General features: G+C 42.6%; 52 protein-coding genes and 1 pseudogene (2 of these 53 cut by a window edge). 40 read left to right on the top strand and 13 right to left on the bottom strand.

Annotation, left to right across the window (positions count from 1 at the left end; translation table 11 throughout):
* From BK575_RS13945 to BK575_RS13880, 15 genes are all read left to right on the top strand, one after another.
* A protein-coding gene (locus BK575_RS13945) for a sensor histidine kinase (RefSeq protein WP_078410912.1) crosses the window boundary here: on the top strand, positions 1 to 922 show its 3' portion. It extends 464 nt beyond the left edge of the window; 922 of the gene's 1,386 nt are visible here — the last part of the coding sequence; its start codon lies off the left edge, out of view; the stop codon is at positions 920 to 922.
* Positions 915 to 1,592, top strand: coding sequence for a response regulator transcription factor (locus BK575_RS13940; protein WP_078410911.1), 678 nt, complete (start codon positions 915 to 917; stop codon positions 1,590 to 1,592). Before BK575_RS13945 ends, BK575_RS13940 begins: the two co-directional genes overlap by 8 nt.
* Positions 1,589 to 2,143 (top strand): TVP38/TMEM64 family protein, encoded by a 555-nt coding sequence (locus BK575_RS13935; RefSeq protein WP_328589505.1) that lies wholly within the window; start codon positions 1,589 to 1,591, stop codon positions 2,141 to 2,143. Before BK575_RS13940 ends, BK575_RS13935 begins: the two co-directional genes overlap by 4 nt.
* A gap of 202 nt (positions 2,144 to 2,345) precedes the next feature.
* Positions 2,346 to 2,948, top strand: a complete 603-nt coding sequence (locus BK575_RS13930; RefSeq protein ID WP_078414790.1) for a DUF1541 domain-containing protein — start codon at positions 2,346 to 2,348, stop codon at positions 2,946 to 2,948.
* Between the two features lie 721 nt (positions 2,949 to 3,669).
* Positions 3,670 to 5,073 carry an LVIVD repeat-containing protein gene (locus BK575_RS13925; RefSeq protein WP_078414789.1) on the top strand — a complete coding sequence of 468 codons (1,404 nt, stop codon included), beginning with the start codon at positions 3,670 to 3,672 and terminating at the stop codon, positions 5,071 to 5,073.
* A gap of 535 nt (positions 5,074 to 5,608) precedes the next feature.
* On the top strand, positions 5,609 to 7,057 hold the full coding sequence (locus BK575_RS13920) for a sensor histidine kinase (RefSeq protein ID WP_078410909.1): 1,449 nt from the start codon (positions 5,609 to 5,611) through the stop codon (positions 7,055 to 7,057).
* Positions 7,054 to 7,740, top strand: coding sequence for a response regulator transcription factor (locus tag BK575_RS13915; protein WP_078410908.1), 687 nt, complete (start codon positions 7,054 to 7,056; stop codon positions 7,738 to 7,740). The genes BK575_RS13920 and BK575_RS13915 overlap by 4 nt, the downstream gene beginning before the upstream one ends.
* A 180-nt stretch (positions 7,741 to 7,920) precedes the next feature.
* Positions 7,921 to 8,049, top strand: coding sequence for a hypothetical protein (locus tag BK575_RS29380; protein ID WP_268877730.1), 129 nt, complete (start codon positions 7,921 to 7,923; stop codon positions 8,047 to 8,049).
* 7 nt (positions 8,050 to 8,056) lie between these two features.
* Entirely contained in the window at positions 8,057 to 8,572 is a 516-nt protein-coding gene (locus BK575_RS13910; RefSeq protein WP_078410907.1) for an ankyrin repeat domain-containing protein, read from the top strand.
* Between the two features lie 81 nt (positions 8,573 to 8,653).
* A complete protein-coding gene (locus tag BK575_RS13905) occupies positions 8,654 to 9,610 on the top strand; it encodes a DUF4822 domain-containing protein (RefSeq protein WP_078410906.1) in 957 nt (318 codons plus the stop codon).
* Positions 9,611 to 9,869: 259 nt separating this feature from the next.
* A complete protein-coding gene (locus BK575_RS13900) occupies positions 9,870 to 10,199 on the top strand; it encodes a four-helix bundle copper-binding protein (RefSeq protein ID WP_078410905.1) in 330 nt (109 codons plus the stop codon).
* Between the two features lie 181 nt (positions 10,200 to 10,380).
* Positions 10,381 to 11,103 carry a ZIP family metal transporter gene (locus tag BK575_RS13895; RefSeq protein ID WP_169907809.1) on the top strand — a complete coding sequence of 241 codons (723 nt, stop codon included), beginning with the start codon at positions 10,381 to 10,383 and terminating at the stop codon, positions 11,101 to 11,103.
* Between the two features lie 255 nt (positions 11,104 to 11,358).
* Positions 11,359 to 11,724, top strand: coding sequence for an ArsR/SmtB family transcription factor (locus tag BK575_RS13890; RefSeq protein WP_078410903.1), 366 nt, complete (start codon positions 11,359 to 11,361; stop codon positions 11,722 to 11,724).
* Positions 11,725 to 12,101: 377 nt separating this feature from the next.
* Positions 12,102 to 14,579, top strand: coding sequence for a heavy metal translocating P-type ATPase (locus BK575_RS13885; RefSeq protein WP_407984380.1), 2,478 nt, complete (start codon positions 12,102 to 12,104; stop codon positions 14,577 to 14,579).
* Between the two features lie 147 nt (positions 14,580 to 14,726).
* On the top strand, positions 14,727 to 15,734 hold the full coding sequence (locus BK575_RS13880) for an NAD-dependent epimerase (RefSeq protein WP_139368145.1): 1,008 nt from the start codon (positions 14,727 to 14,729) through the stop codon (positions 15,732 to 15,734).
* 95 nt (positions 15,735 to 15,829) lie between these two features.
* Here BK575_RS13880 and BK575_RS13875 read toward each other — a convergent pair whose 3' ends face one another.
* The 7 genes from BK575_RS13875 to BK575_RS13845 form a co-directional block, all read right to left on the bottom strand.
* Positions 15,830 to 17,641: an SH3 domain-containing protein gene (locus tag BK575_RS13875; protein WP_078410901.1), complete on the bottom strand. Its 1,812-nt coding sequence runs from the start codon at positions 17,639 to 17,641 to the stop codon at positions 15,830 to 15,832.
* 123 nt (positions 17,642 to 17,764) lie between these two features.
* A complete protein-coding gene (locus BK575_RS13870; RefSeq protein WP_078410900.1) occupies positions 17,765 to 18,253 on the bottom strand; it encodes a hypothetical protein in 489 nt (162 codons plus the stop codon).
* Between the two features lie 15 nt (positions 18,254 to 18,268).
* On the bottom strand, positions 18,269 to 19,027 hold the full coding sequence (locus tag BK575_RS13865; protein ID WP_078414787.1) for a hypothetical protein: 759 nt from the start codon (positions 19,025 to 19,027) through the stop codon (positions 18,269 to 18,271).
* Between the two features lie 301 nt (positions 19,028 to 19,328).
* The gene (locus tag BK575_RS13860; RefSeq protein WP_078410899.1) at positions 19,329 to 19,658 is read right to left on the bottom strand and encodes an ArsR/SmtB family transcription factor; all 330 of its coding nucleotides are present in this window, start codon (positions 19,656 to 19,658) and stop codon (positions 19,329 to 19,331) included.
* A 68-nt stretch (positions 19,659 to 19,726) separates the two neighbouring features.
* Positions 19,727 to 21,133, bottom strand: coding sequence for a sensor histidine kinase (locus tag BK575_RS13855; protein WP_078410898.1), 1,407 nt, complete (start codon positions 21,131 to 21,133; stop codon positions 19,727 to 19,729).
* A 6-nt stretch (positions 21,134 to 21,139) separates the two neighbouring features.
* Positions 21,140 to 21,814, bottom strand: coding sequence for a response regulator transcription factor (locus BK575_RS13850; protein WP_078410897.1), 675 nt, complete (start codon positions 21,812 to 21,814; stop codon positions 21,140 to 21,142).
* Positions 21,811 to 22,782: a YncE family protein gene (locus BK575_RS13845; RefSeq protein ID WP_078410896.1), complete on the bottom strand. Its 972-nt coding sequence runs from the start codon at positions 22,780 to 22,782 to the stop codon at positions 21,811 to 21,813. Before BK575_RS13845 ends, BK575_RS13850 begins: the two co-directional genes overlap by 4 nt.
* 296 nt (positions 22,783 to 23,078) lie before the next feature.
* On the opposite strand from BK575_RS13845, the gene BK575_RS13840 reads away from it, so the two are divergent.
* Positions 23,079 to 23,516: a FixH family protein gene (locus BK575_RS13840; protein ID WP_169907807.1), complete on the top strand. Its 438-nt coding sequence runs from the start codon at positions 23,079 to 23,081 to the stop codon at positions 23,514 to 23,516.
* 399 nt (positions 23,517 to 23,915) lie between these two features.
* Here the strand turns inward: BK575_RS13840 and BK575_RS13835 are convergent, their stop codons facing one another.
* Positions 23,916 to 25,715 (bottom strand): transglycosylase domain-containing protein, encoded by a 1,800-nt coding sequence (locus BK575_RS13835; protein WP_078410894.1) that lies wholly within the window; start codon positions 25,713 to 25,715, stop codon positions 23,916 to 23,918.
* Between the two features lie 161 nt (positions 25,716 to 25,876).
* Complete coding sequence (locus BK575_RS13830; protein WP_078410893.1) at positions 25,877 to 26,539, bottom strand: BMQ_0737 family morphogenetic spore coat protein; 663 nt, start codon at positions 26,537 to 26,539, stop codon at positions 25,877 to 25,879.
* Positions 26,540 to 27,148: 609 nt separating this feature from the next.
* Here BK575_RS13830 and urtA point away from each other — a divergent pair.
* From urtA to BK575_RS13785, 9 genes and pseudogenes are all read left to right on the top strand, one after another.
* A complete protein-coding gene (gene urtA, locus BK575_RS13825) occupies positions 27,149 to 28,375 on the top strand; it encodes an urea ABC transporter substrate-binding protein (RefSeq protein ID WP_204524907.1) in 1,227 nt (408 codons plus the stop codon).
* Positions 28,376 to 28,462: 87 nt separating this feature from the next.
* Positions 28,463 to 29,365 (top strand): urea ABC transporter permease subunit UrtB, encoded by a 903-nt coding sequence (gene urtB / locus BK575_RS13820; protein WP_078410891.1) that lies wholly within the window; start codon positions 28,463 to 28,465, stop codon positions 29,363 to 29,365.
* A gap of 11 nt (positions 29,366 to 29,376) precedes the next feature.
* Positions 29,377 to 30,450 carry an urea ABC transporter permease subunit UrtC gene (gene urtC / locus BK575_RS13815; protein ID WP_078410890.1) on the top strand — a complete coding sequence of 358 codons (1,074 nt, stop codon included), beginning with the start codon at positions 29,377 to 29,379 and terminating at the stop codon, positions 30,448 to 30,450.
* Positions 30,425 to 31,177, top strand: coding sequence for an urea ABC transporter ATP-binding protein UrtD (urtD, locus tag BK575_RS13810; protein ID WP_078410889.1), 753 nt, complete (start codon positions 30,425 to 30,427; stop codon positions 31,175 to 31,177). Before urtC ends, urtD begins: the two co-directional genes overlap by 26 nt.
* Positions 31,171 to 31,873, top strand: a pseudogene (gene urtE, locus BK575_RS13805) (urea ABC transporter ATP-binding subunit UrtE). The gene urtD and the pseudogene urtE overlap by 7 nt, the downstream one beginning before the upstream one ends.
* Before the next feature lie 30 nt (positions 31,874 to 31,903).
* Positions 31,904 to 32,206, top strand: a complete 303-nt coding sequence (locus tag BK575_RS13800) for an urease subunit gamma (protein WP_078410888.1) — start codon at positions 31,904 to 31,906, stop codon at positions 32,204 to 32,206.
* Between the two features lie 17 nt (positions 32,207 to 32,223).
* Entirely contained in the window at positions 32,224 to 32,547 is a 324-nt protein-coding gene (locus tag BK575_RS13795; protein ID WP_078410887.1) for an urease subunit beta, read from the top strand.
* 315 nt (positions 32,548 to 32,862) lie between these two features.
* Entirely contained in the window at positions 32,863 to 33,432 is a 570-nt protein-coding gene (locus BK575_RS13790) for a hypothetical protein (protein WP_078410886.1), read from the top strand.
* 532 nt (positions 33,433 to 33,964) lie between these two features.
* Positions 33,965 to 34,645, top strand: a complete 681-nt coding sequence (locus BK575_RS13785; protein WP_078410885.1) for a CsxC family protein — start codon at positions 33,965 to 33,967, stop codon at positions 34,643 to 34,645.
* Between the two features lie 277 nt (positions 34,646 to 34,922).
* Here BK575_RS13785 and BK575_RS13780 read toward each other — a convergent pair whose 3' ends face one another.
* The 3 genes from BK575_RS13780 to BK575_RS13770 all read right to left on the bottom strand — a co-directional run bounded on the left by BK575_RS13780 (position 34,923) and on the right by BK575_RS13770 (position 38,819).
* Complete coding sequence (locus BK575_RS13780; RefSeq protein WP_078410884.1) at positions 34,923 to 36,602, bottom strand: hypothetical protein; 1,680 nt, start codon at positions 36,600 to 36,602, stop codon at positions 34,923 to 34,925.
* A 199-nt stretch (positions 36,603 to 36,801) separates the two neighbouring features.
* Positions 36,802 to 37,611, bottom strand: coding sequence for a CsxC family protein (locus BK575_RS13775; RefSeq protein ID WP_078410883.1), 810 nt, complete (start codon positions 37,609 to 37,611; stop codon positions 36,802 to 36,804).
* Between the two features lie 383 nt (positions 37,612 to 37,994).
* Complete coding sequence (locus BK575_RS13770; RefSeq protein WP_078410882.1) at positions 37,995 to 38,819, bottom strand: CsxC family protein; 825 nt, start codon at positions 38,817 to 38,819, stop codon at positions 37,995 to 37,997.
* A 213-nt stretch (positions 38,820 to 39,032) separates the two neighbouring features.
* Here BK575_RS13770 and BK575_RS13765 point away from each other — a divergent pair, with 213 nt between their 5' ends.
* Positions 39,033 to 40,223, top strand: a complete 1,191-nt coding sequence (locus BK575_RS13765) for a ParM/StbA family protein (protein ID WP_078410881.1) — start codon at positions 39,033 to 39,035, stop codon at positions 40,221 to 40,223.
* Between the two features lie 6 nt (positions 40,224 to 40,229).
* Complete coding sequence (locus tag BK575_RS13760; RefSeq protein WP_078410880.1) at positions 40,230 to 40,601, top strand: hypothetical protein; 372 nt, start codon at positions 40,230 to 40,232, stop codon at positions 40,599 to 40,601.
* 262 nt (positions 40,602 to 40,863) lie between these two features.
* On the opposite strand, the gene BK575_RS13755 is transcribed toward BK575_RS13760, so the two are convergent.
* Positions 40,864 to 41,448 carry a hypothetical protein gene (locus BK575_RS13755; RefSeq protein WP_078410879.1) on the bottom strand — a complete coding sequence of 195 codons (585 nt, stop codon included), beginning with the start codon at positions 41,446 to 41,448 and terminating at the stop codon, positions 40,864 to 40,866.
* Between the two features lie 415 nt (positions 41,449 to 41,863).
* On the opposite strand from BK575_RS13755, the gene BK575_RS13750 reads away from it, so the two are divergent.
* The 13 genes from BK575_RS13750 to BK575_RS13690 form a co-directional block, all read left to right on the top strand.
* Entirely contained in the window at positions 41,864 to 42,565 is a 702-nt protein-coding gene (locus BK575_RS13750; protein ID WP_078410878.1) for a FadR/GntR family transcriptional regulator, read from the top strand.
* Positions 42,566 to 42,712: 147 nt separating this feature from the next.
* Positions 42,713 to 43,978, top strand: coding sequence for an FAD-binding oxidoreductase (locus BK575_RS13745; RefSeq protein WP_078414786.1), 1,266 nt, complete (start codon positions 42,713 to 42,715; stop codon positions 43,976 to 43,978).
* A gap of 2 nt (positions 43,979 to 43,980) precedes the next feature.
* A complete protein-coding gene (locus BK575_RS13740) occupies positions 43,981 to 45,339 on the top strand; it encodes a (Fe-S)-binding protein (RefSeq protein WP_078410877.1) in 1,359 nt (452 codons plus the stop codon).
* Entirely contained in the window at positions 45,339 to 46,805 is a 1,467-nt protein-coding gene (locus BK575_RS13735) for an FAD-binding oxidoreductase (protein ID WP_078410876.1), read from the top strand. The genes BK575_RS13740 and BK575_RS13735 overlap by 1 nt, the downstream gene beginning before the upstream one ends.
* Positions 46,806 to 46,996: 191 nt before the next feature.
* Positions 46,997 to 49,177 (top strand): malate synthase G, encoded by a 2,181-nt coding sequence (locus BK575_RS13730; RefSeq protein WP_078410875.1) that lies wholly within the window; start codon positions 46,997 to 46,999, stop codon positions 49,175 to 49,177.
* Between the two features lie 175 nt (positions 49,178 to 49,352).
* Positions 49,353 to 50,135, top strand: coding sequence for a fumarylacetoacetate hydrolase family protein (locus tag BK575_RS13725; protein ID WP_078410874.1), 783 nt, complete (start codon positions 49,353 to 49,355; stop codon positions 50,133 to 50,135).
* A gap of 71 nt (positions 50,136 to 50,206) precedes the next feature.
* Positions 50,207 to 50,992, top strand: a complete 786-nt coding sequence (locus BK575_RS13720) for an IclR family transcriptional regulator (RefSeq protein WP_078410873.1) — start codon at positions 50,207 to 50,209, stop codon at positions 50,990 to 50,992.
* A gap of 332 nt (positions 50,993 to 51,324) precedes the next feature.
* A complete protein-coding gene (locus BK575_RS13715; protein WP_078410872.1) occupies positions 51,325 to 53,115 on the top strand; it encodes an L-lactate permease in 1,791 nt (596 codons plus the stop codon).
* 389 nt (positions 53,116 to 53,504) lie between these two features.
* The gene (gene ureC / locus BK575_RS13710) at positions 53,505 to 55,214 is read left to right on the top strand and encodes an urease subunit alpha (protein ID WP_078410871.1); all 1,710 of its coding nucleotides are present in this window, start codon (positions 53,505 to 53,507) and stop codon (positions 55,212 to 55,214) included.
* Positions 55,215 to 55,225: 11 nt separating this feature from the next.
* Entirely contained in the window at positions 55,226 to 55,672 is a 447-nt protein-coding gene (gene ureE / locus BK575_RS13705; protein WP_078410870.1) for an urease accessory protein UreE, read from the top strand.
* A complete protein-coding gene (locus tag BK575_RS13700) occupies positions 55,665 to 56,351 on the top strand; it encodes an urease accessory protein UreF (protein WP_204524866.1) in 687 nt (228 codons plus the stop codon). The genes ureE and BK575_RS13700 overlap by 8 nt, the downstream gene beginning before the upstream one ends.
* A gap of 206 nt (positions 56,352 to 56,557) precedes the next feature.
* Positions 56,558 to 57,175: an urease accessory protein UreG gene (gene ureG, locus BK575_RS13695; protein WP_078414784.1), complete on the top strand. Its 618-nt coding sequence runs from the start codon at positions 56,558 to 56,560 to the stop codon at positions 57,173 to 57,175.
* On the top strand, positions 57,133 to 57,671 hold the 5' portion of the coding sequence (locus tag BK575_RS13690) for an urease accessory protein UreD (RefSeq protein ID WP_139368036.1). The gene runs 316 nt beyond the window's last position; 539 of the gene's 855 nt are visible here — the first part of the coding sequence; the start codon lies at positions 57,133 to 57,135; its stop codon lies beyond the right edge, outside the window. The genes ureG and BK575_RS13690 overlap by 43 nt, the downstream gene beginning before the upstream one ends.

Below are 57,671 nucleotides of genomic sequence, written 5' to 3'. Positions count from 1 at the left end.
TGCCAGACTTAAACATCATTTTTATGTGGTGAGCGGCATTTCAGTCCTTTTTTCAGTGATTACCATTTTTCTCCTCTCTAAAATCATTACGAGCCCGCTTGTCCGGATGAAGAGAGCAACAGAGAAATTGAGTGAAGGAAACTTTGCGGTTAAGCTGAATGTCCGTTCCCAGGATGAGCTCGGACAATTGGGAAATGCCATTGAGTCCTTGGCGAAGGAACTTCAGTACTTAAAGAGAGAAAGAAATGAGTTTTTAGCGAATGTTTCCCATGAATTGCGAACTCCGTTAACGTATATTAAGGGCTACACCGATATTGCCGGACGGCCTAATCTTGCAGTTTCCGACCGGGAGAAGTACCTTGGCATTATTCAAGAAGAAACGGAAAGGCTTTCTGCTCTTGTTCAAAATTTATTTGAATTGGCACAGCTTGATCAAAATGCGTTTTTGATCAAGAAAGAGCTTGTTTACATACATGTTTTTTTAGAAAGCATTTTTCAGCAAATGAAGCCGATGTTTGATCGCCAGCATATTCAACTGGACTTTTCTTGCCCGGAAGGCTTAATGGTAAAAGTAGATACGGGAAGGTTTAAACAGGTGATCATGAATCTATTAGACAATGCCTTAAGCTATTCTGAACCGTATACAACGGTTCGGCTGGAGGTCAAAAAAGATGATGGGGATATTTGGATTAAAGTGACCGACGAAGGAATCGGGATTCCCCCGAAAGATTTGCCGTTCATTTTTGATCGATTGTATCGAGTGGAAAAATCCAGATCCCGCAAAAGCGGCGGTACCGGTTTAGGACTTGCCATCGTAAAAGAAATTGTAGAAGCCCACGGCGGGATGATCCAAGCTGAAAGTATGCCTGGGAAAGGAACGACATTTACCATTGTATTAAAAGAGGAGAATGAACATGCCTAAAATCATGTTGGTTGACGATGAAGCGAGAATGTTGGACTTGCTCGAATTGTACTTGGTTCCGAATGGTTTTCAATGTGTGAAATTTGAAGCTGGTGAACAAGCGATTCGATATTTGCAAAATGGAGATGAGGCAGACCTCATGCTGTTAGACTTGATGATGCCGGAAAAAGACGGGTGGGAAGTCTGCCGGGAGGTCCGCGGATTTTCCAATCTCCCCATCATTATGCTCACGGCACGAAATCAATCCGTAGATATCGTCAAAGGACTCAATATTGGAGCCGACGATTATGTCACGAAACCGTTTAATGAAGCGGAACTAATTGCGCGTATTCAAGCGGTGTTAAGAAGGGTGAAAGAGGAGAAGGCGGAAGTTTGCTATAAGGGATTGGCATGGAACGGAGAACACCGAATCTTAAGTTATAATAATGAGCCTATTTCTGTAACACGAAAAGAATTTGAACTCATTGGTTTATTTTTAAAAAACGTGAATCGCGTTTTTACCCGGGAAGACTTACTGATGATGGTGTGGGGCATGGAGGCAGACATCGAAGATCGAACCATCGATTCACATATGCGCAACCTAAGGGATAAATTGCGAAAAGAGGGTTTTCCTGTGGAGAACCACTTACAAACCGTTTGGGGCGTAGGGTACAAATGGGTAGATGAATGATGGGGGATTTAGTGCTGGAGTGGTTTCAACAATATGAGCATTTAGCTATTATCATAAGCCTTGGAACAAATGTCATCATCAGCATTTTCGGTATTATTCCGAGTGCCTTTTTAACGGCTGCCAATTTGGCGTTTTTTGGATTTGCCACAGGGACGTTGATTTCGTTTACAGGTGAAGTCATCGGAGCAGGTGCCGCTTTTTATTTATACCGGAAAGGGTTAAGAGGCATTTCAAGAGAAAAGCTCGAAAAGTACCCGAAACTTCAAAGACTTTTATCCGCGACGGGAAGAGAAGCGTTTTATTTAATCGTAGCTTTTCGACTTATGCCGTTTGTGCCTTCTGGATTTGTAACGTTTTTTGCGGCTGTCGGGAGTATCAAGCCATTAACATTTCTGCTGGCCAATGCCATCGGGAAACTTCCATCGGTCTTATTGGAGGCCTATTCTGTTCACCAGGTCCTAAACTGGACATGGGAAGGAAAAGTGGTATTGCTGATATTGTCCGCAGCTCTTCTTATTCCGCTTGTCAAGAGATGGAAGGAAAATCGATAAAAGGTTATTATCGTATACAAGGAAGCCGAATACTTTCGAACAGAGAAAATGTATCAATTTTCCATAGCTAAAGCCAACTTTTATGGTTGGCTTTTTTATTAGACGAACCATAATATGGCTTTATTTACTAACTGCATAATTTCTGCACATTTTTGTCGTATCATAAGATAAACCAAGTTTATAGGAGGAGAAAATCATGAAAATGAAACGTAGTACTCTATTCCTGCTCACGATGATCACTGCTTTATTTTTAGGAGCATGTTCCAATGATAATCAGGAGAGCGATCAGGCCAACATGAATCATGGAGAAGAACCAAAGCAAGAAGAACAGGCAAGCAATGAGAACCATGCAGAAATGAATCATGAAGAGATGAATCATTCCGGTTCAGGTGAAGTCCCTGAAAGTTTAAAAGAAGCTGAGAATCCAACCTATAAAGTCGGAGATAAAGCGATTTTGAAAACAGACCATATGGAAGGTATGAATGGAGCTGAGGCAACGATTGTGGGGGCTTTTGACACGACAGCTTATGCTATCTCATATAATCCGACAACAGGCGGAGAAAGAGTGACCAATCATAAATGGATTATTCACGAAGAGATTCAAAATGCGAGTGACGAACCGTATGAACCAGGAGCGGAAGTGATTACAGAGGCAGACCATATGAAAGGGATGAAGGGGGCAACTGCTGTCATTGATTCAACCGAACAAACGACTGTGTATATGGTGGATTACACTCCGACAACTGGTGGAGAAAAAGTGACCAATCATAAATGGGTAACAGAAAGTGAACTTTCACCTAAATAATGTTCGAACAATCGTCACTAATAAAGTGAACTCGATTTTTTAACCAGAATGGAAAAATATCGTATTAATACAAAAAGAAACATTAACCGTTACAATGGGTTAATGTTTCTTTTTGTATTCAGCAGCTAATATAAGGTGCCGATAAAGGAAAGCACAAAAAGAAAAAGACCGAGGTCATTTGATATGAAAAAGGAGTAAGGACCTAAAGCAGAGAGAACTATCTCAGCTAACTAACAGTAGCATTCTTTAGTTTTGAGCATTCACCTGTTCACCCTTCCAATTTTTAGTAGATTGTATGCCCAATCTTCTATTTTAGAAGGGTATTCTAGTAGAAACGTTTATTTTCCGTATATGACCTTGAAGGCTGGCGACCTCTTGAAAACTGGAGAATGCCAATATGATACGATTTAAAAGAATCAAGATTATTGAGGAAGATAAAGGACATGAGCGGAAAGTTAAGGAATTTAAGGCTTTAGTCTCTTTTTATTTTTTTAATATTATAAATACCGATTCCATTAACTTGATCATAGTCTTATGTTCCTTATAATAATGAGTTTGGGATAGAGATTAATTCCTTTATGTTCGATTAAATTAGGACTAATGTTTTGAAAAATAAAAATTATTTGAAAATATTATGAAATATAGTTAAAATTTGGTATATTGAGAGTGTGTGCTAGGAGGTGTTTCCTTGCATAAATACATAAAAAACGGAGGGGTTTTAATGAAAAAGGTAAGAAAAAATTTAGTTTTAAGCATGGCGCTTGCTGGTACTTTAACTTTTTCGGCAGTTCCTTTTAATGTATTAGCTCACGACGAATTAGGAGATATCAATATTGAAAAAGGGGAAAGAACCAATTATGATGCCATCACCGCTCCCGTTTTAGAAGGAAGTAAGAATCTTAAGTTTTTGCATGAAGCTGCTGCGCCTGAAATGAAGGTGGTCAGAGCGGATGGCAAGCAAAATAGTTTCGCAGACGTATATGCTCATAAAGGATTTGCCTATGTTGGGACCCATACACAAAATGGTGGGAACGGAGGCGTTCGAGTTTTTGACTTAAAAGACCCATCTAATCCTAAAGAAGTAGCGGTATTTGCCAACAATGACATTCCTGGTACATGGCAAGAAAAAGTTATTGTACAATCTGTTAGCACGCCACATTTTAAAGGTGATTTAGCGGTGGTGAGTGTACAGCAATTAGACAGAACCAACCCGGATTCAAAAGGTGGTTTCTTACTTTATGATGTAACGGATCCTTATGAACCTAAAAAATTAGGGTTCTGGGAAGTAACGAAGCAAACAAGGGGAACTCATGAATTATATTTAACAACGCAAGGAAATCGAGCAGTTGTCCTTGCGGCAAACCCGTATGCTGATTACTACAGCCACGGGGCAGAAAAAGATTTTCAAATTGTAGATGTAAGTGATCCAACCGCTCCGAAAACTTTATGGCAGTTCGATCCGAGAAGTTTACCGGAAGTTCCGGATAATTTTAACGGCTATCATTGGAATTCTCCAGATGGTAAGACAAGACCTTTATTTAACCACAGTACAATGGTTGATGAAACAGGGAAGTATGCATATGTTTCCATGTGGGATTTAGGAACCGTTATTTTTGATATTAGCAATCCCGAAAAACCTGTTTATTTAGGTAGAACAGATTTTGCTTCCGACCAGCAAGGTTCTGCTCACTCTGCCGCTCTAGCAAAGGGTGGTACAATCCTGATTGAGACAAGAGAAGTTTACGCTCCTATCAAACCAGGTTACGAAGCTGCCTACGGATATACTCGTATCTTCGATATTAAAGATAAGACAAATCCTAAGTTATTAAGTGAGTTTAAAACAGATTTAACAGATGCTGCCGAAGGTGCTCCTGTAACATTTGCAAATACTGTGCATGATCCAAAAGTGCATGGAAATACATTATACTTATCACACTATGCTGGTGGTGTACGAGCGGTCGATATTACAAATCCGAGCGATCCTGTTCAAATCGGTAAATACGTTCCTGAAAATTCGGATGTTTGGGGTGTATTTGTAGATAGAAATTATATTTTAGCTTCTGACATTGGCAGTGGCTTGAAAGTTTTAGTAAAGAACAACGGTAACCAAGGCTCAGAACAGTAAATACTAAATGTATTCAATTGAGGGAGCGTCATAACAGTGGAAGCACTGAGGTACAATTCAACTTTTCCTTTTATACTTCTTAGTAGAAGGTAGATACCATTGTTATATACTTAGGTGTTATTTGCAAAAAGCCTGAAGCTTGAGTTCCCAAGTGGGTATGTTGTTGAAAAAAGAAGTTGGCTATAAAAAATCCCGGAATCCGGGATTTTTCTTTTGTTCAATATAAACAGTGTCTGATTTTTACGTGACTACTGGGAAAAATAACATCGCATTTTACTTTGTATAGGAATAATTTGATAAGCGTAATCATTCCTATGCTACCTCGTTTATTTAAGTTGTTTATTGTAAAATGTTTAAGAATTTTTCATACATACTTTAGAAATTTTTAAGATTTGTGTGATATGGTTCTTTTAGCTTCTTAGAAAAAGTCCCTATAATCAGGATCATATGATTCATAAACGGTATTTCGCATTCTAAGAACAAGCTAAGTCTCTACTCTATAACAGAGTGAAAGATAAATACTGGAGTGAGTATGATGTCAATTAAAACGAGGTTTCTGTTATCCTACGTTGCAGTAATCCTTATTTCTATCACTTTATTATTAGCAGCTGGGTTTTTACTTATATTCGCGATAACGGGTGATACAAAATCTATAGAGCATCTTTATAAAAAATCGTATGTTCAAAAACCATTGACTACAGTAGAAGAGAGTGTATTTCTTGACTTAAAGCTATTGGCTAAAAATAGTCCTAAGCAGCTTTTGAACGAAGAACCACTGAAGCAGATTGAACAGAAGGATATCAAGGTTGTCGTTAGAAAAAATTCACACGTCGAGTACGCTTCTGATGGTCTTGATAAGAAAGTATTGATTAAATCCCTTCCCGGGTTTGAAGCAACCAACATCAATACAAGAGATACGATTAAAATCAACGACTATTTTTTTACGTATGTGAAGTTTGATTTTTATTTTCCTGATCAAAGTAAAGGAAGTATTTTCGTATTAAGAAAGGTAAATTCCTATGCTGAGTTAACTCGAGAGTTGTTTCCAATTTTATTCGGTGTATTGCTAGTTCTGTTTATAATGATTATTGGGGTTTTGAACTATTTAGTTTCACGAAGTATCATCAAGCCTATCTCACTTCTTAAAGAAGGGGCCCAACGAATAAAATCAGGAGATTTAAATTTTGAAATCAAGGCTATTTCGAATGATGAAATCGGACAATTAAATAGGGCGTTTGAGGAAATGAGAATAAAATTAAAAGAATCCGTAAACCTCCAGCTCCAGTATGAGGAAAACCGCAAAGAACTTCTGTCTAATATTTCTCATGACTTAAAGACACCCATTACTTCGATTATTGGATATGTTGAAGGAATAAAAGACGGTGTAGCAAACACTCCGCAAAAAATGGAAAAGTATTTATCCACTGTGTACTTCAAAGCAAAACATATGGATTCAATGATCGATGAACTGTTCTTGTTTTCTAAGCTGGATTTAAAAAAAGAACCATTCACTTTTGAAACTGTCGAACTCGAACAATATGTGAGGGACTATGTTGAAGAACTTCAGCTGGATTTACTTCAACAAGGCATCCAGATTAAATTTCACCTTACTCATAAACCGATATATGTGACGGCGGATAGAGAGAAATTAAAACGTGTATTGGCCAACCTGATCAGTAATTGTGTGAAGTATATGAATAAAGACCAAAAGAACATTTCGATTGATCTAAATGAACGATTAGGTGATGTAGTTGTACAAGTAACAGATAATGGGCAAGGGATAGAGCCTTCTGCTTTACCACATATTTTTGAACGTTTTTACCGTGCAGAACAATCGAGAAATTCTCAGACAGGCGGAAGTGGTTTGGGGCTTGCGATTGCAAAACAAATTATCGGGGAGCATGGAGGGGAAATCTGGGCTGCTAGCGAGATAGGTAAAGGTACAACTGTATTTTTCTCCCTAAAGAAAGGTGAAAAAATGTGAAAGAAATATTGCTTATTGAAGATGATATTAGCATTGCAGAATTGCAAAGAGACTATTTAGAAATAAATGATTTTCGTGTCCATATTCAACATACTGGTGATGGAGGGCTTCAACATGCACTTAAAGGAAATTATGATTTAATCATCCTTGACATCATGCTCCCAGGATTAAATGGATTTGAAATATGTAAACAAATACGTGCTGTAAAAAATATTCCGATTTTGCTTGTATCCGCCAAAAAGGAAGATATCGATAAAATCCGAGGTCTCGGTTTAGGAGCAGACGATTATATTACAAAGCCTTTTAGTCCAAGCGAACTGGTTGCTAGAGTGAAAGCTCATTTAGCGCGTTATGAGCGTTTAGCAGGAAGCCAAACCAAACGAAATACGATCTTCGTTCATGGAATTTCCATTGATAAGTCAGCAAGGAAAGTTCATATTAGCGGAGAGGAAGTTCCTTTTACTACAAAGGAGTTCGATTTGTTGGTGTTTTTTGTCATGCATCCGAATCAAGTATTGAACAAAGAGCAGCTTTACGAAAGTATTTGGGGGATGGAGTCAGCTGCAGATGTTGCCACCGTGACCGTCCATATAAGAAAGTTACGTGAAAAAATCGAAAGAGATCCTGCACATCCGAAATTTTTGGAAACCGTTTGGGGAGCAGGGTATCGTTTTAATGTTTGAATAGTGTATTTGATGACCCGTCACCTTTGTGACGGGATTTTTTATAAACATTAAGGAGTTTTATTAATAATTTTATCTTTTTTTAAGAATTTATTTAGGTAGAGTTTAAGATTAGGTACTAACATAACTAAAGACAGAATAACAAAGTCAACTAAACACTTATAAGGGAGGAAAACCATCATGGAAACCCCAAAATTTTTAGAGCAAGCCATTTTATTGGCACGTCGGAATGTAATGGAGGAAGGAGGACGTCCTTTTGGGGCTGAGCCTTTTGATTTATGGGTAACGAGAAAAAACAATATCAAATAATTATGGGATGGTGTATTTCGTGTGGAGGCGACTAATAAAAGTCCTTGGATGTCTTTTCATCCTTCAAGGCTGTGTCTCAGATAATGAAGGAGTGCTAAATAAACAAGAAAAGGAGGCGGAAAAGGGTGTGAATGAACAACTGATTCAAGCTGTAGAACGTAAAGAAACGGCAATGATAAACAGGTTTATTGAAGAAGGGGCCGATCCGACGATTACTAACCGGTATGGAGGAACTGCTTTGATTCCTGCTTCTGAACATGGATATGTGAATGTTGTCAAAAAGCTTCTTACTAATACGGATACTGATGTTAATCATGTCAATGATCTTGGTTGGACGGCTTTACTAGAAGCCATTATTTTAAATGATGGAGACGAAAAGCAGCAGCAAACAGTACAATTGCTTATAGATTATGGAGCAGATGTGAACATACCTGATAAAAATAATGTAACTCCTTTGCAGCATGCACGCGAGAAAGGGTTTAAAGAGATTGAACAGATTTTGTTAAAGGCAGGAGCGAAATAGGCAGATGGTATAAGATTCCAACCAGTACCATCGAAACCAATGTAAACTACACTACAATCATAAAATAAGGAGACGGCAACCATGAATAAGAAAGCAAAAGCAATTTCATCCATACTGCTCGGATTCACATTAGTATTAACAGGGTGCAGCGCTAATGCCCAAGAAAATCATAGTAAACAGAACCAAGAACAAGCTGTTAAAGAGAAAAAGGAAAGTAAGTTAACCAAAGGGCAGGAAATGGCTGAAATTTTAAGCAGTACAAATTGGCAAGGTACGAAAGTTTATGATAAAGACAATAATGATTTAACAAAGGAGAACGCAAACTTTATTGGTCTTGCGAAATATGATGATGAAACATCAAGATATGAATTTTTTGATAAAACGACGAAAGAAAGTCGTGGCGATAAAGGAACTTTCTTTATCACTAATGATGGGAAGAGTAGAGTATTAATTTCAGAATCAATGGGTTACCAAGCTGTTGTTGAAATAACAGAGCTAAATAAAGAGATGTTTACTTATAAAAGAAGGGGGAAGGATGCTAATGGCAACGAAGTAGAGGTGTTCGTTGAACATATTCCTTATAAAGAAACAGAGCTTTCCTTTACGCATTCAGATAAAACTTTGGAAGCAAAAACAGGAGAAGTCGTTACAGACATCGATGGGGATAAAATTTTATCTGGAACCCTATGGCAAGGAACAGTGGCATTGGATGAAAACGGCAATGATGTATCAAGCTATAACAAAAATTACTTAGGTCTTGCAAAATATGATTTTAAGACAAACAAATATGAATTCTTTCATGCTGAAACCGGTGAAAGCCGCGGTGATTATGGATATTTCGATGTTGTACATGGTAATAAGTTAAGAGCTCATGCTTCACTAGGAATGAAATACGGTGCAGTTCTCGAACTGACAGAGCTAAATGAAAATAAATTCACTTATAAAAGAAACGGTAAAGACAAAGATGGGAATGACATCATTATAACCGTTGAACATATTCCATATGATGGTGACTTCAAACTGAAATTCACTAAATAATTTAAAGATGTTTTGGTGTGCAGACACGAAGGGAATGGATTTGTCCGTTCCCTTTTTGTTCTTTTGTCGAATGTAAACAGAGAAAAAATGAAGTGAAATGACGGGATTAGAACAAAAAATGGTGAAGCTTTCTGCTTAATCGAACGGGGCAGCATTTCTGTAATGAAAGAATACGAGGTTTGAACGAAAAAGGATGTTTGAAAAAGTAAACAGCCGGTTATTGTATCACAAAGAAACAACATAAAGGAGGATGTCAAAAATGTCACACGAACAATATCAATCTGTCATGGAAACACTGCATGAATGTATGGTTGCATGCAATCATTGTTACGATTCTTGCTTAAAGGAAGAGGATATGCAAATGATGGCTGAATGCATTCGGTTGGATCGAGAATGTGCGGATATTTGCGCATATCTTGAACAAGCCATTGGCAGAGGAACCCCGTTTATTTCCGAATTAGCGGAAGTATGTGCCGCAATCTGCGAAGCATGCGGAAACGAGTGCCAAAAGCACCAGCATGACCATTGTCAAACATGTGCGGAAGCTTGTTTTAATTGTGCAGAGACATGCCGAAAATTGGCGGCTTAACAGCGTGAAGCTTTCCTATAATGAAAGTGGCAGTGATGGAACTTGGATAATCGAGCAGCAGGAGGGAACTTCTGCTGCTCGATTTTATTCTGCAAAGATATGTTAATCAGCTGACAACCTATGTATCTCGTCCCTGTCTCTTGAATAGACATAATGATAGAAGATGGAGGGGGGATACAAGTTGTCGGGAGCAGGGGGATTTACAGTCTGGTTAATGACTGCTTCGTTAGTGGGGTTGGGAATTGGAGGAGTCGTCGGAAAATTGATTTGTTCGCTTTTGAAAGGAAGCATTCACTATGTGTACAGCTGCTGCGGGGGGATGCTGCTCGGCTTATTATGTTTGGAGATTATTCCTCATTCTCTTCACTATTATCATACAACGGGTGTCGTCATAGGCATCATCAATGGGTATATACTAATGGTTGTATTCGAATCCTATTTACATAAGCGCATTCATTCCGCCCATGAACAATTATGGCCTTTTCTTCTTTTCATCGCGATCGGCTTTCATACGGTTCCGGCAGGCTTAAACATAGGAATCACAATCGGTTATGATTCTTTTTTGACCACCTCCTTTTTGACAGCCTTTATTCTTCATCAAGTGCCGGAAGGGGTAGCATTAATGGTATCTTTTTCTGCCGCCAAAATAAACGAATGGATTTTTGTATGTATTGCAGTGCTATTGGCGGGAACGTTAGGAATCAGTGTTTTGGCGGGAAATGAAATGCAGATGGAATCGGTAAAACTTAACGCATTATTGGCGGGAACAGCCATTGGAACGTTCGGTTATGTCACGGTCAAGGAAATGTTGTGGAAGTCGTTTCGGGAAATGGCCTTTCTTCGCTTTACCGGCACGGTCCTTCTTGGTTTACTATTAATTAAAATATATTTGTTTTTCTTTTAAAACGATTGTCAGCGGGTATGGCTGGGTAAACTGTGAAATGGTTTATCAATCCATACTCGCTGTTTTTTTATAAAAATATGGCAACGTTCCATTTTAGGCCCACACTTTGTCAATACTAAACATACAGTATTAATCATAATTACCTAGATGATGCAAAAGGTATATTAATATTCAAACAATTATTTGACCATTTCATTAATTCATCATATATTATAATCAAATGAATATTTGAATGTCGGGAACGAGGGGGATTTCATGGAAAAAGACCGTTGCGATATTTATTGTTTTAATGAAGAAAAAGTCAATAGCATTAAATCTTCTATTGATACAGAGGAAATTCAACGTGTAACGAAAATGTTAAAAGCGTTAGCGGACGAAACGAGAATGAAGATTGTGTTTGCCCTCTATAAGGGAGGGGAATTGTGTGTGTGTGATGCAGCAAACATTACAGGCGCCACGGTCGCGACAACTTCTCATCATTTACGCCTTCTTCGCAACATGGGAATCGCGAAATATCGTAAGGAAGGAAAGCTTGCCTTTTATTCTTTAGATGACGAGCACGTGGAACAACTCATTGAAATAGCCTTCCTTCATCAAAAAGAAGTCAATACAAGAGGATAAAATGGTCCATGTTTGCAAAGGCCTTTTCCATAGTGAACCCGAAGTTGGTAAACGGAGGCTGTTTTTGTGTAAAGAGGAAGAAAGTATAATTTTTTCGATGAGTACTAGTGTTTAGTTCCAGCCCCTAGCTTAGCACGGGAAATGATGATTGCCCACATAAGGCAAAAAGCGCCTTCTGGGTCAATCCCTATTTTCTTGGGGCCGCAGGATGCGGGTCATGCCGACGTTGGTGATTGACGTGGCGATCTTAGTCGGCCTTCTTTGACCAAGGCGCTTGCGCTTTTCTTAGTTACGAGGAGTTGATTGATTTGAATCAAAGAGGAGATACGGAAAAAGAAAAAAAGAAGGATGCATGTCGTCAGCAGGAAAGCACGCTAATGGAAGCGATGGACGAACATGTAGCGTGCTGCAATCATGAGAAAAATCATGTACATGAAAAAATATGTTCAGACAGCAGCGCTTTAAAGAAAGAGTCCATAAGCTGCTGCGGCAGTGAACATCCAATGGATACAGAAAAAGATTTCGTGATGAGCAGAGCGGGTGAAAAAGCAGATTTTCGCATTTATGGTATGGACTGCCCGTCTTGTGCTTTAACGATTGAAAAGAGCTTGAAAAGCATGAAAGATATTGAAGAAGTGAAGGTTCATTACAACACCGGGAAAATGCAAGTATCCGCCCATGACGGCTCCGCTTTTCAGTTCATCCAAAAAGAGGTGGAAAACCTCGGGTATGAGATTGAACCCTTAAACGAAAAGAAAAAGATGAAAACATATGTTATTGAAGGAATGGACTGCGGAGCTTGTGCGAAATCCCTTGAAAACCATATGAGGAACGTGCCTTCCGTTCGGGAAGTGAATGTGCACTTTTCAACCGGGAAAATGCAAATCGACCATAAAAACAGTATCGAAGAAATCAAAAAAGAAGTGGAGAAAGCGGGATATAAAGCCACTTTCGTTTCCAGCCCGAGACAGACCGTTGAAAAAGGGAAACATCAGGGGGAGAGCGGCCGGCTCATTGTTTCCGGGATTCTCATTGCTTTAGGTTTTCTTGGTTCATATGCCGGCGTTTCAGATATGGTCACGACATTGCTTTATGCGGCAGCCATCGTGATGAGCGGTTATAAACCGGCTAAAAGTGCGTACTATGCCATCAAAAGCCGTTCATTGGATATGAATGTGCTCATGTCCATTGCCGTTGTTGGAGCTGCCCTCATCGGGGAGTGGCTGGAAGGGGCGACGATTGTCTGGCTATTTGCGCTGGGTGCGGCTTTGCAAACACGCTCGATCGAGCAAACGCGTCAGTCGATCCGAAATTTAATGGATTTGGCTCCTCCTGAAGCATGGGTTAAAGAAGAAGGAGAAGTTGTCAAAAAAGCGGTAGAAGAGATTTCGGTAGGGCAAATCATCGTGGTCAAGCCGGGAGAGAAAATTCCGTTGGATGGCGACATTACAGCGGGGCAATCAAGCGTCAACCAAGCCCCGATTACCGGGGAATCGATTCCGGTTGATAAAGAAATGGGCGACCCGGTTTATGCCGGCACCATCAACGAAAATGGTTCGCTGGAGATTAGAGTGACGAAGCTTTTAGAAGATACGACCATTTCGAAAATCATTCACTTGGTGGAAGAGGCTCAAGAAAAGAAAGCGCCGACCGAAGCGTTCGTCGACAAATTCGCAAGCATTTACACGCCTATCGTTTTTATCGGAGCCTTATTGGTTATGGTTGTTCCTCCTTTCTTCGGATTTGGCTCCTGGAACGAGTGGTTTTATAAAGGACTTGAATTATTGGTCATTGCTTGTCCGTGTGCCCTTGTCATTTCGACTCCCGTTGCCATCGTATCGGCCATCGGAAACGCAGCTAAAAACGGCGTGCTCATAAAGGGTGGAACTTTTTTGGAAACAGCCGGCCATTTAAGAGCAATTGCATTTGATAAAACAGGAACGCTGACAGAAGGAAAACCAGCTGTTTCTACCGTTCTTCCGTTTACGGTGCCCAAAGAACAGCTCCTATCGATTGCCGCGACATTAGAAGAATATTCAACCCATCCGATCGCCAAATCGATTGTGCAATATGCACGTGAAAACAGTATTTCCTCTTTAAAAGGGGAAGATTTCAAAAGCATTACGGGCAAGGGAGTACAAGGGGTCATTGACGGCAAGGTATATTATGCAGGAAACGTCAAACTATTTTCAGAAATCGGCACACCGTTTGGCGATTCGCTCGAACAGATTGAACGGCTTCAAAAAGAAGGAAAAACGATTGTCATCATCGGAACAGAGAATGAAGTATGCGGTGTGATCGGAGTGGCAGATACGATTCGCCCATCGGCTGTATCATCGTTAAATCATCTTCAGGAAATCGGTATTTCGCAGGTAGTGATGTTGACGGGTGATAACGAAGGCACGGCAAAAATGATTGCCTCTCAATCGGGAGTGAATCGTTATTTCGCCGAACTTTTACCTGAAGATAAAGTGAATGCCATCAAGCAATTGCAACAGGAGGGCTACAAGACGGCAATGGTGGGGGACGGCATTAATGATGCACCGGCACTGGCAACGGCGGACCTTGGTATTGCGATGGGGGGAGCTGGAACAGATACAGCGATGGAAACGGCAGATATCGTGCTCATGGCGGATAATCTTGAAAAGCTTCCATATACGATTGCCTTGAGTCAAAAGGCATTATCCATTATCAAGCAAAATATCTGGTTCTCCTTAATTGTGAAAGCCATTGCCTTACTTTTCATTTTTCCAGGCTGGTTAACGCTGTGGATGGCGGTTTTAAGCGATACAGGTGCCGCATTGCTTGTCATTTTAAACAGCCTTCGCTTAGTAAAAGTCAATCCACATAAATGAAGAGACATGAGTAAAACACTCATGTCTCTTCATTTATGTATAAGTTTGTAAAAGCTTTTGGACAGGACGTCTAAGTTTTAACACCTTAAATGCGATATTTTCATAAGATAACCAATACAGAGAAAAGAAGAAAGGAGAGAGAAAATGATGCATATTTTAGTCACGGGATGTGCCGGATTCATTGGCTATCATTTATCAAAGAGACTGGTTAGTGAAGGATACACTGTCATAGGTATTGATAATTTGAATGATTATTATGATGCTTCATTAAAGCGTGATCGACTAGTTCAATTACTTCATGAAAACTTCTTTTTTCATAAGGTTAGTTTAGAAGATGAGAAGGGACTTAAAGATATCTTTGAAAGGTATAGGCCTAAAATCGTCATCAATCTTGCTGCACAGGCAGGTGTTCGCTATAGTCTTGAGAATCCGCGTGCATATATAGATTCAAATATTGTTGGTTTCTCCAATCTTTTGGAGGAGTGCAAGAGAACGAACGTTGAACATCTACTTTATGCATCTACCAGCTCTGTATATGGAGCCAACACAAACATGCCGTTTTCCACCCATCATTCAGTGGACCATCCAGTAAGCTTATACGGGGCAACGAAAAAGGCGAACGAGCTTTTGGCGCATGCATACAGCCATTTACACGGATTGCCTGTTACAGGGTTAAGGTTTTTCACCGTATATGGTCCGTGGGGAAGACCGGATATGGCCTATTTCTTATTCACGAAGGCCATTTTAGAAGGCAAACCGATCAAAGTATTTAACTACGGAAAAATGAAAAGAGACTTTACGTATATTGATGACATTGTAGAAGGTATCGTTCGGTTGATCCATCGGAAGCCGGCTCCCGATCCTAAATGGCATGGAAATCAACCAGATCCCGCCGCCAGTTACGCTCCATATAAACTCTATAATATCGGAAATCACCATCCAGTAGACTTGATGGAGTTTATCGAAGGAATTGAAGAGAAATTAGGGATGAAAGCCAAAAAAGAATTTTTGCCGCTCCAACAAGGAGATGTACCGGAAACATTTGCAGATATAAAAGATTTAATGGAGGACACAGGATTTTATCCAAGGACGTCAATTAAAGAGGGTGTCGGGTATTTTATTAATTGGTATAAGGATTATTACAAGGTTCAATAGATAATCGGACGATTTGGGGAAAGATGAAGGAACAATGAATAAACGCTTGAGCCATATAAGGCTTCAAGCGTTTTGATGTTGAACTTGCTGAGTATTTACAACTGCTCGAAATAGCGGGCAATGCCTTCGTAAATGGCCTTGGCGGCGTTTTGCTGGAAGGCGTCTGATTTGACGACTTGTTCTTCAGCCGGGTTCGAGAGGAAACCAAGTTCGAGCAGCACGGCCGGCTTTTTATTTTCGCGTATGACATGGAAGTTTCCGAAACGAACGCCCATATCGTTCATGTTTGTATATTTTATGAGACTCTCTTGAATCGTTTTTGCCAGCTGGCGTTCTTTTTCAGCGCTGTAATAAAAAGACATAATACCATTTGCGCTCGGGCTTGCAGCATTATAGTGAATGCTGATGAACGCATCCGCATTATGCTGATGGCTTACGGTCACGCGTCCGGAAAGGCTGATGAATGTATCATCGTCCCTTGTCATGACCACGTTCGCTCCCGCTTGTTTCAGTAAAGACACGACGAGCTTGGATGTATTGAGGGCCAATGTTTTTTCCAATGATCCTTTTTGGCCGACCGTTCCGCTGTCTTTCCCGCCGTGACCCGCATCGATGACGATTCGTTTGCCTTTCAGTATACTGGCCGGTATCGAAGGAGGGGCGGTTGGGGCAGTAGGTGCCGTATTTCCTTTCGTCACAAGCCATCCGGCGACCCATGCTTCTTGTCCATTGGAGAGCTTGATGTTCATCCAATCATTTTGCTCTTTGATAAGCGTATAAGTCGTACCGGCTTGTCCGCTTCCGACCACCGAAAAGCTCGTCCCGGGCCCTTTTCGTAAATTGGCATTTGATTTTAATGTGACAGACTGCGCTGGAGTCGCCGGTTTTGCCGTATCGGGTTTACCGGCTGCTTCTTTCATCGTTAAATAAGGGGAAGACACCCATCCGATTTGATTGGCCGACGTTTTTACTTGCGCCCATCCTGACTCAACTTTAAGAATGGCAACGGCCGTGCCCCGCGGTAAAGAGCTCAAGACTTGGGAAGATGTACTTGGCATCGAGCGCAGATTCAAGCTGCTGACATTGACGGTCCCGGTTTTGCCTGTTTCGGGAGAGGGAACAGCGGGCTTGTTTGGCTGAACGGCCGTTTGAGAAATGGTCAAATAAGCAGCGGCGACCCATCCGGTTTTCTTATTCTCCAATTTAATTTGTACCCAGCTTCCTTGTGTTGAAAGAACACTTACTTTCGTATTTTTTGGTAAAGAGGCGATGATTGTCCCACTAGTGCTTGCCGAAGAGCGCACATTTAAGTTGCTTGCCGTTACCGTTCCTGTTTTTTCACCTGCGGTAGGAGGAGCAGCAGGCTTGGCGGCACCGTCTGTTTGAGGGGGAGCCGTTTTCGCTAAATATTGGCTGGTGACCCACCCGGTTTGATTTTGTGGTGTTTTAATTTGTGACCACCCGTTTTTTTCGCCTAAAACCGTCACTTTTGTCCCGTTTGGTAAAGAAGCGATAATGTTTCCGCTTGTGCTTGGGGCAGATCGGACATTTAAGTTACTTGCTTTGACGAATGCATTTACCCCTGTTTTTTGAGTTGATGCCGTATTTGCAGGAGTTTTTGCCGCCGCTTTTCCTTTTTGTATGTATGTAGATGATACCCATCCCTTTTTATTTCCATATGTAATGTGAGACCAGTCGTCCTGTTCGGCTAAAATGCTTATTTCCTGATCTTTGCTGAGTTTGCCGATGACATTGCTTCCTGTACTGGGATAGGAGCGCACATTCAGCACATCGGCCGTTACTGTGGCATATTCGTTCGGAGCGGCAGCTGCACCTGAAGGAGTCGCTAACAATGGACTCATGAGAACCGAACAGCCAATGCTGTAAATAAAAGGTTTCTTTGTCATATTTTTCACCTCTCCTAAGAAAATTGTAGGGGACATATGATTCATCGTCAATGAGTTGGAGAAATAAAAGGGAAAATAGACCTAAAAAATAATGAAACATGGGCGTTCTTTGCCCATGTTTCATTATTTTACCGTCATTTCACCATGTTGAAGGGATGGTTGCAGAACTTGTCCGACCGTCAGGGCACGATAATTCCACATAATTTCCTTAATATGGTTGGAATGGTCTTCCGTGCATTGAATAACAATTGTAACTTCAGGAAGTTTCTTCGCAAAGTGAGAGCGGCGATTGCCCTTTTTGATGATATAATATAAACCAAAACCGATACCAAACCCGATAAAGGAAGCAATCAGCCCCCAAATGATCGGTCCCCATGTCAAAATAAACCCAACACTCGCTCCAATCACAGCGCTTCCAGTCGCAAATGAGATGCCTACTTCAAAGCCTTTCGAACGAACGTCGTGTGATTTGCTCATTAAGTGGGAAGGGGATGTGGGCTCAGAGTCCATAAAGGACACGAGTATATGATCCCGTGAGATACCGCTGTGTTCCAAAATAGCCAATGCTTGTTCTAACTCGATTGAGTGTTCGAACGTTCCGATAATGAGCATTTTGTAAACACCTGCTTAAGAGAAGATACGGACCTTGGAGTTCCGGTAGCGATTTGTGAGATGCTGCCGTTGCTCCAGGCAAAAAAGACGATTGTGTTCCACAGCTGTAACATATGCATGAAAGATTGATCCCCCCATAACAGATGGCATAAATAACAACCAGTGCGGATGAAGCATGGAGATAGACTCGACCATACGTCCTAACAGTAGGTTCAATAAAGATTCATGAACATTTGATAAAGCGAGATACGCCCACCACCAGAACATGGCATAAAAGGCAAGTCCAAACCGATGATTATATAATTGACCTAAACCGGGGAAGAAAAAAGAGTACACGGCTCCAACTGCAGGGCTTTTTTGTTCTAAGTATTGGATTTCAGATGGAGAAATTCTTATGCTTTGTATAGGTCCATTTTCTAGCTCTGCCAGATAGCACATTTTATTCTGGGATAAGGCTGATCGATAACTATCTCCTATCGCCAACAAATAAATAATAAGGTAGCCATATGTCCATTTAGGCTCAATGACCGATTTAGCAAGTTCAAATTTTCCGCAAAAGGAATAAACCATGGCTTCGTTAATATGAGCTAGCGTATTCGTAATAACCTCGGACAGGGTTAACAGCATTCCCCGTATATATTGATTGAGCAAGAAATGCCCGAATCCTGGAAATGAGGCGGACCACCAAGCAACCATGTAAGGATTTTGCCGTTGTAAATGGGTGATGCCAAATACACTGATTCGTGCAAGCGGATGGCGACAACAATTGTTCATGATCATAATACCTTCTCATGTAATAGTTTCTTTCAAAATATATGATTTACCATAGTTTGTAATAAAACGTTAAGTACCATACATGCTTTTGCTTGAAAAGTACGGTTTCTTTCGTGACCCGGCAGATGAAGAAATGGAGGCAGCTCTCTTGGTAGGTAAACTGAAAAATACTGGTGAAGCATATAGACAAAAGACATCCAGGATTCCTAGATGTCTTTTGTCGGCTTCGATTAAGTTGAAATGATACCCATATTCAATTTAGAGTACTATGTTCGTGTTTTCTGCTTCAACGGTTTGGCATTTAGTGATGCCTCGCATGTTCAATCGATTGTTTCAACAAATCCATGACATGCTCGTCGTCATGCGAATAGTAGAGCGATGTGCCTTCGCGGCGGAATGTCACAAGTCGCAGGTTTTTGAGAAAGCGGAGCTGATGGGAAACAGTCGATTGCAGCAATCCTAATCGTTCCGCGATTTCGTTGACGGAATACTCGCCCTGAAACAGTAAATACAAAATGCGCAAACGGGTAGGGTCGGACAGCGCTTTAAATGTTTGCGTGACCATGAATAACGTTTCTTCATCAAGCTGTTCATCCGCCGCTTGATTTGATGGTTTATTTTTTTCTTTCATTTAGAAATCTCCCCTGAGTGGAAATGAATGTTGTCTATATTTTACCATATGAAGAATCCAATCAGCCATCATTCGAAATGTTCGAGAGGAAAGCGAAGTGTAACGGTTGTGCCTTCGTTGGTTAAACTCGCCAGTTCCATCGTGCCTTCGTGGCGCTGTACGATTTGCTTGACAATCGCAAGTCCCAGCCCCGTTCCGCCTTTCGTGCGGGTCCGTGCCTTATCTGCCCGGAAAAAACGCTCCCCTAACCGAACGATGTCTTCTTGTTCGATGCCGATTCCCGAGTCTTCAATCTGGATGGTGATGACATCCTTTTCGACACGTAAAGAAACAAAAATCCGTCCGTTTTCCCGATTGTATTTCACTGCATTGTCGAGCAGGTTATAAAACACTTGCGACAACCGATCGTGATCGCCGTTCATGATTACATCCCAATCAAATTGAGCTTCAAAGTTCAGTTGTTTTTGGCGGAACGCGGGAATGAATTGGTCGATTGTATCTTCCAATACTTGCGCGAGAACGAGCGGCTCTTTTTTTAACGGATACATATCTGCTTCCAGTTGGGCCAAATCAAGCAAATCCTGGACGAGGCGATGCATGCGGTCTGCTTCCCGATGAATGAGATTCATATAACGAAGGGCTTCCTCTTTGTTTTTGTACATATCCTCCTTCAGCACTTCGCTGTAGCCTTTTATATAGCTAAGTGGCGTGCGCAGCTCGTGCGATACGTTGGCGAGAAACTCTTTCTTTTGCTGGTCCTGGTTTTCGAGTGCCTCGGTCATCTTGTTGAAGGCAAGGGCGAGATGTCCCAACTCATCCTTTGATTGGACGGGAAGGCGTGCCGTCAAATTCCCGCTCGCTATATGTTGAGAGAAGGCTTCCATTTCTTTAATCGGATTGACGAGTGAACGAACGAGCTTATTGCCGAATATGACCATGAATAGAAAGAACAGGACGCCCGTACAGAGTAAAATTGGGGCCGATTTATTGAACACTTCCTGAATGGGGGAAAGGGGCAAATATAAATATATGATGCCCATCAGCCGCTCTTTATCTAAAAGCGGGATGACCACGCCCATAATGTCGCGTTCGAACCGCTCTTCATAGCCGGTCTTAATTAAATGTTCGCCAGACAATAATTTTCGTCGTTCATGTTCAGTGATTAATGCTTCATGGTTCATTTCAAAAGGCAGACACGCACTTAAGTCTCTCGGATTATCGATAAGCAAAATTTCAGATTCAGATATGGCATTATGCCACGCCACATTTTGTTTCAGCTGCTCGGATACTTCCCCGCCCAAATATTGTGAGGCGATATTTTTTCCTTCTTGCAGCAAAGACCGTTCGATGTCTTTGACGTAAAGGTCCCGGTATAAAAAATGAATGAATAAAAACGAAAACAAAATCGTCATGCAAATGATCGCGCTCACCATGAAGCGAAAACGCGCTTGAAAGGAAAAGGAACTCCACTTCACGCCATTTTACACCTCGACTTTATAGCCGACACCCCAAACGGTATGGATAATGTCCGCTCCTTCTTTTAGTTTTAAGCGAAGGGTTTTAATATGCGTATCGACTGTGCGCTCGCTTCCTTCGTAATCATAGCCCCATATTTTTTCAAGCAGCTGTTCTCTTGAAAAGACTTGCCCTTTATAGTCGCAAAGGAATTGAAGCAGCTCATATTCTTTCAGGGTAAGCGAAACGAGCTGATCATTGAAGAACACTTGCCGGCCTTTTTTGTTGATGGATAGCGGGCCTGCTTGTAAGAGTTCCGGTTTTGGTGACGCTGGCTGCGTTCGGCGCAGAACCGCTTGGACGCGCGCGATGAGTTCACCGAAGCTGAACGGTTTCATCATATAATCATCCGCTCCGAGATTTAGTCCATGAATGCGGTCCCATTCATCTCCGCGCGCCGTTAAAAAGATGATGGGAATCTGCATTTTTTGACGGATGGCAGCTGCAGCGGTAAACCCGTCCATCTTAGGCATCATCACATCAAGTAAAATGAGCTGCGGGCTTTGGGTATTCAAAAGGTCTAACGCCTCTTGTCCGTTGGCTGCTTCCATACAGCGGAAGCCTTCCTTTTCAAGATACAGTTTAACGAGCTGGCGCATATCCGATTCGTCGTCCACAATTAAAATGGTTACATCCTTCACGTTTGTTCTTCCTCTCTAACAAATAGTTGAAACGGTCCCGTTCCGACCGGAATTTGTTTGATCGTTTCAAATGTTTTTAAATCGACTACCTGGACTTTATTGCTGTCATAGCTGGCAATATATAGCTTTTCATGAAAGAGCTTCATGGAAAAGGGGTTAGAGCCGGTTTCAAGTTTTTCTTCGATGCGCTTCGTATCATAGTCGATTTTCCAAAGTTCGCTCGAGCCGTGGCTTAATACATAAACATGGTCTTGGTCATGAGCAAAATCAATCGGCATTACAGGTGTTGTAATTGTTTCTTTTAATGTGCCGCCAGTCAGCGAGTAGATATAAATGTCATCCTGGATTTGTTCGCCTGAACCGTGGCCTCCAAGCCATAATTCATCTTTTTGTTCATCAATCCAGCCGCCGACTGAGCGGGACGGTGCCGGAAACGTTCCTATCGTTTTCCAGGAGGATTTCGAGATGACGCTTATATAAGCTTCTTCGTAGCTTGCTGCGTACAGTTTATCGCTGCTTTCCAGTATCGTAAACGGGGCACTGTCCAGTTTTATTTCTTCATGCTGTTTGCCGTCTAGCGTAAACACCCGTAAAGAGTGTCGTTTTTGGTCTGCCGCATATACATGAGTTCCGTCTTTTGATAAGACCATATTTTCAATGCCTTTTCCGGTCTTCCATTCATCGGTTGCTTTACCACTGGAGAGTTCATAAATATATACACGGTCCAGCTCTTTTCCGTATAATAGAAGTTGGTCGTCTGTTAATAGCGCTGCACGTTGAAAGGCAAAAGGGAGTGTCCACGTTTTTTCTTCATATGATTCCGTATCAATAAATGAAAGGGAATGATCTTGAATATTGACCGTCATGACATAATCTTCTTGAACAGGAATGGACGGCAATTGTTCCGGAGAAGAACAGCTCGTCAACAGCCATGAACATGCCAAAACAAAAAGAACGGCTTTCTTCAAAAAAATGGCCTCCTTAATTGTGAGATGAATTTAACCTAAAGTTATAAAGTCATTATAGTTTTTGGGTTTTATTCAAGTTTTTTTTATTTTACTGCTTCGAATAGACTTGCAAAGATTCTTGTGGTTTGTGCGTAACAGATTTAATAGGGGCGTTTTTTGCCCCTGTTAAATTTGTTATGTTACATATATTATAGGTAATAATTGTGATAAAAGCGTGAACTTTGTTCATTTCATAAAGTTCTCACAATTTTATGATACTGTTTTCATTAAAAGCAAGAAGGAAAGGGGAAAGAAAGATGAAAAGATTCATCCTGCCAGCGCTGGTCGGGCTGATGGCCATATTATCAGGATGCGGAGGGCAAGAGGCAGCGCCTGAGCCGGAAGTGAAAGTCGTGGAAGTTGAAATTCTTGCTGAAGAAAAGGCGGAAGTGAATGAAACGATGCCAATTGAGGCGAAGGTTACATATGGAGATGAGCTGGTGGAAGACGCGGAAGTAACGTTCGAGCTCATTAACGGAGAGAAAAAAGAACGGATTGCTGCAAAAGGTGAGGGGAAAGGTATTTATCATATCGATAAAACATTTACAGAAGAAGGTACATATGAAGTCATTGCCCATACGAATGCGAAAAGTATGCATACAATGCCGAAAATGCACATCCAAGTCGGCGATAAGGTGACGATGAGCGCTGAAAATGAAGAAATGGATCAAGAAGAAAATGGCCATGAGCATTGATTCCACATATAAACAAAACACGTCCGCTCAAAAAGAGCGGACGTGTTTTGTTTAGGGCAGAGGGAAAATAGTATGTACTCGATGAAAAGCATGTGTGTCTAAAATTGTCTGATTTAAGCAAAAGTCCGCCCTTTAAATCGTAATTGTTACGATTTAAATTAAGTATAATACACCTTTAGAATAAGGGCAAGGGAAAATTCCATCTTTATGAAACTTCCCCTTAATAGTATTCTATATATATTCCACTTAATAACTCGACACGTTTCATTCCAACAAAAAGGATTCACAATTGGTTATCCAGACCACTTGAATGGACCCGCAAAGGTCTAGCAAATTTGGCATGGCCGCTTTTTGGTCATGTCGAATTTCTAAATCGATTTATTATAGAAGCCAAGCAGCTTATTCCCATCGATCGATAATGTTTCCAAACATAATGGCCGGCGCATCGCCGCCGCTGCTTTTTAAATAGTGATCGTCATCGGGACGGTCAAAGCCGGCATGGACCGCCATGACGGTATCTTCCGTGTACCCGACAAACCAGGCGTCTTTGTTGGCTTCAAGATTTGTTTCGCTCAGCTGGGTCGTGCCTGTTTTTCCGGCGATTTTCACGTTTGTCGAGCGTGCTTTTCGACCGGTTCCATACGGCTCTTCGACGACGCTTCGTAACATGTCTGTCATTTCCTGCGCGTTTTCTGCCGTCATGAGCGTTTTCGAGTTTTGCTGGGATTTTGTCTGTCCATCAGGCTTTACGAAACGCTCAATCACTCTTGCTTCAGTCATGATGCCGCCGTTGGCAAAAGTCGTATATGCTTGCGCAAATTGGAGGGGGGAGATGCCGCTTGCTGTTCCTCCGAGAGCTAAGGCGAGATTTTTGTCTTCTTCTTTCAAGTCGATTCCGCTCTTTTTAATAAAATTAAACCCTTGATTGACGCCGAGTTCGCTTAATAAGGAAACGGCTGGAATGTTCAATGAACGGGCGACCGCTTCTTCCATCAACACTTCGCCGTGATAGCGGTTGTTATAATTTTTCGGTGCATAATCACTGAAGGTTTTCGGTTCATCAATAAGTGTGGAAGACCGATTCCATACATTCGTTTCCAATGCAGGTGCGTAGACGGCGAGCGGTTTGATTGCGGAACCTGGTTGATACGGGATGACGGCATGATTCAAACTTTTTGGTGTATAATCACGTCCGCCGTATAACGCCTGGATCAAGCCGGTTTCAGGGGACACCGCCGCAATGCCGATTTCGACTTTTTGATCTGACCAGTCTTCTGCGAATCGATAACCGTCTGCCGTGTCGTTGACGGCATCTTGTAACGTTTTTTCAAACCCGGTATAAATTTTATATCCGCCGCGATACAGCTGCTCTTCGGTAATGTTGTACGTTTCTGTCGCTTCTTCCGTTACGGCATCAATGAAGGCTTGGTAAGGGCTCGATTCTTTTACGGGGACGTCTGGAACATGAACGTCTTCTTCTTTTGCTGTTTCCCACTCTTCTTTCGAAATAACCTTCTGCTCGTACATGAGATCCAATACAATATTGCGCCGTTCCTGTGCCAAGTCTGCATCATTGGCGGGAGAATATTTGCTCGGTGCTTTTGGAAGTCCTGCGAGCAGGGCGGCTTCAGAAATAGACAGGTCTTTCGCTTCTTTGTCAAAGTAAAGCTTTGTTGCCGCTCCGATTCCGTAAGTGCCGCTTCCGAAATAAATTTGGTTCACATAAAGTTCCAAAATCTCATCCTTCGTCAGCTTTCGTTCAAGGGCAACGGCTAAGATCATTTCATCCACTTTTCGTCTGATCGTCTTTTCTCTCGATAAATACAGATTCCGGACGAGTTGCTGGGTGATGGTACTGGCGCCTTCCGCTTTACGCCTTTCCACGATATTCGTCACAAGGGCGCGGAAAATCCCGCGTATATCCACACCGAAATGTTCATAAAACCGTTTATCTTCTGTCACGACAAATGCCATTTTCGCATAATCGGGCAACGTATCAAGACTGACATTTGTTCGCGGAACCGTTTTGAATAATGTGTCTAGAACGTTACCCTCACTGTCATAAATGACTGTGCTTTCGGCCGTCAGCAGTTTCTGGACATCCATTTTATTGATGTCGGCGATATCTTGAAAGGAACAAGCAGTAAAAAGGAATAAACATAATGCCAATAATAAGAGTCTGGTCGCGAATGTTTTCATATTCACCTCGTATGAGCGCTTTTCCTATAGTTTTTTATATTGGAATGAAATTATGTATAGCGAAAAGAAGGCAGACAGCTAATGGACTATTGAACAAGGGGCCGAATCATTAGTTTAAGAAAAGAGTCATTTTGAAAGGGAGTGACCCGTAAGGAACTAGGTCACTCCCTTTCTTCTGGAAAAACCGGGCATGCTTCAGGAGGCAATGGAGAGGTATCATTCATGGTGGATTCTTCCCGCGGTTTGCAAGCTGTTCCCGTTAATTCAACTTTTACATCTGCCGTCGACACGATGCTTTGGCATAGCAGGATGTTGATTCCTACATCAATGGACGGCGACTGTTCAACGATTGGGGGAAGCAGGTGTGCTTTACAATCAACTTCGGTGATTTCACAATGGATGTCCGTGCCGGGCGGAGCACATAACAACACGGTTTCGACTCCGGAGAACGGAAACACGGATTGGAGGCATAATTGTCCTTTTCGATTAAAAAACTGTACCGTCACAAATCCTTGTTTCAATAAATCGATTCTTTGCAATGTTACTAATTTGCCATCTGGGATCATGATCTGAATATTTGTGCGATCATCGGGCGACGTCAGCTCTTTGCAGCTGGCAGTACATCGAGAAGGATGGCCATTACGGTCGGATAAATAGCAATTCGTACGTTTAATATCATGAAAATTGCAGGAAATACGATCAGTCTCTGTTTCCTGATCGAGCTGAATGATTTCCTTCAATTTGATGAGTGTGGACCTGTTTATCCAGTCAAATATTTTCGGAACCCGAACGCAGTGTGCAGGAAGAACGTTCTCTGACAGCATATGTCATTCACTCCTTTCGGGCATAAGCCCACTTTTGTTACTCTATCGTATGATTGCTTTGCCCAATTGGTACGTAAAAAAGCATGTCTTTGCTTGATGATTGGAATGTTTTGTTATCATGGTGAAGTTAATAAAATGTCCCGATATGTTTATTGAAAAGAGAAAAAGAGCAGGGTGATGGGGAAAGGTGTGTCAATATTTCTGACAAGAATCATTTTGTGATACTTAACACCGTTGCTTACTTAGAGTAAAGGAAGAGTTAAAAGCGAACATTTTAAAATAGAAAAAGCGAATTGTTATCGTTTTCACAAATAAAATAGGTAAAATTTTCACAATACTCTTGATTTTGTCAGAAAATTTTATATAATTTAACTATCATTAAATGTTAGAAAAATTAACATGTAGTGTAAATATACATAACTAAGGGGGTGTATGGATGAAAAATAAAAAAAGCCTCTCATGGCAGTGAGAAGCTTTTGATAGAACAGGCATAAAATGGTCAGCATACATATGCCTTGTTCTCATTATATCACACATAATTGGAATCTGATAAGGGGTGTTACAATGAGAAACGCATTTTCAAAACCATTCATATGGAAAAAACAATGGATGCTTGTGGCAGCGAGCTTGTCCTTGTTGTTGGGCGGATGTGCCGCCAATAATTCAACCGAACCGGCAGCGACCAATTCAGGACAAAAAGAGGAAGCCGCTTCAGGGGACAGTGTAAAAGTAGGAGTGCTTCATTCATTAAGCGGAACAATGGCCATCAGCGAGGTTTCCCTTCGTGATGCAGAATTGATGGCAATCGAAGAAATCAATGAAGCGGGTGGTGTGCTTGGTAAACAAATTGAGCCTGTGATCGAAGATGGTGCATCCGATTGGCCGACATTTGCAGAAAAAGCGAAAAAGCTGCTGCAAAAAGATGAGGTCGCGACCATTTTCGGCGGATGGACTTCCGCGAGCCGAAAAGCGATGCTTCCGGTCGTAGAACAAAACAAAGGTTTGCTTTGGTATCCGGTTCAATATGAAGGAATGGAAGCATCGCCGAATATTTTCTACACAGGAGCGACAACGAATCAGCAAATCGTTCCGGCGGTGAGCTGGCTTCTTGAAAATAAAGGAAAATCATTTTTCTTGATTGGTTCCGATTATGTGTTCCCGCGTACGGCGAATAAAATCATTAAAGCGCAATTGAAAGCGGAAGGCGGAGGATTAGTCGCTGAAGAATATACACCGCTTGGTCATACAGATTACAGTACGCTCATCAGCAAAATCAAGAGCGCAAAGCCGGATGTCATCTTTAATACATTAAATGGTGACAGTAACGTAGCGTTCTTTAAACAATTAAAAGATGCAGGCATCACTCCGAAAGACATTCCGGTTATGTCGGTTAGTATTGCCGAAGAAGAAATTCGCGGCATCGGCGGCGACATTTTAGAAGGGCACCTTGCTGTTTGGAACTATTTCCAGACGACCGACACACCTGAAAACAAAGCATTCGTCGAAAAGTATAAAGCGAAATATGGAGAAGACCGTGTGACGGATGACCCGATTGAAGCCGCTTATTTTGCTGTTCACTTATGGGCAGAAGCAGTTGAAAAAGCCGGATCGTTCGATGTGGAAAAAGTGAAAGAAGCGGCCGGCGGCATCGAAATGAAAGCACCGGGCGGCACCGTTAAAGTAGAAGGGGCCAATCAACATACGTGGAAAACGGTCCGAATTGGAGAAATCCAAGCAGATGGACAAATCAGTGAATTATGGAATTCCGGTGAACCAATCAAGCCGGATCCGTATTTGGAAGGGTATGATTGGGCAAAAGGACTTAGCCATCAATAAAGAGTACGTAACAACAAATAGGGGAGTGGGCATCATTCCCCTATTTGTTATTTAACAAAAAAGATTGCATAGAAAGGAGACGAACAGATGTCGATGATACTCGGTCAGCTTTTCAATGGAGTCAGCCTCGGCTCGATTTTGCTTTTGATTGCGCTTGGTCTTGCGATTACGTTTGGGCTAATGAATGTCATTAACATGGCCCACGGGGAAATTATGATGATTGGAGCGTATGTGACGTATGTTGTGCAGCAGGGAGCCGCTTCCTATTTGCCTGGGAATCTATTTGATTACTATTTTTTGATTGCCATCCCTCTCGCCTTTTTAGTGGCAGGGTTGATTGGCTGGGTGTTGGAAAAAACGATGATTCGCTTTTTATACAGCCGCCCTCTTGATAGCTTGCTTGCGACATGGGGAGTGAGCCTCATGCTGCAGCAAGCGGCGAGATCGATTTTCGGCGCTCCGAACGTCGCGGTTACATCCCCGTCATGGCTGGAGGGGGGGATGGAAATAGCGGGAATGATTTTTCCGTATAAACGGATGTTTATTATTGCCCTCGTTGTATTATGCGTCGTGTGCTTGCATGTGTATTTGTACCGTACGGCAGCGGGACGCAGAATGAATGCCGTTACGTTGAACCGCCAGATGGCCTCATGTCTTGGTATTTCGACGAGGAAAGTTGATTCCTCTGCCTTTGCACTAGGCTCCGGACTTGCCGGAATTGCCGGCTCTGCGTTAACGTTGCTTGGACCAATTGGACCGACAATCGGAACGAATTATATTGTCGATGCGTTCATGGTCGTGATTTTAGGAGGGGTTGGAAAATTGAAGGGGACGATTATAGGTGCGCTTGGTATCGGTCTTATCAGTACGTTTTTAGAGTACAGCACAAGTGCCACGATGGCGAAAGTGATCGTGTTTGCTTTGATTATCGCCTTTTTACAGTGGAAGCCGTCAGGACTTGTTACTGTCCGGACGAGAGCGCTTGATTAAGGAGGAGCAAAATGAAAAAAACTTCAGCCATCAGCTATTATATCTTATTTGCATTTTTGCTTTGTGCCCCCCTGTTTTTACAGGAGTTCCGCTTGAGTTTGCTCGCTAAATTCCTTTGCTTTGCCATTGTGGCGGTGGGGATTTGCCTTATCTGGGGATATACCGGTATTTTAAGCCTTGGGCATGGCGTGTTCTTTGGGCTAGGTGCCTATTGCACGGCGATGTATTTGAAGCTGGAGGGTTCCGCCAGCGGGCTGCCCGATTTTATGGAATGGAGCGGTGTCACGGAGCTGCCGTTATTGTGGAAACCGTTTGCTAGTCCGGTCTTTGCTTTAGCTGCCACTATTTTCATACCGGTCTTGCTTGCTGCCTTTTTAGGATATTTTACGTTTAAAAACCGGATTAAAGGTGTGTATTTTTCCCTTATTTCACAGGCGGTTGTCGTCGTATTCGTTACCTTGTTCATTGGTAAGCAGGAAGTGACGGGTGGAACGAACGGTTTAACGAATTTTGCGACCGTGTTTCAGTTCCCGTTAATGTCGCCTTTCACCCAGCAAATTCTTTATTTCATCACGGTCGCTATGCTTGCTTTGGTCGTCGGTTTATCCATCTGGTTTACGAAAAACCGTTTTGGCCGTGTATTGGTCGCCATTCGGGACGGAGAAAACCGGGTACGCTTTTTAGGATATAATCCAACGGCGTATAAAGTGTTCATTTATTGCGTTTCTGCCGCGTTCGCGGGAGTGGCGGGAGGACTTTTCGTTCTGCAGGTCGGCATCATTTCCCCTGCAATGATGGGGATTATTCCTTCCATTGAAATGGTGTTATGGGCCGCGGTTGGCGGAAGGAACTCCATTATCGGGGCCGTCATCGGCGCCTTGCTAACAAACAGCGCCAAAACGTACTTCAGTGAAACATACCCGGATATTTGGCAGTTTTTCCTGGGGGCTCTGTTCATTATCGTCGTGCTGTTCATGCCGAATGGCTTAGTTGGTGTGTTCCAATCGTTGAAGCAAAGGATATGTCCGACAAAACAATCAGGAAGCGAGGAGAAAGCGAATGAAGCCGATACTGTCGTGTCATAACGTTATCGTAGATTTTGATGGATTTAAAGCGTTAAAGGGCGTGAATTTGGAAGTTCATGAACAGGAAGTTCGTTTTTTGATCGGACCTAACGGCGCAGGAAAGACGACCGTTTTGGATGTTATTTGCGGAAAGACGAAGGCGACCGATGGAAAAGTTGTGTTTTCACAGCATCAAGACATCATGAAGCTTCAGGAGCATGAAATCGTACGGGCGGGTATTGCAAGAAAGTTTCAGTCGCCGTCGGTCTTTTCCCAGCTGACTGTGTATGAAAATTTGGAATTATCTTTAAAGCAAAAGCGGAATGTATGGTCTTCGTTAACGGCAAAGATGAATGGGGAATCAAGGCGGGATCTGGAAGAAGTTCTTGGAAAAATTGCATTGAAAGATGAGGCCCATAAACAGGCAGGATCACTCGCCCACGGGCAGAAGCAATGGCTGGAAATTGGCATGCAGCTTATGCAAAAGCCGAGTGTGCTGCTGCTTGATGAACCGATCGCCGGAATGTCGGGAGCGGAGCGCGAGAAAACGGGAGAACTGATTCATGATATTTCTAAAATGTGTTCGGTCCTTGTCGTCGAGCATGATATGGATTTTGTCCGCACATTTTCCAAGCAAGTGACCGTCATGCATGAAGGAAAAGTATTGTGTGAAGGTTCCATGGAAGAAATCCAGCAAAACGAGGTCGTGGCAGAGGTATATCTAGGAAGGAGTGAACGCGCATGCTGACGGTTTCCAATTTAGCAGCGGGCTATGACGAAAGCATTGTGCTGCAAAATGTTCATTGCCGTGTTGGAAGGGGCCAGGTTGTCGCTGTATTAGGACGCAACGGTGTCGGGAAAACGACTCTCGTTAAAACGCTTGTCGGGCTATTGAAGCAAAAAGAAGGAAAAGTAGAATGGAATGAAGGAGATGTCACCGGGTTAAGGCCGGATGAACGGGCAAAAATGGGCATCGGATATGTTCCGCAGGGAAGAGACATCTTTGGAACGCTGACGGTAGAGGAAAATTTGCTGCTCGGGTTGGAGGCTCTTCCCCGAGGCTCGAAGAAAAGGGACATTCCAGAGGAAGTATATACCTGGTTTCCAGTTTTGAAGGATATGCTTCATCGTAAAGGGGGTGATTTAAGCGGCGGTCAGCAGCAGCAGCTCGCCATCGCCAGGGTGCTTGTCAGCAAACCGGAATTGATCTTTTTGGATGAACCAATGGAAGGAATTCAGCCTTCTATCGTCCAGCTCATTCAAGATGTCATTGTTCAAATCGCTAAACAAAAAAAATGTAGGCATCGTCCTCGTCGAACATAACGTCGATTTGGCGATGGAATGCGCGGATTATGTATATGTCATGGACAGAGGAACGATTGTCGCAGAAGGGGAAACATCCTCTTTAAATGTTCATGATATCGAGAAATATTTAGTTGTATAGATTGAAAGAAAGGTAGGAAGGAAGAGTATCATGCGATTAACAGCACGGGAACAAGAAAAACTGATGATTGTTGTGGCGGCGGATTTGGCGCGCCGCCGCCAGAAGAGAGGTCTGAAACTCAATTATCCGGAAGCGATCGCCATTATTACATATGAAATTATGGAAGGGGCACGCGACGGGAAAAGTGTGGCAGAATTGATGCAATACGGCACGACCATTTTATCGTCGGAAGATGTGATGGAAGGAATCGCCGAAATGATTCCTGACATTCAAGTCGAAGCGACATTTCCGGATGGAACAAAGCTTGTCACCGTCCACGATCCGATTCGCTAGAAAGGAAGGTTAAAAGAATGAAACCGGGAGAGTATGTCCTGAAAAAAGAGCCGATTCTTTGCAATGAAGGAAAAGAGGTGGTGACGATCACGGTCACCAACCGCGGCGACCGTCCGATTCAGATAGGTTCCCATTTTCACTTTTTTGAAGTGAATGCCGCTCTCGAGTTTGAGCGTGCGAAAGCATTCGGCCTGCACCTAAACATTCCTGCGGGAACGGCCGTCCGCTTTGAGCCGGGAGACGCAAAGGAAATCGAGCTGGTTCCGTTTTCGGGAGAGCGGCGTGTATATGGCTTAAATAATCAAACGAACGGGTCACTTAATAAGGAAGAACAACCGTAAGTCTGTCGTCGAGATTTTCTATTGTGTCCACCTATATTAAAATTAAACGATAGACAGGAATAGGCTGCTAAGATAATGAACCGATCCCGCTGACGTGAATTAGTCAGCGGGATTTTCTCTGTTCAGAGAGTAGTGTTACATGTAAACTATCGACTTATAGTGACGATAATCCGTTTATTCTATTTATATAGAAAGCGCACATTTTTTTAAGCTAGTATATTTCCCCAGTCATCTGCTAGATTCCAGAATATCTTAATATTAAGTTAGTGCATGTCAATGCGGCTAACTAATTCAATATAGAAAGGGAGAGATAATATGTTTAAAAAAGTCTATACTTCTGGTGTTATTGTGAATGAAGACAGAAACGAAAGTATAATTGCGCAAGAGTTATGGGTGTCTGTCACGAACTATGGTAAATGTCCTGCTCGTGTTAAAGTGGAAGTGTTTAACTGGGGTGATCCTGAACGATCTGCCGGGCTAGAAGACGGGATATTGACTCAATGTGGACTATCTGCTTGTGCAACTACTGTTACTGTAAACCCCACAAATGAAGTTTGTATTCCACCGGGTAAAACACAGCAATTCTTTGCCAATATATCGGCCGTAGAATCATACGAAGTACGTGTAACCGTCCTGGAAGGTGATAAAGGCTGTGTTATTTTTAACGCTACTGCTGTTGATGAACCCCAAAACTTGATCGAGCATGTAGTAATGTTCAAAGATTTTGTTCTTCTAAACTGCGATAAAGACGATAAACATGACAAATGCTTTGACAAATGCGACAAATGCGATAAATGCGATAAATGCGATAGATTTGATAAATGCGACCACGACAAACACGACAAATATGATGGCTATGGTAGATATGGCAGATACGGCAGATAAAATAAAGGTTGCTGCTAATAGATTGAAATTGTTTTAAGTCTGTTTAAATAATCTATCAAAAGCATGGATGCTAGTTGCCGATGCTTTTGATAGCCTGAAAAAATGACTTGATCCAACGCTGGATCAAGTCATCTTGCTTTAACGACCTAGCAAACTATCATCATGTGAGTCATCGTCGCCTTTTTTTCTCGCACTAATCATGTTTATTATAACAAATGTGTTTATACGAATATGGATTTTAAGTAAGATACAGGGCTTTCCATAAGTTCTATTTCACCGCGGAGCCTGATAGTTTGGAAATGGTCCTGCGAAAATGTTAACACATTGCGGGACGTTGAGCTCATAGATGGAGACATCCATTGCCGCTTATTTTTCCTAAACTAAAAAAGGGTGATTGTCTATCGGCAATAGTCTATACCGATGAGGGTGTTCAAGCATATAAAATAGTAAGTCAAAAGAAAGAAGGAAATGAACGAGTCAAATCATTTGCTTCTGATTGCTTTTGATTTAAATATATAAAGGAGTGAAATATATGAAAAAAAATACGGGCTGTGGCTGTAACGACCATCATGGCTGCCCGCCAGCACCTCATTGTGGTTTTGCACATGTAAAGGCAACAGATTGTTTTGTGGATAACGTTGAAAACGCAGGGTCGATCGAGCAAGAAGTCATTGTGGCAGATGTCAGGGTGCAAGCACTTGTCGAAGCGGATGTTGACCTTCCTACACCGGCACGAGAAATTAAATATATGCGTAAAAATGTTTCATTAAAACAGTGTGAAGCCTTTCCATCTCAATTTAACTCTGATATCATAAAGTTATTTGTCACAGGTGTCGTGCACAAAAATATTCAATATGTCGAAGCTTGCAGCGGATTTGTGCGTGATTTTAGCGTAGATGTTCCTTTTCACTGCAACCTGCGGGTAGAAGATCCTACTATTGACACTATCACTTTCGATCCAAGCGACAAAAATGCTTTAGGTAGTCAAGAACGTAGATTTATTGCCAAAAATGGTCATGAGGGAGACCGCTGCCGATTTGGTGGCGAATCAAATGAGGATTTTAATGAGCCAATTAGATGTAAACTACTTGCTGGAGACGTTTTTGAATTCGACTTACCGAAAGACTTCGACCGTTTTGGACGATTCAACAAACTTACGGAGAAGATGGAAGTATTATTAACCATCAGACTGCTGCAAACTAGAAGAGTCTAAATACTGGTGATTCCCGAACAAATGCTGAGTAACCAGCTAAGGCAACTATGCCGGACGCCATTAGAAAGCGCATGAATAGAAGGAATGGCTAAAAGGAAAAGTTAAAAGCTGGGGGCTGACCAGCAAATCCACCCACCAAGATGAAAAATAATATCAATTGAAAAGATTGCTATGCCACCTTTTAATTTTGCCGAATGTCATGATGTGTCCTTTCCAGAAAATTCAGTCACAGAAGGGAATGTTGGCCTTCCGTGACTGAGTTCTATACATACCATTTTCAACGTGAGTCAAGCTCTATATACTGCGGCTGCAGAAGATTGATAGATAAGCTGGCACTTCCTTGAATAAGAAGTTTTGGCGTTCCTGCTGGGGATACTAGCTCCTCAGTCCATACGTGTCTGACGCTTTGCAGCTCAAATTGAACTTGTTCGGCGAACTGTTCATGATATTCGCGATGAAACCCTGGTTCCTTGCCCCCGGAATATTGAAACATATATTCTCCGTGACTGCTGCTTGGCATAAGGGGAGGGTAAATCCAATCAACCTTTATGGTTGTTTTCCATGGGATTTGGAGTTTTGTCGTTTGCATAGAATGTGTTGACATATCACTTACATATTCGATATCGGCCACTAGGACGCCTTTTAGAAAGACGGTCGTTGAAGGAAGGAGAACACGTCCTTCCAAACAATGAGCGGTCCAGTCACTTTTTGTTAAGTTGGCTATGGGCGCTGGCAAATCAAAGGAATCGAAAATATCGAGATCGATGTCAGCTTTTGCAAGCAATACAGGAAGTTTGGCGATGGGGAGGCGATTTTTCTTGGAACCATCAGGGAGGAATGCTGATTTTGGCAGGCCTTGGCGGTGCTTTTCTTTTCTAGGTTCATCTTGTTGATATCCCATTTCGTAAGGGCCGTTTTTTCTCTCGATTGATGGAGAATCATTCGCTTCTTCATTCGGATCCTTATCATCAAAAACGAATTCATCTTCTTCAAGCGAATCGATGGTGATGGCAGAAAGGTCTTCGTAAGACTCCTCGGAGATAAATTCGTCTTCCTGTATAAAGTGAGGTTCATGAAATGGCTCGTCATCTTCTGGGTCTTGCTCAATGAAGTCTTCTTCTTGAATGGCCTCCTTTAAAACACCCTTCGTTTCTTCAAACGGGTCGCTATCATCAAAAGCAAATTCTGTTTCTTCCCGTGAATCGACAGCAGCAAGGTCTTCCTCGACACATTCATCGGAAATGAACTCTTCCTCATCAAGTGGGTAACGATCATAGGAGGATTCGTTATCTTCCGAGTCTTGCTCAATAAAGTCTTCTTGAATGGCCTCCTCTAAAACAGCCTTTCCTTCTCTAAGTAAATCTTCATCATCGAAACTAAATTCCGTTTCTCTCTGTGAATCGCCGGCAGTCAAATCGTTGTCATAAAATTCTCCGGAAGTAAACGCCTTTTTTTCCATTGAAGATGAGTCATGGAATAATTCGTCATCTTCTGAGTTATGTGTGAGGAGGGCTTCCACTAAGAAATCATCTGCTTGTTCGTTTCGTTTTTCACCAGAAAAAACGGGTTCTTTTTCTACCGGCGAATCGATGGCGGAATCTTCTGGCGCATCATCGTCTTCGTCGCTGGCTGTCTCAAAATAAAAGAATGATCCATTTCTGTTCTTTGGTTGATAAAAACAACGATTATAATCAGCAAGTTGTTGTAAACGCATTGCTTCCATTAAGTTCATCATTAACTCTTTTTTTCGCTGCTCAGTTTCAGAGGCATCATCTGTTGTTGCTTCATCCTCTGTTTGGATTGTTTCTTCCTCATTTTCAGGGTGGTCACTGTTCATTTCTTCTTCCATTTCCATTTGTTTTTGCTGGTATCCCGTCACTTTTGGAGGAGAAAAAATTAAAGGGGCAGACATCTTTTTGGCAAATGAATGTTGAACATTTTTCTTCTCATTGTTCATTTCGCAATGGAAGGCGCTCTTTGATCAAGCATCCTTTCCGTTTCCCTCCTTTCTACTATTTTTATGTTGTTATATTTTAATGGAAGATACAGGATTGGGTTCATGTCTGGATTGGACGAAAGAGTCCTGCAAAACAAGGGAAGGGATGATACCAAAACAAATCAGTATATCCCCCCGCAAGTTTTTCTCTGCAAATCAATCACTTACAGTCGTCATCATAGCAATCGCAGTCGTCATAGCAATCATCATAATCATCATAATCGTCATTTGTTGTAGAACATACGCGTAATTGCTGATTTTGGAGAACTTTTATCGTAAAATCAAGCACCATTTTCTCTTCGATCGTTGAAAAATATCCTTCTCCAAGCGGTGAGGAATCCGGAAGAGGGATTCGATCAATCGCTTCATCCCATTCGATAATTTTGCTGGAAACCAATTCACAAAAAGGCAGTTCATTATAGAATTGGCTGCTCGTCTGATGGAATTGAGAAAGATCACTCGTCTGCAGGTCATCCTTTTCAGGAAAACCGGAAGGCAATGATTTCGAAACGAAGAAATCAAATTCCTCACGGTTATTCGTTTTCGGCATAACTGGTTTGGTTAAGAATTTCTTGATTTCAGTCACACATTGAAACGGAATATCAACGGTGAAGGAATGTAAATCGGAAGAGACCGTTGTGGAAGTGCTAGGTTCAATTTCTTTACATGGGCTCGCATATTGAATATTTTTTCGGACAAATCCTTTCACGAACAATTTGTTTGTCGGCAGTAACAAGCGGCACTGAGTCAAGTTCACTCGTTTTTTAATGTCTTTAATTTCCAATACTGGTTCTGGAAAGTTGATCATGGCATCCATATTCACTTGTATAGTCAGTTCGGCTAAAACAATAGGGACCTTTGTATAAACTTTACCAATAGAAACTTGCGGGCAATGCGGTTTGTTTTCACAAGAATGAATGGAATTGTTACCATCATGACTTACTTTTTTATGTTTATATGAATCGGACATTTCATGCTCCCCCTAAAAATCAAGATGATGCATCTTATGCGGTACAAATGACTATGTATGGGCGGATGCCCATAAGCACTCGCGGAATTTTAGGGCATATACCCAATGAATCCTTTATATATCTGCTTTCATTCATTCGAAAAAAATATTCATGACATCAAATGAATACGAATAAACAGAAAAAATGAAATTAATGTCAAATTCGAAAAAATGGAATAAATATATGAGTGGAACGAAAATCAAAGCTGGACTCTCACATAGCCTAAAAAAGAAAGAAGCATTATCATAGCATGTCGTTGGTAGGACATTGCTATGATAATGCCGTTATCGAATCCATTTATTCCATGCTAAGTAAGCTGGAAGGTTGTTTTAACTCCTCTGCATCAGCAGCAGTGTTTATCATCAGCAACATCAGCAACATCAGCTGGACCTAAAGATCTAACACGTACTTGTTGATTTTGCAGTACTTTAATATCGAACTCTAAGAATATTTTCTCAACTGCAGTAAAGAATGTTCCTTCTTCGAAAGGACCGCCTTCTGGCAGCGGTTCACGGTCTACAGCCTCATCCCATCCTGTCATGCGGCTTGCCAATAGTTCACAGTAAGGAAGTTGATTGTAGAATTGAGTGCTTACTTGATGGAATTGGGAAAGATCGCTTGAGAGAAGCTGATCTTTTTCAGGGAAACCAGGGCCCAAATCTTGAGCTCTAAAGAAGTCGAATTCATCGCTTGTATTTAATGTCGGCAGCTGTGGCGGTGTGAGAAAATCGCGTGCTCGGATTGTCGTTACACATTCGAAAGGAACATCCACTGTAAGGGAGCGTATTTCAGAAGATACACATGAAGCTGTTGAATGTGGACACGGAGTTGCGTATTGAATATTTTTACGCACGAATCCTCTTATATGCAATGGAATTTCCATTCGGCGGAAAGGGTTACCTCTTTCTGGAATTCCAGGAGTCAAAAGACGGCACTGAACAATTTTGATTCTCTTTTTAATGGCTTTGATTTCAAGAACAGGATCTGGAAAATGAATATTGGCAACGAGATTGGTTCTGACAGTCAGTTCTGCCAGTGTAACAGGGACTCTCAAAATTCTTGGTCCTGGTGGAGTTACGACGATATCACCTTCCTCGAAAGGGTCATTCACACACTCGCTGACGACAGCAGATTCGTTAAGATCGATACAATCTTTATCTCTTTTCATATTTCTAAATTCCTCCTTGTAATTTCTGATACAGTTTATCCTATGCGAATAAAACGGTTTAGCATGGGTGAATGAATCAAGGTAAACGCGGATTTTCCCAAATGAAATGAAGTTAAAATATTGAAATGGCAACCAGTCGTTTTACTAAATATGACTGGGTACTTGCACCAGTTAAATACCGAGATGCATAAGATTCAACAGGAGGTGGGTAAGATGGAAAGATGTAATTTTCTTGCCGTTGATATAGGGAACAGCTGGTATAAAGTGCTGGCTTCTGACAATGGCGTTATAAGTGAATATCAAATGCCCAATGCCCTTGCATTATTTGATGATCAGTATTATGAAAAACCATATGATGAAGAAGATGTAGTCCTTGAAGAAAATTTAATTGTCGAGGTCAAAAGTCAGGCAATCGTTGATAAGCGGGAGATTTATTACGTGGGGAAGGCGGCCGCAAGGCAAAGGAATGTAAGCTTAACTTCTTTTAATAATCAAAAAGTGGATGAGGATCGCACCTATATTCTTCTTTTTGGTATTGCAGCCTATCACGCGGTCTCGTTCAATCCTCAAGACGCCGAACTTTGTTATGAGTTAGATCAATTGGCGGTTTCGCTGCCGACGACACAATATAAGGAGAAAAAAGAACTATTCAAGCAGCGTTTAATCGGAACACATACCGTTATTTTGCATAAAGTACCCGGTATCCCCGAACCGAAAGAAGTGGTCGTCAAGCTCAAAATCAATGATGTGATTGTCGGGGCGGAAGGAGCATGCGCCTATTTAGGATTAACGCGTGACCAGGATACGCTTGGGATTAAAGATGATTCCCTGGTGAAAGATTCCGCTAAAGGTGTAATCATTGGTGATTTGGGTGGAGACTCCGTTGATTTCGTAGGCATTAAAAACAATAAGCCTGTGGCGTCCGTAGAGGGTGAACCATTCGGAATCAACCAATTTCTTGATCATATCATTCAAAAAGTTAGTAAAAATGAACTGTATAAATTCGATTCTCGTTCGGAGCTGGAGGAAAAATTGGCTGCGGGTCCGTCTGAATGGTACGTCGAACCGTTTGCTGGTGTCAAAAAAGATATCAGTAAATATGTCATTCCCCAGTTAAGATCGATGGCGATGAAATACCTTGAGCACTTCGACCGGGTACGAAGCGGTTCAAATGAAATTAAAGGTGCAGCTCGATACATTGCGGTTGGAGGAGCGGCTAAACTTGCACAAAGACAAATTCAGGAAGCAGCCGTGAAATGGACGGAAAGAGGTCGTCCGATCGAATTGATGTTCCCTGAAAATTTGGAAAAACTAAACGTTCTAGGGCTCATGATTTTGGCGAAAATGAACCAAATGAAGAAGCAGCACGGGATTGTGTCCGATTTAGTTTCTACTAGAGGGTGATGGGCTATGTCAAAAACCTACACCGATTATATCAATAAAATCGCTCTAACTGTTCCTGACGAGTTCATTGATGTGAAAACGGGTGCGTCCCGTCCAGTATCACCAAAAGTCGAGGAGCAAATCGAATATCATACGAATAACGGCACACTTGTCGATTTTATTTTCTCGGCCCTCAATCAGTATTTAAAGCCGAAAGCAGAAAAAGGGATGAATGAGGAAATTCTGCAGGAACTGTCAGAAATTAAAAAGATGATAGAACGAGGATATGTGCCAAGGAACTTCTCTCCACAACCCATTCTATCTAAAAACCGTGACATGAAATCGCAGCCGGTGGATTTAAGAGAAGTGGAAGATATTCTCGATGCATTCGGAGGATAGGGACTTCACATAAAAAAGCTAAATATTATTTATTCAAGGTGAGCCTGATTGAAGGTTCACCTTTTGTATTGCAAGTTTGGAGGAGGATTTTTGTTATGGGGAAGAACTGCCTGAATAGGGAAGTAAAAACAATGAGAAAGGGCATGGCAACGTTTGAATAACGGAGCCATACCCCATTTTCATTTTATCAGTTTTCATCCATTGTTTAGCATTTTATAGTCTGTCGTGTTATATCCATTTCGCAGATGGAAATCTAGTGTTACTAAACTTCTTTATCTTTCCGTTCAGCTTCTTTGTTCGTTTTACGTATGGATAATTCCTTCTTTTTTTCTTTCCTTTGTTCTTTCTTTTGTTCATTGAAATAATCCGTCACTTTGGAAAGGTTTTTTTCAATTTCATCCATTCTTATGTTTGCATCATGAAAGATTTTAAGGCAGGATTGTAAGTTATTTTTTGAGAGCGTGAATTGATGTTTCGTTTCGTTCAGTTCACTTATCATGCCGTCCAGTTTTTCTTGAAGACTTTTGATGCTTTCATAATTGGCTTCTGATTGTTGATTAACCGTGTGCATCGAGGCATGTGTTTGCTCTAATCCCTCCTGGATAATCTCAAATTTTTCTTGATGTTTAAGCTCCATGCGAGCGTATTCCTTTTGTATTTCTCTTAATTTATTTTCCAACTCTCCTTTTTGATTAGCGGCTTCCTCCTTATGAATGAGCAATTCGCTTAGCTGTTCCTGAATCAATTCATCAATGTTCGCGTTTGAGTAAGGATAATGAATTCTTGTACTAAGGCGCGGTGCGTTCTTTTGATCTTTTTGCAGAGCTAATTCAATTTTCTTTTTCATATTAATCTTTTCCTCCCCTATACGATACGGTAAGTGCCATCCTACTACAAAAAACAGGTTTACATACATGACAAGTTGTAAGCTTTTCTAATCTCTCTTCTTTGTGAAAATCATTTTCCATATATTTCGATAGTTACTCATGAAATTCTATTACATGGCATCTTATTCAGGGCATTTGAAGATGTGAATAATTCATTCTTATCCGTTATTGCCTGGAGAAGACCGATTAAACAAAATGTGGAATGAGTGAGAGGGCTGGTGCCTTTTGTGGGAGAAAAAGAAATATATTGACAAGAAATAATTAAATTTATAATTTTCTAAAAATTAATTGAAAAAAATTACCAAAAATGTTTTAATAATGGTAAACATATAACATATCAGATATGTGATGTCTGAAAAGGAAAGTGGTGAAGGTGTGAATGTAGAGAAAATATCGCCGAAGAAGGTATCCGATTCCGTTGCCGAGCAAATCGAAAAGCTGATTGAAACCGAAATGTTCAAAGCGGGTGAAAAGCTTCCTTCCGTTCGGGAGCTTTGTGAGTTATTTGATGTTGGGCGCTCTGCCGTCCGTGATGCTATCACGACATTAAAGGGAAAAGGGATGGTAAAGGTCAAGCAGGGAGAAGGGACCTTCGTTTGTGAATTTGATTCTACGAAATGGTTTCCACATCATCTATTGCTTCCAAACTCAAAAGATATTAGTGAACTGTTTCAAGTAAGGAAAATATTAGAGACGGGTATCGTCGAGATGGCGGCTTTAAATCGATCAGATGAGGATTTGCTGCTTATAAAAGAAAACGTTTCTAGTCAATCTGTTGACGGATGGGAAGCAGATTATCAATTTCATATGGCCATTGTAAAAGCGGGCGGCAACCAAATCATGATTCAGTTGATGCAGTTTATTTCGACCGCGACGAAAAAAGCGATGATGAATTTTCATCAATACATTCAACAAAATGAAAACACAGTAAAAACGATTATCAAACAGCACAACCAAATCTATGAATCCATCAAAACAGGAAATCCCCAAAAAGCAAATCAGGCGATGATCGAACACTTAAACTATGTAGAAGAAATGTTGCAGGTTAGTATTTTGGGGCAATCATCAAGGGCGTAAGGTAAAAGTGGTATCAAGAGATTGATAAATGCCTATTTTTTGCAAAATTCCAGAAACGATGTTTGCTATTACGAAACGTTCGGAGGGATTTGTTTGGCCATAGCAGAGCTGTTAATAGAGTTAAAGGCTGTTTTACCTGAAGCAGACATGAAAGAGGAAGAGAGTCATCCGCTTGGAGACGGCGGCCGAGTCATCGTATATCCAACAACAGAAGAAGAAATCGCCGCTATCTTAACTTATGCAAACGGAAATGGGAAACGAATATCAATTGAAGGCGGCGGCACGAAGCGAGGATTTGGCGGCATGACGGAACAGGCCGATATTTTACTATCGCTGTCAAACTATAAAGGGATTGTGGAACATACGGTCGGGGACATGACTTTAACGGTGAAAGCGGGTACTCCGTTTCGCGAATTGCAGGAGTATTTAGCCTCCCATAACCAAAAGCTCTCTCTCGATCCTTCCTGGCCGGAAGAGACGACAATCGGCGGGGTCATTGCGGCGAATGAAAGCGGGCCAAAACGCCTTGGGTATGGGTCTGCCCGTGACGTGGTCATCGGGTTGAGAATGGTGTACCCGGACGGCACCATTATTCGGGCTGGCGGGAAAGTCGTTAAAAATGTGGCTGGCTATGATATGAACAAGCTGTTTATCGGTTCCATGGGAACTCTCGGGGTCATATCGGAAATAACGGTGAAGCTTCGTCCGCTGCCAAAATATGAAAGTCTCGTTCTCTTATCCTTCCCTGAAGGAAACACAGAGGAGGTTCGATCATTTGCCGTCACCTTGTTAGACTCGGCAATGGAGCCGGTTTCGCTGGAGCTTCTGAGTCCCTCGCTCGTTGAAAGACTCATAGGTCAAAAGAGTGCCGCATTGGCGATCAGTTTTGAGGATGTCGAAAGTTCTGTCCATTATCAAGAGGAATTGGTGAAAAGAATCCAGCCTGCCAATACAACGATGACCATCCTTTCGAGGCAAGAAGCGCAAGTCTTTTGGAATGAGTTTTATAAAATCTCTCCGAATGGTACGGCAAGTAAAATCAGTCAAGAAACGGAGGCATCTTTAAAAATCGGTGTTGTGAATTTGGACGTTCTTCATGTCATGAAAGAAATCGAGCTCTTACAAGATACCCATAATATAGCGGCACAAGCGCATGGAGGATTAGGGCATGGATTATGCCAGGTCCATTTAAAAGGAGCGAGTGATGATATCCTATCGGCTATCGTTCAAATAAGGGCTTTTGTTACACGACTCGGCGGCTACGTCATTGTGAAACATTTGCCTCTGGCGCTCCGTCAAAAAATCAATGTGTGGGGTGAAACTCCATCGTCTCTCTTCCTATTGAAAGGGATTAAAGAAAAGGTGGACCCGAACAATGTGTTGAATCATAAACGATTCGTGGGAGGGATCTGATCGTGATTGTAAGAGAAAGCGATTTGAAGCAAGATCCGGCATGTACAGCGACTAGCTTGAGCAATTATCTTTGGAGTGATGCGCCCGATGAAACAAAATGGGCCGATTGCGTTCATTGCGGCATGTGCCTGGAATCATGTCCGACGTATGAACTGACAGGACAGGAGCAGCATTCTCCCCGCGGGCGGGTCTATCTCATTAAATCGGTGGCGGAAGGCAAGCTTCACGTGAACGAGCAGTTTATGGATCCGGTCTTTACGTGTCTCGACTGCCGTGCATGTACGACGGCATGTCCAGCCGATGTCGATGTGGGCGGGTTAATTGAAGAGGCGCGCGGCCAAGTTCGCCAGGCGATGCCGTTAACAGGATGGAAAGGAATGGTCAGTAAATTCTTCCTGCAAGGATTGTTTCCACATCAAGAGCGGCTGAATTCCGTCGGAAGTTTATTGAAAATGTATCAAAAGAGCGGTATGCAAAAGGTAGTTCGGAAATCGGGATTGATTAATATCATGCCGCAGCACTTAGTGGAGATGGAAGCGATCATGCCGGAAGTGAAAGAGCCGGTACGGAAAAAATATCAACACGAAACCATCATTAAAGCAAAGGAAGAAACGAAGCATGAAGTGGCATTTTTAACGGGCTGTGTCATGGATGTCATGTTCAGTGATATTAATCAAGCGACGATTAATGTGTTGACGCGTAACGGAAACGATGTTGTCATCCCCAATAATCAAACGTGCTGCGGGGCCTTGCATGTTCATGCCGGTGACCGTGAAACGGGAAGGAAGCTTGCCAAGCAAAACATCGAAGCGTTCCAAGATGCGGAAAAAATAATTGTGAACGCGGCCGGATGCGGTTGTATGCTGAAGGAATATGCGGAATTGTTCCGGGAAGAACCGGAATGGCATGAGAAGGCGAAACAGTTTTCCGCTAAGGTAGAGGACATTTCAAAATATCTTCATGATACCGGCTATGAAAAGCCGAAAGCCGAAATGAATACGAGAATTACGTACCATGATGCTTGTCACTTGGCGCATGGTCAAGGTGTGCGCCAGGAGCCGCGTGACATTCTGCTTGATATTCCAGGCGTGGAGATGGTCCATATGCCGAATTCGGATCGTTGCTGCGGAAGCGCGGGCATATATAATATCACGAACCCGGAAATGGCGGGAGCGGTACTTGAAAGCAAAATGGAGAATGTTCCTGAAGATGTGGAAATGATTTCAATGGGGAATCCCGGCTGCATGCTTCAAATGGCAATGGGCGTTCAAAAGTACGGCCGAAATCAAAAAATCGTCCATACGATTCAGCTGCTCGACTGGGCATATCAAAAAGAGGATCGCTTAAAGGAGGAAGAGTAATGGTGATAAAAGGGCTCAAAACGAACGATCCGCATATTCAAAATTTGGCGAGGCTTGTGAGCGGCCCCCGTTCCATTCTGTACCATAAGGAAGATTTGGTGGCGTATGACTGTGACGGCTTTACGATTCATCAACACTTGCCGAAAGCGGTCGTGTTCCCGAAAGATACGGAAGAAGTAGCGAAGCTTGTCAAATACTGTTCAGATAATGAATTGCCGTTCCTTGCCCGCGGAGCGGGAACGGGTTTAAGCGGCGGCGCGATTCCGTTAAATGGTGAGGTTATCATCAGTTTAGTTCGAATGAAACGTCTATTAAGCGTAGACCTGGAGAATCGTCGGGCTGTAGTCGAACCCGGATTTGTGAACTTGAAGCTGACGAACTCTATTTCCGATAAAGGGTATTATTATGCCCCCGATCCTTCAAGCCAGTATTGCTGTACAATTGGGGGGAATGTCGCCGAAAATGCAGGAGGAGCGCATTGTCTGAAATATGGGGTCACGACCAATCATATTCTTGGTCTTGAAGTGGTCTTGCCGAATGGAGAAATTATGGAAATAGGGAAAAACGGGATTCCGGATGCGCCCGGTTACGATTTGCTCGGTCTGTTGACAGGGTCGGAGGGCACATTGGCTATTGTTACGAAAATAACGGTCCGCATTTTAAAAAATCCGGAAGCGAAACAGACGGTGCTCGCTTATTTCGATAAGGTATCAGATGGAAGTCAGGCCGTGTCAGATATCATTTCGGCAGGCATTGTTCCGGCTGCCCTTGAAATGATGGATAAAACTGCGATTGAAGGGGTGGAGGCAGCGGCTTTTCCAGTGGGGCATCCACAGGATATCGAAGCGGTCCTGCTGATTGAGGTAGATGGAATTGCCGCTGGAATCGATGAGCAAATCGAACAAATTCTCGACGTTTGCCAAAATAGAAATGTCCGTGAAGTGAAAGTCGCTCGGGATGAACAAGAAAGGGGAAGATGGTGGGCGAACCGCAAAACGGGATTTGGCGCAATGGGGGCCATCTCGCCCGATTATTTAGTGCAAGACGGCGTCATTCCAAGAAGTAAACTCCCGGAAGTGTTGGAGCGAATTAACCAAATTAGTGAAGAGTCCGGCTTGCGAATTGCGAACATTTTCCATGCCGGAGACGGCAATCTTCACCCGCTTGTTTTGTTTGATGCGAGAAAACCGGGTGAAACGGAAAAAGCGCTGGAAGCGGGAAGCGCCTGTCTTCAAGCGTGTGCGGATGTAGGCGGCTCGATTACCGGCGAGCACGGGGTTGGCATCGAAAAAAGAGAAGAAATGCGCTTCGTGTTCAATGATGAAGAAATTATTGCCCAGACGGATATTCGTGAAGTATTTAACCCCAAAAATTTATTGAATGCAGGGAAACTATTCCCCACTCCAGGGCGTTGTGTAGAAATTAAAAAAGAAAGGAAAGAAACAGCAGCGCCACTAGTAAAATGAAGCGGTAAATTTACAAATATTTTGAAATTTATTGAAATTCATTACTTACCATGATATCATTTTTTTAGATCAATTATGAAACATCGTTGCGCAATAACAAACAACTGTACGTAAGAAAGTGCTGCACCATCTGTTCTTTGTTTTGAAAGCGCTGTTTTGAAAGAATGTTCATTTTAAGGAGGAATTACAAAATGAAAGATTATGTAAAAACAGGTAACCTTCAAGTAGCTTCAGAACTTTATGAATTCATCAATTCAGAAGCGATCCCCGGCAGTGGAGTAAACCAAGAAAAGTTCTGGTCTGATTTCGAAACGCTCATACAAGACCTTGTGCCGCAAAATAAGGCGTTATTGGCCAAACGGGATGAATTTCAAAACAGAATCAATGAATGGCACAGAGAACATAATGAAAACTTCGACTTTGAAACATACAAGGCATTTTTACAGGAGATTGGCTATTTAGAGCCGGAAGTAGAAGATTTCCAGATTACGACTGACGGGGTGGACGATGAAATCGCGGTTCAGGCCGGACCGCAGTTGGTCGTTCCCGTCAACAATGCCCGCTATGCCATCAATGCGGCCAACGCCCGATGGGGAAGCCTTTATGATGCCCTTTACGGAACGGACGCCATCAGTGAAGAAGATGGAGCGGAACGCCTTGGTGCATATAACCCGGTTCGCGGCGAAAAAGTGATCTCCTTTGCGAAGGACTTTTTGGATCAAGCGGCTCCATTAACGGAATCCTCCCACCAAAACGCCGTTCAGTATACGATTATTGACGGGAAATTATCGGTATCCCTCAGCAACGGTAAAACGGCTGGATTGAAAGAGGAGTCAAAGCTGGCGGGTTATCAGGGAGAAGCTGAAAATCCATCAGCGGTCCTGTTAAAAAATAACGGGTTGCATTTTGAAATCCAGATTGACCGTACTCATCCAATTGGCAAAACAGATGATGCCGGCGTAAAAGACATTCTCATGGAAGCCGCCCTCACAACAATCATGGATTGCGAGGATTCCGTCGCCGCCGTCGATGCTGAAGATAAAGTGCTCGTGTATCGCAACTGGCTCGGTTTAATGAAAGGAGATTTATCCGCTGCTTTTACAAAAGGTAATAAATCCATGACACGGACGCTTAACCCTGACCGCGTGTATACGTCTCCAACGGGTGAGGAGTTGGTGTTGTCAGGAAGGTCGCTTATGTTTGTCCGCAATGTGGGGCATCTGATGACAAATAGTGCGGTATTGGATCAAAACGGACAGGAAGTTCCTGAAGGGATTTTGGATAGTGTAATTACGAGTTTAATAGCCAAGCACACTCTGTTAGGAAACGGTTCTTATCAAAATACATCCAAAGGGTCAATTTACATTGTAAAGCCGAAAATGCACGGCTCAGAAGAAGTTGCTTTTGCCAATCAGCTCTTCGATCGAGTAGAAGACATGCTCGGCCTCAGACGAAATACTCTTAAAATCGGGGTGATGGACGAGGAGCGCCGCACGACATTGAATTTAAAAGCTTGCATTCGCCAGGTGAAAGATCGGGTCGTCTTCATCAATACGGGATTCCTTGACCGAACAGGCGACGAAATGCATACATCAATGGAAGCCGGACCGATGATTCGAAAAAATGATATCAAATCCTCCAAATGGCTTCAAGGCTATGAACAATCGAACGTAAGATCAGGTCTTTCCGCCGGCTTTCAGGGCCGTGCCCAAATCGGAAAAGGGATGTGGGCGATGCCGGACATGATGGCAGAAATGCTGAAGCAAAAAGTCGGTCAGCTAAAAACAGGTGCCAATACGGCGTGGGTGCCTTCGCCGACTGCCGCTGTATTACACGCTCTTCATTATCATCAAATTGATGTAACAAAGGTACAAAATGAAATGATGAAAGACTCAAAAGATTTCCAAGATGATATTTTAGAATTCCCAGTGGCTCAAAATCCACAATGGGGTCCGGAAGAAATTCAGCAAGAGTTAGATAACAACGCCCAAGGTATATTAGGCTATGTTGTCCGCTGGGTTGAGCAGGGAGTGGGCTGCTCGAAAGTGCCGGATATTAACAATGTCGGACTAATGGAAGACCGAGCTACACTGCGCATCTCGAGCCAGCATATGGCGAATTGGCTTCACCACGGAATTTGTACGAAAGAACAAGTATTAGAGACGTTACAGCGCATGGCGAAAGTCGTCGATGAGCAAAACGCGGGAGATCCACAATATCGCCCGATGTCAAAAAACTATGAGGACTCCATTGCCTTCCAAGCGGCATGCGATCTCGTTTTTAAAGGTTATGAGCAGCCAAACGGCTATACGGAGCCGATTTTACATCGCCGCCGCATTGAAGCGAAAGCGAAGTTCGCAGTCAAACAGTAACTATTATCGATGTAGAAAGTTCGGCATGGCCAAAGACGGCCATGCCGAACTTTCTACACCTAAGCGGATGGCACCCCCCTTTCGGGGTTGGCGCCATCCGCTTAGGTGAACCTTTGAGGGTAAAATCAGGATGTCTTTATAGAATTAGAAAAAGGTGGATCAGGAGGGTGCTAAGGTGAAGTTTACTAGGTTTAAAGTGAATGCTGAAACGTATACAGGTGTAATAACAGGCAGTGAAATCAGAGAAATTAAGGGAAATATATTTGAGGAGTGGGAGTATACAGGCAAAATGTTTTCCGAAAGTGAAGTGACATTTCTTCCTCCATTGGAACCGAACCAAATCATTGGGATTGGTGCAAACTATGTATCAAAGGTGGAGGAATTGCCTGAGGAAATGCCGGAAATTCCAGTCTTTTTCTTCAAGCCGACGTCATCGGTTATCGGGCACGGAGAAACCATTGTCATTCCAAATGGCATTGAACAAGTGAAATTCGAGTCTGAATTGGCCGTTGTCATTGGGAAAGAAGCGAAAAATGTTCCAGAATCAGAAGTGCTTGATTACGTTTTCGGCTATACGATTGGAAATGACGTGACAGCCCCTCAATTTTTTCATCAAGATGGTCACTGGACGATTGGAAAGTCATTTGACACCTTTACGCCGTTAGGCCCTGTGATCGAAACGGAGCTCGATCCTTTCAACGTGAAGGTAGAGGCAAGCCTTAATGGGATCGAAAAACAAAACAGCGCGACAGAATTAATGATTATTTCGATTCAAAAAATGATTTCCTATTTAACGAATGTGATGACATTGAAACCTGGTGATGTCATTCTGACAGGAAGTCCTGTTGGAGCGGAATTGGTTGATGAGGGAGATGTCATTGAATGCAGGATTGAAGAAATAGGTGTGCTTCGGAATACGTTTGCAGCGGCAAGGACACATGCTGCCGTGCTGCAATGATGAAATCGGATACCCGGGAACATATATACTAGAATGAAAACGATGACGTTTTGCACCAGAGGTGAGGGATTTTGGAAAGAGAGAATATGGTAAAGTCCGTAAGCCGGGCATTGGATATTATTACGCTGGTCAGTTCAAAAAGGGATGGATTAGGTGTTACGGAGATTGCTAACCAAATGGATATTAATAAAAGCTCCGTTTATCGCATCTTGTCAACAATGGCCCAGTACGGCTATATCGAGCAGGATCGGGAAACGGGCCGGTACAAGCTTGGGTATAAATTTTTAGAAGTCAGTTCCAAGCTGCTGGAGTCCATCGATTTACGGACAGAGGCGAAACCATATTTGCAGGAACTGGAAAACGAAACAAATGAAGTGATTCACCTTGTTGTCTATGATCAAGGTGAAGTAGTCTATATCGAAAAATTAGAAGGAAACGAAACGCTTCGAATGCATTCTAAAGTCGGAAAAAGGGCGCCCATGCATTGTACATCGGTTGGAAAAGCCATTCTTGCCCATTTACCGTCCAGTGTGGTTCTGGACATTCTAGAGCGAAAAGGAATGCCGATGCATACAGATAAAACCATTACGAATAAAGATAATTTTCTTGCAGAATTAATTCAAGTGAAACAAAAGGGATACGCACTTGACTTAGAAGAAAACGAATACGGGATAATATGTATTGCCGTCCCGATTTTTGATCATCAAGGAAAAGTTGCGGCCGCAGTCAGCATTTCAGGTCCAACGATTCGAATGAAGGATGAGCGCCTCGACCACCTTCAATCCCGGATGAAATATATCGGCGGGCAAATTTCGGCAAGGCTTGGATACACGAAAAGCAGAACGAGCCGAAGTTAGAGGGCAAAGAGGAACGAAGGCTAAACACGAAATGTCCTGTTGTAGCGTCTTCATTTGCCCATCTGTGTATTTCAAGAAGAACAGCATGATGGAAATTTGCTCGATGTCTTTGGAAAAGATATATCGGGCAATTTTTTTTGCGACAACAAATTGACTGATTATTTTAAATTTTTTGGAAGAATATTGAAATATAGGGAATAAAATGTATAATAGGATGTAGGTCGAGCTCTTGTTATATAACAATTTTAGAATAGTTATATAACAATATTCCTTTATTCGCAACAAAACCTAAACGTTGTTTGGTATTACAAAACAAAAGGGGGAAATGTCTTATGAGTACTGGAATGTTAGCTTTCTTATCTCTTCTTCCGATTATCGCTGTTGGAATCTTTCTGGTCGGTCTCAGGTGGCCCGCAAGTAAAGCGATGCCCATTTCGTATGTAGTAGCGGTCATCCTTGCGTTATTTGTATGGAAGGTGCCTGGAGCGAACGTTGCCGCCGCGTCAGTCAATGGCCTTGTTGTAGCGGGGACACTGTTATACATCATTTTTGGAGCCATCTTGCTGTTAAATACACTGCAAGAAAGCGGCGGGATTAAAACGATACGCCAGGGGTTCACGGATATTTCAGCGGACCGTCGCATTCAAGTCATTATTATCGCCTGGTTATTCGGATCATTCATTGAAGGGGCTTCAGGGTTTGGGACACCAGCAGCGGTAGCTGTACCCTTGCTCGTTGGATTAGGCTTCCCGGCAATGGCAGCGGTAATTGCTGGCATGGTTATTCAAAGTACACCCGTTTCTTTTGGTGCGGTTGGAACACCAATGCTTGTGGGAGTGCAAACCGGGTTATCAGCTGACCCGAGCATTACGAATGATTTTCTGTCATTGGTTACGTTAATCGGGGGGAAAGTGGCCATTCTGCATATGATTTCAGGAACTCTCATTCCTCTTTTTGTTGTAGCATTAATGACGAGATTTTTCGGTAAAAATAAATCATTCTCCGAAGGAATTAAGGTCTGGAAATTTGCTTTGTTCGCAGCATTTGCCATGACGATTCCATATGTCATCGTTGCGAATGTGCTCGGCCCTGAATTTCCATCCATGATCGGAGGATTAATTGGTTTAGCTATCGTTGTGAGCGCGGCTAAAAAAGGTTTCCTTATGCCGTCTAAAGAAGAAGTGTGGGATTTTGAAGAAAAATCAAAATGGGACCCGGAGTGGAGCGGTAACCTGGAAATCAAAGAGATTTCTCATAAGAATGGAAACATGAGCATGGTTCGTGCTTGGACACCTTATATTTTAGTCGGATTATTTCTTGTGCTAACAAGATTAAGTGTGCTTCCGATAAGTGGGTGGATGAAAGCGTGGACTGTATCCATTCCCAATATTTTCGGATCGGAAATTAGTGCGAGCTTCCAGCCGTTGTACCTGCCAGGCACGATCTTTATTTTAGTATCGCTTATTACATTCTTTATTCACGGAATGAATGGAAGCGCATACAAACGTGCGTGGGCCCAATCCGGAAAAACGACAGTGGCGGCATCAACGGCCCTTATTTTTACTGTTCCGATGGTGCAAGTATTCGCCAACACGGGCGGAGGAGCGGCAGGATTTGATAAAATGCCGATTGAATTAGCGAACGGGGCTGCAGCGTTAGCTGGTGAATATTGGCCGCTATTTTCAACATTCATCGGAGGACTCGGTGCCTTTATCGCAGGAAGTAACACGGTCAGCAATATGATGTTCTCCTTATTCCAGTACGATGTTGGCTCTCAAATTGGGGTGGACCCTACATGGATCGTTGCTCTTCAGGCCGTAGGCGGAGCAGCGGGAAACATGATTTGTGTGCATAACGTTGTAGCGGCTTCAGCAGTCGTGGGGCTGGTGGGGAAAGAAGGAACGGTCATCCGGAAAACCTTGTTCCCATTCGTATACTATGCTCTATTGGCAGGATCAATCGGATACTCCATTGTATGGCATTCGCAAAAAGGGTTCTTTAATCTTGGTTCACTGATTACAGCAGTCATTGCATTTGCGGCCATTTACGTGATTGCCACAAATCGTAAGCGGGCAAATTTAATTGTTAACTATTCATCAATGGATAAGAAATCCGCGAAATGAGTTTTGTTCAAATCCGAAATATAAACGTTAACAAATAACTGCTTTATGGATTTATAAGTATCAAACCAAAAAGACGAATGCTGGTGAGAACTTTCCGGTGTTTGTCTTTTTTTGTGCCTTATTAAAAAATGGGTAATAACTAAACCTTTATGGAGATTAAATAGTAAAAAAATCCTTTTTCCACATTGAAATTTACAGAAAATTGTTTATAATCTATATTATGTTATATTTTATAACATTTTATGTTAGTTATTATAACTTTGTTGGTTAGTCATCTTGCTAGAAAAGGATAAAAGTGAATGGATTGTAAAATTTTAGAAGACATAATGAAAGTGTGTTCGTAAGTTATTTAAAGAAGAAAAATAGTTTAGTAGATAAGGAGGGATGAAATGGGTTTTCATATGTCCCGAAAACAGTATGCGGATATGTTTGGTCCGACCACGGGGGATGCGGTCCGCTTAGCAGATACGGAGCTTTTCATTGAAATTGAAAAAGACTTTACGGTTTATGGCGACGAAGTGAAGTTTGGGGGAGGAAAGGTCATTCGTGACGGGATGGGTCAGCATCCCCTTGCGACAAGGGATGAATCAATGGATCTCATTTTAACAAATGCCATCATTGTTGACCATGCCGGTATTTATAAAGCTGACATCGGAGTGAAGGATGGACTTATTGCAGCCATTGGAAAAGCGGGAAATCAGCTGTTGATGGATGGTGTAAACATGGTGATCGGTGCCGCCACTGAAATTATCGCGGCAGAAGGAATGATCGTGACAGCGGGAGGAATCGATGCCCATATTCATTTCATTTGTCCACAGCAAATCGAAACAGCCCTTTCATCTGGAGTAACAACAATGATTGGCGGAGGCACCGGGCCTGCAACAGGTACGAATGCCACTACATGCACGCCGGGAGAATGGAACATTCATCGTATGTTGGAGGCGGCTGAACAGTTTCCGATGAACCTCGGATTTTTAGGCAAAGGAAATGCATCCGCAAAAGAACCGCTCATTGAGCAAATTGAAGCTGGGGCAATCGGCTTAAAGCTGCATGAAGATTGGGGTACGACCGCTGCAGCGATCGATACGAGTCTGACTGTGGCGGATGAATATGATATACAAATTGCGATACATACAGACACATTAAATGAAGGCGGTTTTGTGGAAGATACCATCAATGCGATTAATGGCCGTGTTATCCATACGTATCATACAGAAGGCGCCGGAGGAGGTCACGCGCCGGATATTATTAAGGCCGCAAGCTTTCCGAACATATTGCCATCATCGACGAATCCAACCCGTCCGTATACCGTGAATACGCTCGAGGAACATCTTGATATGTTAATGGTGTGCCATCACTTGGACCCGTCTGTGCCTGAAGACATCGCGTTCGCCGATTCACGTATTCGCAAAGAAACGATTGCCGCAGAAGATATTTTGCATGACCTTGGCGTGTTCAGCATGATTAGTTCCGATTCGCAAGCGATGGGACGCATTGGGGAAGTGATATCAAGAACATGGCAAACGGCAGACAAAATGAAAAAGCAGCGAGGAAAGCTCGGTGAAGACAAAGGAGTCGGCGATAACTTCCGCGTGAAGCGGTACATCGCCAAATACACGATCAACCCGGCCCTTACTCATGGGATTTCTGAATATGTCGGATCGATTGAAACAGGAAAATTGGCAGACTTAGTCGTGTGGGATCCGGCATTTTTCGGAGTGAAGCCGGACCTGGTCTTAAAAGGCGGTATGATTGCCCACAGCCTAATGGGAGATCCGAATGCTTCCATTCCTACGCCTCAGCCGGTATTATATCGACCGATGTTCGGAAGCTTTGGAAAAGCCGTTTTGAAAACGTCGATGACCTTTTTATCGAAAGCGGCATTTGAAAAAGGGGTCCACGAAAAACTTGGTTTGAAGAAAACGGTGAAGCCGGTGTCCAATATCCGAAATTTAAAGAAGCAGGATATGATATTGAACGGAGAAACCCCTGTTATTGAGGTTGATCCTCAGACATATGAAGTAAAAGTCGATGGCGAATTGATTACGTGTGAACCGGCAGAAGTACTGCCGATGGCACAACGATATTTTTTATTTTGAGGTGAAAAAGAATGATTATTGAAAACATACTTGGAAATATCGCGACAATCGAAAAAAAAGCGCCTCACGTTGAGCGTGTCTATGTGGAAAGCGATGCGTTAGTGAAACGCATCCAACGGGTCGTGACAGACCATGGAAAGGAAATCGGCATCCGTTTGAAAGAAAACAAAGACTTGGTGGATGGCGATATTTTATACATGGATGAGCGCAATATGATCGTCATTCAAGTGTTGGCAGATGACATTTTAACCATTTGTCCAACCTCGATTCAGCAAATGGGAGAAATCGCCCATCAATTGGGAAATCGTCACCTGCCGGCTCAGTTTGAGGGGGATGAAATGCTTGTGCAATATGATTATTTAGTAGAGGACTTATTGAAACAGCTCGAGATTCCGTACAGAAGGGAGGAGCGGAAGGTCAAGCAGGCGTTCCGCCATATCGGTCACAGTCATGATTGATTCACTGCTGCCTTTGCTGCAGCTTTGCGATTCCAACTTTCCATCCGGTGCTTTTTCTCATTCGTTTGGGATGGAGACATACATTCAAGAAGGTGTTGTAACAGATGCCGCATCCTTCCGAATGACCGTTGAGACATATATGAAGGAGCAGCTTGTGTATACAGATGGACTTGGCTGCAAGCTGGCATACGAATATTTAGGGGAGGGACGGTTAGACTGTATTTGGGAGTTGGATGAGGAGCTGTTTGCGCTAAGTTTAGCCCGTGAGACAAGAGAAGGAACGAAGCGAATCGGAGAGCAAATGACGAAGTTGTGCACCGTTTTATATGCTTTTCCTGTATTGGAAGCGTATCAGCAAAGAATTCGCGAAAAAACATGCTTCGGGCACCCCGCTGTTGTTTTCGCTCTTGTGTGCCATGAATTGAACATTAGTCTTGAAGGAGCAATAAGTGCTTGCTTGTATGCTGCCGTATCTTCGCTCATTCAAAACGCCGTTCGGGGCGTCCCGCTCGGGCAAACAGATGGACAGAAACTCCTTTTGCATAGTCAAACGATTTTAAAAGAGTTAGTTCCATTGATTAACATGTTAAGTCCAGAGGATTTAGGAAGGTCATTGCCAGGGTTGGAAATCGCCCAAATGCGCCATGAACAATTACATGTACGGTTATTTATGAGTTAGCAAGAAGAGCGGAGCGAGCTCGTTCACACCCATAGGGCATTGGAGCTTCTGACAGAGAAGCTACTTTTTGGCTTCGACGGAAGGGGCGAAATGACCGTAGGGTGTAGCTCGTGCAGCTGGACCATGAATGAAAAATATGATGAATACGTTTTGATATCTTACAAAAGGGGGGAAGCTTTCGCTCTATGTGAGACGAAAGCGTGAAGATGAAAGAACCAGTACGTATCGGTGTCGGCGGACCCGTGGGAGCAGGAAAAACGATGCTTGTGGAAAAGCTGACGAGAGCGATGCATAACGAGTTCAGTATGGCAGTCGTGACGAACGATATTTATACGAAAGAAGATGCTTTATTTCTCATGAAAAACGGGATTTTACCGGAAGATCGCATCATCGGGGTCGAAACGGGCGGCTGCCCGCACACAGCCATCAGGGAAGATGCTTCCATGAATTTTGCGGCGATTGACGAATTAAAAGAACGGCATCCAGACCTGGATATCATCTTCGTAGAAAGCGGGGGAGATAACTTGGCAGCGACATTCAGTCCGGAGCTTGTCGATTTTTCCATTTATATTATTGATGTGGCCCAAGGGGAAAAAATCCCTCGAAAAGGCGGCCAAGGGATGATTAAGTCCGATTTGTTTATCATCAACAAAATTGATCTCGCTCCATATGTAGGAGCAAGCCTTGATGTGATGGAACAGGATACAATTGCCACGAGAGGGCAAAAATCGTTCTTTTTTACGAATTTAAAAGATGAAACGGGACTGCAAGAAGTGGTGGATTGGATCAAATCGGAAGCGCTGCTCGCCGGGCTGGAAGCATGACACTGACAGGATCGTTATCGATTGGGGCGAAAGTCAAGCACGGGCGCACGATCTTACATGATTGTTATTATGACGGTGCGCTGAAACTATCTCGCCCTGTTTACTTAGAAGACGATCATCCGACCTTTTATTTGATGCATGTTGGGGGAGGATATGTCAGCGGGGATCTATATAACCAGTTGATTGTTCTCGAAGAAGGGGCAAATCTATCCCTTACCACACAATCGGCCACAAAAGTATATAAAACAACGGGGGAACCTGCGAGGCAAGAAACAGAGATTGTGCTGAAAGAAGGCAGCTTTTTATCCCTTATTCAAGATCCGCTTATTTTATATAAACATGCCCGATATGCCCAAATGACAACGGTTCACCTGGAAAAGAATGCTTCTTTTTTAATGACGGACATTTTAACGCCGGGGTGGGCCGAGAACGGTCAGTTTTTTACATATGATGATATTCGTACGAAATTAAAAGTCTATCGAAATCGCCATCTCGT

The sequence above is a fragment of the Priestia abyssalis genome, from assembly GCF_002019595.1.
GTDB classification, from domain to species: Bacteria; Bacillota; Bacilli; order Bacillales; family Bacillaceae_H; genus Bacillus_BA; species Bacillus_BA abyssalis.
Note: the sequence above shows the minus strand (reverse complement) of the source record. Positions and strands in the feature narration are given on the sequence as shown.

Excerpts from the sequence above, each read along its gene's own strand:
- BK575_RS13940 (WP_078410911.1), top strand. The coding sequence starts at position 915 with ATGCCTAAAATCATGTTGGTTGACGATGAAGCGAGAATGTTGGACTTG.
- BK575_RS13935 (WP_328589505.1), top strand. The coding sequence starts at position 1,589 with ATGATGGGGGATTTAGTGCTGGAGTGGTTTCAACAATATGAGCATTTA.
- BK575_RS13930 (WP_078414790.1), top strand. The coding sequence starts at position 2,346 with ATGAAACGTAGTACTCTATTCCTGCTCACGATGATCACTGCTTTATTT.
- BK575_RS13925 (WP_078414789.1), top strand. The coding sequence starts at position 3,670 with ATGAAAAAGGTAAGAAAAAATTTAGTTTTAAGCATGGCGCTTGCTGGT.
- BK575_RS13920 (WP_078410909.1), top strand. The coding sequence starts at position 5,609 with ATGTCAATTAAAACGAGGTTTCTGTTATCCTACGTTGCAGTAATCCTT.
- BK575_RS29380 (WP_268877730.1), top strand. The coding sequence starts at position 7,921 with ATGGAAACCCCAAAATTTTTAGAGCAAGCCATTTTATTGGCACGTCGG.
- BK575_RS13910 (WP_078410907.1), top strand. The coding sequence starts at position 8,057 with ATGGTGTATTTCGTGTGGAGGCGACTAATAAAAGTCCTTGGATGTCTT.
- BK575_RS13905 (WP_078410906.1), top strand. The coding sequence starts at position 8,654 with ATGAATAAGAAAGCAAAAGCAATTTCATCCATACTGCTCGGATTCACA.
- BK575_RS13900 (WP_078410905.1), top strand. The coding sequence starts at position 9,870 with ATGTCACACGAACAATATCAATCTGTCATGGAAACACTGCATGAATGT.
- BK575_RS13890 (WP_078410903.1), top strand. The coding sequence starts at position 11,359 with ATGGAAAAAGACCGTTGCGATATTTATTGTTTTAATGAAGAAAAAGTC.
- BK575_RS13885 (WP_407984380.1), top strand. The coding sequence starts at position 12,102 with ATGGAAGCGATGGACGAACATGTAGCGTGCTGCAATCATGAGAAAAAT.
- BK575_RS13880 (WP_139368145.1), top strand. The coding sequence starts at position 14,727 with ATGCATATTTTAGTCACGGGATGTGCCGGATTCATTGGCTATCATTTA.
- BK575_RS13875 (WP_078410901.1), bottom strand. The coding sequence starts at position 17,641 with ATGACAAAGAAACCTTTTATTTACAGCATTGGCTGTTCGGTTCTCATG.
- BK575_RS13870 (WP_078410900.1), bottom strand. The coding sequence starts at position 18,253 with ATGCTCATTATCGGAACGTTCGAACACTCAATCGAGTTAGAACAAGCA.
- BK575_RS13865 (WP_078414787.1), bottom strand. The coding sequence starts at position 19,027 with ATGAACAATTGTTGTCGCCATCCGCTTGCACGAATCAGTGTATTTGGC.
- BK575_RS13860 (WP_078410899.1), bottom strand. The coding sequence starts at position 19,658 with ATGAAAGAAAAAAATAAACCATCAAATCAAGCGGCGGATGAACAGCTT.
- BK575_RS13840 (WP_169907807.1), top strand. The coding sequence starts at position 23,079 with ATGAAAAGATTCATCCTGCCAGCGCTGGTCGGGCTGATGGCCATATTA.
- BK575_RS13835 (WP_078410894.1), bottom strand. The coding sequence starts at position 25,715 with ATGAAAACATTCGCGACCAGACTCTTATTATTGGCATTATGTTTATTC.
- BK575_RS13830 (WP_078410893.1), bottom strand. The coding sequence starts at position 26,539 with ATGCTGTCAGAGAACGTTCTTCCTGCACACTGCGTTCGGGTTCCGAAA.
- urtA (WP_204524907.1), top strand. The coding sequence starts at position 27,149 with ATGCTTGTGGCAGCGAGCTTGTCCTTGTTGTTGGGCGGATGTGCCGCC.
- urtB (WP_078410891.1), top strand. The coding sequence starts at position 28,463 with ATGTCGATGATACTCGGTCAGCTTTTCAATGGAGTCAGCCTCGGCTCG.
- urtC (WP_078410890.1), top strand. The coding sequence starts at position 29,377 with ATGAAAAAAACTTCAGCCATCAGCTATTATATCTTATTTGCATTTTTG.
- urtD (WP_078410889.1), top strand. The coding sequence starts at position 30,425 with ATGAAGCCGATACTGTCGTGTCATAACGTTATCGTAGATTTTGATGGA.
- BK575_RS13800 (WP_078410888.1), top strand. The coding sequence starts at position 31,904 with ATGCGATTAACAGCACGGGAACAAGAAAAACTGATGATTGTTGTGGCG.
- BK575_RS13795 (WP_078410887.1), top strand. The coding sequence starts at position 32,224 with ATGAAACCGGGAGAGTATGTCCTGAAAAAAGAGCCGATTCTTTGCAAT.
- BK575_RS13790 (WP_078410886.1), top strand. The coding sequence starts at position 32,863 with ATGTTTAAAAAAGTCTATACTTCTGGTGTTATTGTGAATGAAGACAGA.
- BK575_RS13785 (WP_078410885.1), top strand. The coding sequence starts at position 33,965 with ATGAAAAAAAATACGGGCTGTGGCTGTAACGACCATCATGGCTGCCCG.
- BK575_RS13780 (WP_078410884.1), bottom strand. The coding sequence starts at position 36,602 with ATGAACAATGAGAAGAAAAATGTTCAACATTCATTTGCCAAAAAGATG.
- BK575_RS13775 (WP_078410883.1), bottom strand. The coding sequence starts at position 37,611 with ATGTCCGATTCATATAAACATAAAAAAGTAAGTCATGATGGTAACAAT.
- BK575_RS13770 (WP_078410882.1), bottom strand. The coding sequence starts at position 38,819 with ATGAAAAGAGATAAAGATTGTATCGATCTTAACGAATCTGCTGTCGTC.
- BK575_RS13765 (WP_078410881.1), top strand. The coding sequence starts at position 39,033 with ATGGAAAGATGTAATTTTCTTGCCGTTGATATAGGGAACAGCTGGTAT.
- BK575_RS13760 (WP_078410880.1), top strand. The coding sequence starts at position 40,230 with ATGTCAAAAACCTACACCGATTATATCAATAAAATCGCTCTAACTGTT.
- BK575_RS13755 (WP_078410879.1), bottom strand. The coding sequence starts at position 41,448 with ATGAAAAAGAAAATTGAATTAGCTCTGCAAAAAGATCAAAAGAACGCA.
- BK575_RS13745 (WP_078414786.1), top strand. The coding sequence starts at position 42,713 with ATGAAAGAGGAAGAGAGTCATCCGCTTGGAGACGGCGGCCGAGTCATC.
- BK575_RS13735 (WP_078410876.1), top strand. The coding sequence starts at position 45,339 with ATGGTGATAAAAGGGCTCAAAACGAACGATCCGCATATTCAAAATTTG.
- BK575_RS13730 (WP_078410875.1), top strand. The coding sequence starts at position 46,997 with ATGAAAGATTATGTAAAAACAGGTAACCTTCAAGTAGCTTCAGAACTT.
- BK575_RS13715 (WP_078410872.1), top strand. The coding sequence starts at position 51,325 with ATGAGTACTGGAATGTTAGCTTTCTTATCTCTTCTTCCGATTATCGCT.
- ureC (WP_078410871.1), top strand. The coding sequence starts at position 53,505 with ATGGGTTTTCATATGTCCCGAAAACAGTATGCGGATATGTTTGGTCCG.
- ureE (WP_078410870.1), top strand. The coding sequence starts at position 55,226 with ATGATTATTGAAAACATACTTGGAAATATCGCGACAATCGAAAAAAAA.
- BK575_RS13700 (WP_204524866.1), top strand. The coding sequence starts at position 55,665 with ATGATTGATTCACTGCTGCCTTTGCTGCAGCTTTGCGATTCCAACTTT.
- ureG (WP_078414784.1), top strand. The coding sequence starts at position 56,558 with ATGAAAGAACCAGTACGTATCGGTGTCGGCGGACCCGTGGGAGCAGGA.